We start from the raw sequence: 57671 nt of genomic DNA, 5'->3' as shown, positions 1-57671 counted from the left end.
GGGTCAATCTCCTTACACAGATTTGATCGACATGGCGGCCGCTTATCTCTTTTTTCTGTGCAGCAACCATCCCTTCGTTGATGGAAACAAGCGCGCGGCATTGGGTGCCTGCTTGGTATTTCTTAAACTGAATGGATTTCGCCCCAAGCCCGACAGCGTGGATTGGGAAAACCTGACTTTGGCCGTTGCGGCAGGCGCTTTGAGCCGCGAGGAGGTGACGGTGAAGTTGCGTGAGCTGGTGCTGGACTGAGGTGAAGCGGTTCCCTGTTGCGGAGATTGAACAACCCATTGCAAAAAGGTATCATGAATGCTGCTTTTGCTCACGTATTGCTCTGCTCCACCATGCTTTTTCGCCTTGCTCCTCTCCTTTGCGCTTTTGCGGCGTGTTTTGTCCACCTGTCCTGCAAAGGAGGCGATGAGGTCGGCAAGGACAACTATCGACCGTCGAGTGTTTGGATCGTGGAAAAGGACGGCAAACATTTGTATTTGGGAGGGACCATTCACTTGCTGCGCAAGAAGGACCACCCTCTGCCGACGGTTTTTGATCGGGCTTATGCCGATAGTTCCAAGATGGTGTTTGAGCTGCCGCCGGACAGCGATGGTGATCCGAAAGCGGTTCAGATGATGCAAAAACTGGGGGCTTACGGGCCGGACGATGCACTGGCGAAACATGTGTCGTCGTCAACGATGGCGTTGCTGGAATCGTGGTTGAAGAAGCATCAACAGCCGGTGGAGGTGTTCAGCACCATGAGGCCGTGGATGCTCGCGCTGACCATTGCAGCAACGGAGTATCAACAGATTGGGGCGGAGCCGGGATATGGGGTGGATCAGCATTTTGAAGAAAGGGCCAAGCGTGATGGCAAGGTGGCGGAAGGCTTGGAAACCGTGGAGTTTCAACTGAACATTTTTGCAGGTCTCAGTGCGGAATTGCAGGAGGAGTTGTTGTTGCAGACTTTGAGCGAAGCCGAGGCCATCGGCAAAGATTTTGAAGAGTTGCTGGCGGCCTGGCGTGTCGGCGATGCGGACAAGCTGCAGCAGTTTTTGTTTCGTGATGCGGACAAGTATCCGGATCTGATGGAGGCCTTTCTGACCCGCCGCAACAAGGCGTGGGTGGAGCCCGTGATGGGACATTTGAAGGGTGAGGGCACCGCATTTGTGCTGGTGGGGGCGGGTCATCTGGGTGGCGAGAACGGGCTGATCGATTTGTTGATCAAGGAGGGTTGCACAGTGACGCAGTTGCAGTGAGTGGTGGAGGGATTGGTTTCTGGCGCGCTTCGTGCGCCTCCATCGGGCTTCGTCAATCCTCAATTGATTTCACTGCATGGCATCCACTACTATCTCTACCTCAAATGACGGCAAGGAGCCCGAGTTGCGCAAATCGCTGGGTGCCTGGCAGGTCGCGCTTTATGGATTGGGTTCGATGCTCGGCGCGGGCATTTATGCGTTGGTGGGAAAGGCGGCGGGGACGTTGGGGAATGCGATCTGGCTGGCGTTTCTGGCGGCGATGGTGGTGGCGATGCTGACCGGACTTTCCTATGCCTGTGTGGGCAGTCGTTATGCACGGGCGGGCGGGGCGGCCTACGTGACCCACCGGGCGCTGAAGCGGCCATGGTTGAGTTATGTGGTGGGATTGTGCGTGACGATGAGCGGATTGACCAGCATGGCAACCGGCTCGCAGGCCATGGCGGAGACTTTGGGGAGAGGCTTAAACATGGAGTTGCCGGTCAAGCTGGTGGCCATTTTTATTGTGCTGCTGGTGGGATTGGTGATTTATCGCGGGATTCGCGAAAGCATGTGGCTGAACATTCTCTGCACGGGAGTGGAGGCGGTGGGATTGCTGTTCATCATTGCCGTGGGCATGCGTTTCTGGGGCGGGGTGGACTACATGGAAACGCCGGTGGCCCAACCTGGCGAAGAAACTGGCAACGCGATCTTGATGATGCTGGTCCTGCAGGGGGCGGTGTTGATGTTCTTCTCGTTCATCGGGTTTGAGGACATTCTCAACATCAGCGAGGAAGTGAAGAACCCGGAACGCAACGTGCCGATCGGATTGCTGTCGGCGATGGTGGTGGCAACGATGATTTACATGGCCGTTGCGATCACGGCGGTGTCGGTAATTCCGTGGCAGGAGCTGTCCGAAAGCAAGGCACCCTTGATGGAGGTGGCGAAGAAGGCGGCACCGTGGTTCAACAACATCGACACCGTCTATATTGGCATCACTTTGTTTGCGATCGGGAACACGGCATTGCTCAACTACATCATGGGTTCACGTTTGTTGTATGGGATGAGCCGGCAAGGGTTGCTCCCACCCGTTTTGGGCAAGGTGCATCACAAACGCCGGACTCCGCACGTGGCGATCATGGTGTTGTTTGTGGTGGTGACCGGATTGATCCTTAGTGGCAACGTGAAGGCGTTGGCGGAGTCGACGGTGCTGCTGTTGCTGATGGTGTTCACGATGGTTAATATTTCATTGTTGGTGCTAAAACTGCGACCTGGCGAACCTCGTGGAGGATTTGAGGTGCCGCTGGTGGTGCCGATTTTGGGCGCGTTGGTGTGTTTGATTTTGATCGCCGTTCGGGTGCAGGCGGCCTGGACCAGCGCGGATCCACAGAGTCACGTAGCTCCGCTGGTGGCGCTGGCGATTGTGGTGGTTTCGCTGGGATTGTTCTTCCTGCTCAAGCCATTCAAGGCGATGACTGAGGGGGATTAACGAAGTCCGTCAGTGTCCAACTGTGGTTGCACAAAATTGACGGGCAGTGGGGATTTGAAGAAGTGCGCGAGGGCCTCCAGCATGCCTTCGCTGGCGACGCGCTCCGCCACAAAACCGCCTGCGGCAAGGATGTGTTCTTTGATGGGATCAAGCGCGTTGCCGGGACAGGCAAGGTTGGCCGCAATGGCGGGGTCGAGCATCGAAAGATCGTTGTAATTGTCGCCGGCAGCAAAGATGCGTTCGCGGGGGACGCTGAGAAGCCGACCCAGTTCGCGCAGAGCGCTGCCTTTGCTGTAGTCAGCATGAGAAAAGCGCAGATAACGACCATTGCGATGATAACCCACGTCAGGTTGGCTGGCGCACAGCTGGTCAATCACCACGCAAATCTCATCGAGCTGGACATCGTCTTGGGCCACCACACCGACCTGGCCAAGGTCGCCGAGCAGGAATTCCGCCCCGGGGTGGGTGGCGACATGTTCACGCACGGCATGAAGAAATTTTTGATGTTTGGAAACGAAGTGCGCATGCTCTTTCCGGGCCCGACGATTCCACGAACCATAGTCGCTCCAGGCTCGGAAGAATCCCGGGCGATAGAGTTCGCATTCCTGGGCGATGATAAAATCGGGGAGCAGGAAAATGTTGTGTTGAGCGAGACCGGCGAGCGTCTGGCTTAAACTGCGCCCGGTGTTGACCACCCAAACCGCACCACGACGGCGGAACTCACGCAGCACATCAGCCATCGCAGGATGGAATTGCGGATCGGATTCATGATTGACCAGAGTGCCGTCGAAGTCGAAGCAGAGGATCAGGCTGGGTGGCGGTTTTGGCATTGGCTTGAAAAGCGGGGCGCGGACGCGCAACTAACGATTGTAAAAAAACGGCATGCGAAAAACTTCAAGAAGCCGCCAGCAGAGCGCGGCAAAGAGGAGCCAGTGGGCCGTCTGATAGGCGTGCAAAATCCAGCGTGAACCCTGCCTTTGTTGAATGCGTTTGACGATGGAATCGGCTCCCCAGATGAGGGTGAAGACCAGCGGAAGATACAGCGACATCATGAAACGGTCGCCACGCCCAATGGGATGATACCAGCCAAACAGCAAGGTGTAGCCGACCAGTGATCCGACCACGAAAAAGACGATCACACTGATACCGGGTTTAAAGATGAGATGTCCGGCGTGCTGGGCTTTGGGAGCGCTCCAGGGCAGAATCAAGAGAGTCACCAACAGGATGCCGCTGAGCGCCACGAGATACCAACCGCGTGCTTCAAAGATGCCGCGCCAGGGTTTTTGTTTTTCGATTTTCTTGTTCCGCTCGGTCTGGGCGGGCAGCAGGAATTCGGTGACCTTGGCCTGGGTGCCGCTGAGGAGTCGCTGCTGGATTTGCTCCGGCGTGTGCGTGCGCACGTAATTACCCGCAGAGGGTTTCTGATCGGCCGGAATGGCGGCAAGAGCTTCGGCATTGGGATGATCAACCATCCACTGAAATCCCTTCTCTTCGAAGTCGTCCATCCACATCCAGTAGGCGGGATAAGAGTGAAACATGTCGCCAAACTGCTCATAAGAAGTGGTGAGCCGTGGTCCGATGGTCATGAAATGCGCGACGCCGAGCATCACCAGTCCGACAACATGATTGCGCCAGTGCCAGCGGTGCGTGCCGGACATCTGAAGGTCCTGACTGCGGGTGCTGAAGATCTCCCACACGCAACGAAGAGAGCTGGCAATCACAAACCCGGCGAGCAGCGGCTGGATGGAACTTTTCGTCATGTAGGCAAGTCCGCTGACCACGCCGATGACCGCATAGATCCACAAAGAATTGTTCTTCAAAGCGCTGATGCACGCGACCCAGGTGAGGAAGAAAAAGATGAAATAAAGGGGTTCCGGCTGGAAGTAGGCGGCGCGGGGCAACAAGGCGCCGAAACCACCAAGCAAAATGAGGTTGCAGGCAGCGGGCAGAGAGAGCTTTTTGCAGGCCGCGATGCCGAGGAAAACGAGGAAAGTCGCGGTTACGAAGACATTGAACCAGCGGCCTTTGTTGAAGAGCGAGTAGTCCTCAGGCCGGCCTTGTTTGGAGACCATCACCTCTTCAGTGATTTGATGACCCGGTTCAACCAGCCACGCCGCCACCCATGGCCAGAGAGGTTGCACGACGCCATCGGTGCGATGGGGGAAAAAGTTCTTCAAGGCAGGCGTGAAACCCTGGGTGAAATCGGGATCGAGATCTGCCTTGGCCTGGGTGGCCAGACGCATGTTGTGCATCTGGTCGCCACCAAACATGTTTTTGTCGGTGTGATTGGTCTGTGAAATGAGCAGACTGCCCATCTTCACATACGCGATGAGAAACAACGCGAGCAACTGGCCGAAAATGAGCCAGCGGAACAAGGTGGACTGGAGGATGTGGAGGCGTTGACTTTTTGCCTTCGCCTTGGTCGCTTTTTTGGCCGCCATGAGAGGGTTTAACGCAAAGGACGGACTTTAATTTCCACGCGGCGGTTGAGGGCCTGCTGTTCAGGGGTCGCGCCACCGACAAGCGTGCGAGTTTTGCCCATGCCCACGGCCTGAACACGATCGGTGCTGAGTCGGAGGGAGGAAATGAGCCAGCTGACCACCGCATTCGCCCGGCGCTGGCTGAGTTCGAAGTTGAACTCGTCGGTGCCAAACGTGTCGGTGTGGCCTTCGATGATGAATCGGTTGTTCGGATTGCGCTGAATAAGCAGACCAAGCTTCATCAGGCTGAGGCGGGCATTGTCGGCCAGCTCGGCGCTGCCATAGGGAAACAGCAAATCGGTGGGCATGAGGATCGGATCGGTGCTGGCGTTGAGCCTGTTGCCACGGTTGATGAGCTCATCAAGGTTGCTGAAGCCCTGGACCTTCGCGGCGGCGGCGTTACCGGCCATGCTGTCTTTGTTGAGGCGGTCGAGCAGCTTGCCATCAATGCCCTCCAGTTCCTTGTCGAGTTCACGACCGGGAAGGATGAGCTGCTTTTCGGAAACGGCTTTGTTGAGCGCCGAGCTTTTGATGGCCTCTGCAGCACTGGCGATGTCGTTGGTTCCGGTGAGCGTGTCAGCAATCGCGGCGAGCGAAGGAGATTGGGCCGGTTCGGTGGCGTTGGGAACGCTGTCCGGCGCGATAAAATTGGTGACCTTGCTGACGTCAGGCGTCAAATCGAGCGCGCGGTCATCGGGAAGCATGTCGACAATGTCCTGAAAATCGGCCTTGGTTTCGGGTTCAGGAGGAGCCTCGGAAGGCGCGATGATGTCAGGAATGACTGGCTGGGCGGGCTTGTCCTGCAGCACCTCCGGGTTGACCGCGATCCGTTCCGGCCGGGGATCAGCCATGATCTGGGTGGCAGCTTTGTTGAGCGAGTAGCTGTCAAAAATCTGGAACAGCCACCAGTGCAGAAGAACGGCAAGCAAAAGGGCGACGAACAGCCAGCCGCGCATGCTCCACGTCCAGCGCTCCACTTGAAAGGACGAGCGACGGGTATTTCCCCAGTTATAGGTCTGGATGGACATGAGGTGATGCTAGCATTGAATTGGGAATTTTGAATTTTTTAATTTTCCGATTCCATTGGAGCGAATTCCAACATTTTGCGTTCAAATTTGGGAATTCGCCGTTAAGATGGTTCGGGGTCGGCCGGGGGTGGTCGCTTTGGGAGGTCGCGAGATCATCCGAAGAGGAAAGTCCGGACACCACAGGGCAGCATGTCGCGTGAAAACGCGAGGGCTGAAGTCGCAAGCCTTCGGTCACGGAAAGTGTCACAGAAAACATACCACCAGCGTGAGCAATCATGCTGGCCAGGGTGAAAAGGCGAGGTAAGAGCTCACCGCTCCAACTGTAAAGAAGGAGGCAGGACAAACCCCACGCGGTGCAAGACATAACAGAGGAAACGGCCCGCCCTGGCCGCAACTCCGCGCAAGCGGAGGGATGACCTCGGGTATTAGTCGCATCCTGCCTCGGCAGGAGAGCCGGTCGCAAGGCCGGTCACAGAGAAATGACTGCCATCTGGCAACAGAGACAGAATCCGGCTTACACCGGTCGACCCCGTTTTTTTATCAACGTAGAAGCAAAGTAGAAGGTCCGTCCCGGGCCTTTCATCCCAACCCAAGGCTCGGGACGAGCCTTCTACTTTCCTTTCTCCTTCTATCGCGACAACGAACGCACAATCGCCTCCTCCAGCACCTGCACCCGCACGGGCTTGGTCAAATGTGTGGCAAATCCCACTTCACGACTGCGCTCCACGTCCTGCTCCATGCCATAGCCTGTGAGGGCGATTCCCGGAATACCGCAGGACCCATGCAAGGCCTCCATCAAGTCATACCCGCTCCCATCCGGCAGCCCGATGTCCGATATCAATAAATCAAAGATGTTCGTCTCCGCCACCTTCAATCCCTCCGCCACGCTTCCCACGGCCACCACCTGATGCTGACGCCGCTTTAACAATGAGGCCATCGCTTCACGAGTCGGCTCATGATCTTCCACCAGCAAAATGCGCAAATGCCGTGGCGCAACTCCGACATCCACCCGCGTCGTCTCCACCCTTGCCGTCGACTCTGCCTGATTCTGATCCCGATCCCGTAACTCTGCGACCGGCAGCTCAATGAAAAACGCCGATCCCTCACCGCGGCCACCGCTTTCCGCGCGGATTTCGCCGTTGTGCAATTCCACCAACATCCGCGAAATCGTCAATCCCAGCCCCAGTCCGCCAAACCGGTGCACCGCCGACTTCTCCGCATGCTGGCCCTGCGCAAATGCATGGAAAATCCTCTCCAGTTCCTCCGGCACCATGCCGATGCCATCGTCCCGGATCTCCATGACATGCCGACCGTCCACCACTCTCGTCGCCACCTGGATGGTCGTTCCTTCCGCAGAGAACTTGATGGCATTTTTCAGCACATTCCACACGATCTGCTGAAGCCTCACCGCATCGCCATTCACCACCACCCTCGGCTCATTGAGCCGAAGATCAAAACGCAGACGCTTCTGACTCGCATCCGCCTGCACCGTTTTGATCGCGTCCTCCAGCACCGACTGAATGTGCACCGGTCGCGACTCCAATGTCAGCTTGTTGCGCGTGATGCTTGTCAGATCGAGCAAATCATCGATCAATCGCGCCTCCAGATCCACATGCTTGCGGATCGTTTCAAAATCCGAGCGAATTTCTTTGGGCAGCAGGGGATTGCTCGCCGCCTCGCTCGCCACCAGCAACGCCGGGTTCAATGGCGTGCGCAACTCATGCGAAAGCCTCGCCAGAAAATCGTCCTTCGCCCGCGACGCCGCCAATGCTTCATCGCGCGCCTGCTCCAGCTCGCGCTCCGACTGCTTGCGCGCCGTCATATCCGTGAGCACCACCAAAAAACTCACCACCTTTCCCTCCGTATTGAAGTCCGGCACATACACCACATGCGTCCAGCGATTGCCCAGTTTTGAATACGGAATGTTCAGCTCATACTCCACCCGCTCACCGGCGAGCACCCGATGGATAAACGGCATCGCCACGTGCAGCGCATCAAACCCAATCACCTCATGCAGCGCCTTTCCCACCATCGCTTCCGGGGTCACCTCATAGCGAGCCGCATAATGCCGGTTCACAAACTTGTAGCGCAAATTCGCATCCAGCTGCGCCAGCAACACTGGCGCATGATTGGTCACCAAACTCAATTGCGCCTCACGATCCAGCAACTCGTTCTCCGCCTCGCGACTCTCCGAAATATCATGCACAATCGCCAGTGCCGCCACCACATTCCCGCCCTCATCCTTCATCCCCACCAGGCTCTTCCTTGCCCAAACATGACTCCCGTCCGGACGCAGATATCGCTTCTCGATCACAAACGGCGGCCCGCCTTCAAACAAGGCATTGAACGGCGGCAGCGACACCTCAAAATCCTCCGGGTGCGTCGTGTCCCTATAGGTCAGACGCATCAACTCCCCACGATCTCTCCCTGTGATTTCACAATAGGCATCGTTCACCATCAGATACCTTCCCTCTGCATCCATCTGCACAATCCCCGCCCCGGCCTGTTGAAAAATCGCCGCCAACCGCGCCTCGTTCTCCCGCAGCGCCGCTTCGGCCCGCTTTAAATCTTCGATCTCCGTATTCGATCCATACCACTTCACGATCCGCCCCTCCACATCGCGCTCCGGCAACGCGTTCACTTTGAACCAACGATACTCTCCATCCCTTCGCAAAATCCGCATCTCCGAACTGAAGCTCGGCCCCACCTCGGCCACCCGACTCCACTTTTCCTTCAACGGATCAATGTCTTCAGGATGGACCAAAGTCTGCCACGCATCCCCCAAATTTTCCTCCGCCGGAATACCACTGTAAACCTCCCACTGACCATTCAGAAAATCCGTCCACGCATCCGGCGTGCAGCTCCACACCAGATGCGGAATCGCATGCGTCAACTCCCGCCAGCGCGACTCACTCTCCCGCAACGACTGCTCCGCACGCATCATCTCCGTCACATCATGCATCACACAAAGCAGGCTCCCCGGCTGCCCTGTTGCGTTCAAAATCGGCGTCACCGTCACCTCCCACCAACGCGAATTTCCCTCGGCCGTTGGACAATGCCCACGGAACCTGCCCGTCCCTCTCCTCCGCGCCACCTCCATCGCCTTCGCCGCCTCCTGCTGGGTTACCGGATCGCTCCAAAATTCCATCCATGATCGACGCCTCCACGCCGACGAAACCTCCTCCTGCATCTCCATGCTGCGACGCCCGCTCTCGCTGATCCACAACACCTCCCCGCCCAAATCCACCATCATCAGGCAGTCCGTGGCCGACATCATCAAACTCTGCAAAATCGCCTCGTTCTCCCGCAACCGCTCCTCCATCTCCCGATTCCTCAAACGGCTCTTCAAATGCGTTTGCACCCTCGCCAGCAAATGATGCGCCGGACAAGGCATCGGCAGATAATCATCCGCCAAAAGCTCCACCCGCCGAGGCAACAACTCCACCTCTTCCGCCCCTGATCCTGCCCCCGACTTTGTCAGCAGCAGCACCAGCAACGTTTCCCACTTCGGATTGCCCCGAATGCTTTTCAACAACGCGGGTCCATTGTGCTCATCGCACAGCACCATGTCGGGCAATCCACGATCCAGCGCACTCAACCCCGCCTGGGTGCTCACGACCGCACTCACGAAAAAATAGGGCTGCAATAACTCCACCATCGCCACCCGCGACGCCTCATTTTCATCCACCAGCAAAATGCTGGCCCGGTAAGTTGATTCAGTCGGATGAAGTGAGCGATCCATCGAAGTCAGCAACCATCAACAAAACCACAAAAAAAGCCAACCTAATTTGTCTTGGTGTTTGCCAGCAGGTCCTTCGGCAACACAAAGAAGAAGCGCGATCCCGATTCCAATTCCTCGAATCCACAATACCCGCCCTGCAAATCCACCAGCCTCTGCACCAAGGACAATCCCAAACCATAGGCCCGGTTTTCCTGATGCAAAAGATGGAACGGCTTGAACAAACCATCGCGACTCCCTTCTCGCACCCCGCCGCCATTGTCCTCCACCCAGAACTTCCAGCCATCGCCCCCATCACCCCAGCCAATACGCACCAACGGCGGCTTGCCACCGTGCTTCAAGGCGTTTGAAATCAGCGTCTGCCAGATCATTTGCAACCAGTCGCGCGATCCGTGCACACCCGGCAAACCCTCTGTCGACTCCACCTTCGCCTGACACTTCAACATCTGAAACTCCATCTTCTGCAAAGCCGCCCACAACGGCTCCTCCATCGGCACCGACTCCCGTTCATGCGGCATGCTGCTCGCCTTCGCCACTGCACTCACCCGATCAATCAACGCCACCATTCGATCGATCGCCTCAAAAATCGACGGCGTCAGTTCTGCCACCTCCGTGCCACCCGACGAAGCAATGTCCTGAATCAACTCCGTCATGCTCAGGATGCCATTCAACGGCGCATTCAAATCATGACGAATTCTGCGCGCGATCGTGTGCATGTCCCCCTCATGTCGCAAACAACGCCGACGCAAATCCAACTCCGTCAGCGCATGTCGCAGATACCTTGCCAGCGTCGCCGGATGCCACTCCGCCTGCGGGATCATCTCTGGATGCAGCGCCACACCCGCTCCATGACTCAGCGCCACCACGTTCCATCTCGGCAATCCATCCGCCAAAGCCACCTCCCGCGCCGCACGCCACTCCTCATCCCCCGGGTCCACCATCACCAGCAACTCCGCCGGACTCGGCCTCTGCCCCACCGCCTCCTCCAAACTCCCCACCGAACTGAACTGCCACTGCGCAAACGCCACCCCGGCCGCCGCCGAAAGCGCATCGGCGGCAACGCCGTCACCATGCACGAGAATCAAATGTGGATTGGCAAGGCTCATTCAAAGATCAATCGGTCGTAAACGCCACTTTAGCCGTCACGCTTCCAATCCTCCACCCCAAAGTGCTGCAAGTCCACCATCCTTCACCTCGTAAGGCTTTTCCATGAATCGCCGCCGTTTCCTCAAGCACGCTGCTGCCAGCACTGCCACCGCCAGCATCGGATTCCCCGCCATCACCAGCGTTGCCGCCCCCAACTCCCAGATCAACATTGCCTGCATCGGCGTCGGCGGCATGGGCAAAGGCACCATCAGTTCCATCGCTTCGCACCCCAAAGCCAAGATCGTCGCCCTTTGTGATGTCGACAAAAACCTGCTCCAAAAAACCGCCGCGACCTATCCCGACGCCTCGCAGCACCTCGACTGGCGCGAACTCCTTGCCGATCATTCCAGCAAATTCGACGCCATTACCATCGCCACCCCCGACCACATGCACGCCACCCCGTGCGTGCTCGCCATTCGCGCGAAAAAGCACATCTACCTGCAAAAACCCATGGCCCCCACCGTCCATGAGTGTCGCGTCATCGTTGCCGAGGCCGAAAAAGCCGGGGTCATCACCCAAATGGGCAATCAAGGCCGCAGCAGCATCGAAAGCCGCATGATGGTCCAGCTTCTGCAAACCGGAGCCATCGGCAAAATCAAAGAAATCATCCTCTGGGAAAACAAACCCCTCAGCTGGTGGCCAACAAACACCACCCTCACGCCTCAGGGCGACACCCCACCCGACACCCTTGATTGGGACAAGTGGCTCGGCGTGCGCGACTCCGTCCCTTTTCTCAACGGAGCTTATCACCCCCAACACTGGCGTGCCTGGCGCGACTACGGCGTCGGCGAACTCGGCGACATGGGGTGCCATCACTTCGACGCCACCGTCGATGCCCTCCAGCTCTCCCCCGCCCTCCGAGTCAAACAAACCCACACCGGCGAAACCGGCACCGGCCTCTGGTCCAAAGCCCGCGAAGTCGAATTCGAATTCGCCGGAACCTCCTTTACCGCTGGCGACACCCTCAAGCTCACCTGGCTCGACGGCGAACATCATCCCGACGCCAGCAAAATCCCCATGCCCAAAGCCCTCACCAAATTCCCGCTTCAAGGCGGACTGTGGATCGGCGACAAAGGCAGCATCTTCAAACCCTACAACCAGCGTCCCTTCGTCCTTCCCGAAGAGAACTTCCCCAACGAGAAGTATCCGCGCAACTTCCCCAAACAGGACCACTATCACGACTGGGTCGACGCCATCATCAACAACCGTCCTGCCACCTCCCACTTCAAACACGCCGCCAACCTTACCGAAGTTGTCCTCGTCGGCACCCTCGCCGAACATGCCCCAAATGAGTGGGTCACCTGGGACGCCAAAACTCAACAGACCAATCACGACACCATCAACGCCAACCTCATCCGTCCCTACCGTGAAGGCTGGAAAGTTGAGGGCCTGGGATAACTCCTGCAGCGGCCTTACTTACTCGACACATAGTCATAATAGTAGAGAACCGGCTCAATTTTGTATTCCACCTGCAAAGCGCCAGCGTTTAGCATTTGCATGCAGAAATCTGCATCCTCACCAAAATTCAAACCGGGGAACTTAAACCTTCTTGCGATCTCCGTGCGAATGCAATTGAGATGGTTGGGCGGACGATAATAAACACCCTCTTCCTCGTAAATCCCAAGATAGTCGATCGAGTGCTTAAATAGCTTCGGATCCTCTCCGTCAAAAGTAATGATGCCATTCAACGAGCAGCAGTCCGGTTCCGCCTCCATAGCCTCAAGCAACAAATCGATATAGTTTTCACAGATCCGGTCGTCATCATCAATGAAACAAAGATAGTCTCCACTTGCTGCTCCCATCAATTGATTGCGCTTCTCACCGATGCTGAGTTCCACACTGTCCTCCACCAACACCTCCACAGGACGATGATCACTTTGTCTTCTTAAGTCCTCGATCAATCGAAGGAACAATGACTCGCGTTGTGGCAAGGTGGCAATGAGAATTGAAAGCATGGTGCGGCCGCGTCTTTCGACCAAACCCGTGAACTTTTCAAACAAAAGCGTTTCTTGCCAAGGCAACGGCAAGATAGCCCTTCTGACCTGGTAATTTTAACTGTGCTTGAATCTTTGGGCACTCATGCATTAGCTTGTCACCCGCTAGAACCCTCCGTTCTCTATTTTCCATTTAATGCTTTCCACCTCATCGACTCCGACCATCTCACTTCTGCATGCCACGCGAGGTCGGCCTGAACTTGCCGCCGCCACCCGGAAATCCTGGCTTGAAGCAGCTAAATCGCCCGAACAGGTGGAGCACCTCTTTGCACTTGATGCTGATGACGTTTCATCAACTGAACAGCTTTCTAATTTCTACCACTGCGTCGTAAATCAAACCAATGCCGGTTGTGTGGCTGCCTGGAATCTCGCCGCCGCCAAATCCCGGGGCTCGATCCTCATCCTGCTGTCGGATGACTGGCAAGCTCGACCCGGATGGGACCAGGAAATCATCAAGCGGCTTGGTGATCTGTCTCAACCAAAAGTGCTGCGGGTCAGCGACGGACATCGGCGTGACGACATCCTCTGTTTGGGCATCTGCACCCGCGCCCGCTACCTTCAGCAAGGAGCCATTCTGCATGAAGGTTATCAGGGCATCTATTCCGATGACGAGTTCAGCCTGCGCGCCTACCGGGATGGCGTCGTCGTGGACGCGAGAGACCTTCAATTCGTCCACGCACACCCTCACTTCAACCCCTCCATCGCCCTGGATGAAACCTACCTGCGGCAAAATTCTACTGATCGTGAGATACACGGTCGACAACTCTTTCTTCGTCGCAATCCACAAGCCCTTGGCCACTGGCTCCATCCCTCCGATCCACAACGAAAGTTCGTCCCCTGGGACCCCTCTGCTGAATTTGAATTGCCCTTGATCTCGGTCATCATGCGCTCCCACAACCGACCGCAGATGATGCGTCGTGCCGTCAACTCGGTGCGCCAGCAAAGTTACCCGAACATCGAACTCATCGTGGTCGCCCATGGGGAAGCCCTTCAATATGCGCCCGTCATCGTTGAAGAAGGTAACCCCAGCCGACATCTGCCCCTTCAAATACTCGAAGCACAGCCCACCGCCAAGCTAGGTGCCATGCTGAATGCAGGAGCCAGCACCGCCAAGGGACAGTGGCTCATCGTTCTGGACGACGACGACACCTGGCATTCTGAATGCCTGGAAAAACTTGCTTGCGGCCTGCTTGCCAAGCTCCAGCCGTCACCACGCGGTTCCGCCTGTCAGCACACCTACATCTACGAAAACATCCTGCCCGATGGCGAAATTGTTGAGACCCATCGAGTCCTCGCCACCCCCGGGTTCACCCGTCTCCTGCTCAGCGAGCACCTTGGGAACAACAGGCTGGCCATCCATTCCTTCCTCTACGAAAAATCGCTATGGCAGGAGTTGGACGGCTACGATGAATCCCTTGATGTCGCCGAGGACTGGGATTTCAGCCGCCGCTGCCTCTTGCGCGCCGACTTCCTCGTCGTCCCTCAATCGCTCGCCTACTACCATTTGCGTCCTCAAGCAGCCGATCAAACACAGACCAGCAATGCCATCAATCACGCCTACGCCAGGTCACATCTTTTGAATGGAGCAGCTCGGGTCGCCCTCAACGAACCCCAACTCGCCGCCGCCGCCCTGATCTCATCCTCCATCGCCGAGCTCCGCGATGAATTTTTTCAACTGCGCAGCCAACTGGCATCCAGAGAACAGGACATCAAGAAGCTCCAAACCCAGCTAAAGGACAGCGTCAAGAATCTCCAAAAATCCGAAAAATCCTTGGCGAAAATCCAGGCCGCCGTTTCCAATTGGAACGGTCGATCCTGGATCACCCGCGCCTTTCATCGGCTACGGGTTTGATCCAGCCATCGCGTTCGCACACCCCTTATCAAATCCACTGCTGCACCGCCTGCAATTTTGCATGCGCCGCCCCGCGCCCGATCAGTTCTTCCGCCAGTGCCTTGCCCTCCTGCAACGTCGTTGCCTTGCCCACAATCACAAAACCCGCCGCCGCGTTGAGCACCGCGATCTCGCGCTTCGGACCGCGTAAACGACCCGCCAGAATATCCTCAAGAATCGTCGCATTCTCCACCGCGCCGCCACCCACCAGATCCTCGATCTTCGCCTCAGCAAATCCTTCCGCCAGCGGGTCCAGTTCCGTCAACTCGATCCCCGCCGCTGAATACTTCGCCACCTTGTTTTTTCCCAGCGTGCTAAGTTCATCCATGCCCCGACCATCCGCCGTCGTGCCATGCACCACCCAGGCCGACTCCCTTCCCAAATCCTTCAAGATCTCCGCAAACATCGGCACCAAGCGCTCATCAAAAACCCCCAAGAGCTGATACGGCGGACGCGCCGGATTCAACAACGGACCCAGCAAATTAAAAATGCTGCGCTGCCCTTCCCCCGCCAAAATCTTTCTCGCCGCCACCACACTCTTGAATGCCGGATGATACGACGGCGCAAACACAAAACCCAGTCCCACCTCGCGCACGCACCGCGCCAGTTCCGCCGGAGGCAGATCAATCTTCACCCCCAACGCCTCCAGCACATCCGCGCCCCCGCTCTTGCTGGTGATGCCGCGATTCCCATGCTTCACAATACACACCCCGCCCGCCGCCAGGATGAACATCGCCGTGCTCGACACATTAAACAGATTCAGCTTGTCCCCACCCGTGCCCACCACATCCAGCATCGGACCGTCCAATGACTTCGGATCAATCCCCGGCACCACCGCATGCTGCAAAAATTCCTTAACAAAAGCCGAGATCTCCCCCGCCGTCTCCCCCTTCACCGCCAGCGCCTTCAAAAACGCGGCCTTGTCCTCCGACGCTGCCTCGGGGTCCAGCAAAAATCCCGTCGCCTCATGCACCTGCCCGGCATCCAAGTCCTGCCCATTCCGAAGTTGTTCCACAAAATTCTGCATATCACCACCTTGAAGGAATCCATCGACGCACGCAACTTCCGGTTTCGTTGCTCGAAATCACGACCTCAAGAAAATTGTAATTTCCGCTTGTAGTTTACCAACTAGTAAACTATAAGTCCATTCATGGGACGCACCAGCGACGCAAAAGAACGCCTTTTAAAGGCGGCGCTGGATCTTATCTGGGAACGCAGCTACGGCGTCGTCACCATCGACAACATCTGCGAAAAGGCCGGCGTCAAAAAAGGCAGCTTCTATTATTTCTTCGACTCGAAGTCCACCCTCGCCGTGGCCGCCCTTGAGGAAGACTGGCAGCAAAGCGGCAAAACCAAGTTGGACAATCTGTTCTCTGCCTCCAACCCTCCCCTTGAGCGCATCCGCGCCGCCCTTCAATCCGTCTACGATTCCCAGGTGGAGATCCAGAAAGAACACGGTCAAATACTCGGCTGCCCCTGTTTCTCCCTCGGTTCCGAAGTCAGCACCCAGGATGAAGCCATTGCCACCAAGGTGAAGGAACTCCTCCAGCGCCAGGTCCGGTATTACGAGTCCGCCATCCGTGACGCCCAAGCCGAAGGCACCCTCCCTCCCGGCGACGCCGCGCTCAAGGCAAAATCCCTCTTCGCTTTCATCGAAGGCAGCCTTACTCAAGCGCGCATCCACAACGACCTCGACTTCCTCCGCACCCTTCCCGACACCGCCATGGACATGCTCGGTGCCAAGCGCCTTGAGTCCACTCATTAGGCAGGCTCCCGCCTTTTTTTCGCAGCTTTTTGTTTACTATACAGTCAACTACACCCGTAACTCATCCAAACTAACACCATGAAAACCGATAACCTCATCAACAAAGTCGCCCTCGTCACCGGAGCCTCCAAAGGCATTGGAGCCGCCATCGCCAAGCACCTCGCCGCCGCTGGAGCATCCGTCGCCGTCAACTACGCCTCCAGCAAAACCGGGGCCGATCAAGTCGTCGCCGAAATCACCGCCGCCGGAGGCAAAGCCGTCGCCGTCCAGGGCGACCTCGCCAAACCCGAAGACATCACCCGCCTCGTCGCGGAAACCGTCGCCGCCTTCGGTAAAATCGACATTCTCGTCAACAACGCCGGCGTCTACGAGTTCGGCCCCTTGGAAGACATCACCCCCGAACACTTCCATCGCCAGTTCGACGTCAACGTGCTCGGCCTGCTGCTCACCACTCAGGAAGCCGTGAAACACTTCCCTGAAACCGGCGGCAGCGTCATCAACATCGGCTCCACCATCACCAGCGTCAAATTTGCCACCACCGCCGTTTACACCGGCACCAAAGCCGCCGTGGACGTGATCACCTCCGTCCTCTCCAAAGAACTCGGAGCCCGGAAGATTCGCGTCAATTCCGTCAACCCCGGCATGGTTGAAACCGAAGGCACCCACACCGCCGGCGTTATCGGATCGGACATGGAAAAGAACGTCGTCGCCACCACCCTGCTCGGCCGCATCGGCCAGCCCGATGACATCGCCAAAGTCGTCACCTTCATCGCCTCCGACGACGCCGGCTGGATCACCGGCGAGCTCCTCAACGTCAACGGCGGCCTGGCCTGATCCACAATCAAAAAAATCCGGTAGGGATGCGCTGCGTCGCGTCCCAAACCATCCGCTCCCAATCTTCAATTGCGGACGCAGCACACCCATCACCACCATGAAAACCAAAACATCTCTCCGCATCGTCCTGGTGCTCTCGCTCCTCGTCGCCGCCGTCCTCATCCTCCAGGCCCGAGCCAGCAACGGCGAACCCGCTGCCACCGCTGCCACCGCTGCCGCCGCTGCATCTCCCGCCCCCAAGGTCACCGTCGCCCAGGTCGAACAACAAAACGTGGTCGAACACCGCGAACTCCTCGGTCGTGTCGATGCCATCGAAACCGTCGAAGTCCGCCCCCGCGTCTCCGGCCACATCCAATCCGTCAACCTGCACCCCGGACAAGACGTCCAACAAGGCGACCTCCTCTTCACCATCGACCCCCGCTGGTATCAGGCCGCCTTCGACCTCGCCCAATCCACCGTCAACCGCGCCAAAGTCCGCGTCCGCATCGCCGAACGCGACGCCCAACGCTCCAACGAACTCCTCAAAAACCGCGCCATCTCCGTCGAAGAAGCCGAAACCCGCACCTCGCTTCTCGACGAAACCCGCGCCGAACTCCTCGCCGCCGAAGCCAGTCTCGCCACCGCCCAGCTCGACCTTGAACACACCCAGGTCCGCGCCCCCATCAGCGGCCGCATCAACCGTGCCTACGTCACCTCCGGCAACCTGATCTCCGGCGCCCCCGGCTCCGCCACCCTGCTCACCACCATCGTCTCCAACGGTGACGTCTACGTCTACGCCGATGTCGACGAAGCCACCCTGCTCACCTTCAACCAGATCAACCGCGCCAAAGACAACACCAACAAAGCCGCCATCCCCGTCACCATGCAGCTCACCGGCGAAACCGACTACCCCCATCACGGCCGCATCGAATCCTCCGACAACCGCCTCGATCCCGCCACCGGCAGCCTCGTCCTGCGCATGGTCTTCCCCAATCCCGACGGCAAACTCGTCCCCGGCCTCGCCGCCCGCGTCATGCTCCCCATCAGCAGCGCCGAACCCAAACTCCTCGTCAACGAACGCGCCATCGGCACCAACCAAAGCCAGAAATTCGTCCTCACCGTCAACGACACCAACACCGTCGCTTATCGCACCGTCAAACTCGGCCCCATCGTCAACGGCAAACGCATCATCCGCGACGGCCTCACCCCCGCCGACCGCATCATCATCAACGGTCTCCAACGCGTCAGCGCCGGCATGACCGTCACCCCCGAGACCATCGACTCCGTCGCCGTCACACAAGCCTCCAACCTGTAAGACGTGACACAGGCTTTCAGCCTGTGGGTGAGACAGGCATTTTGCTTGTCCCGAACGTCTCCACGTCCCCTCCCTTCCCAAAATCCCCACCCGGCCCATCCCTACAGGCTGCAAGCCTGTCCCACCCACAGGCAAAATGCCTGTGCCACATCCCCTCCCATCCACCGCCATGAACTTCTCCGACTTCTTCATCAAACGCCCCATCTTCGCTGGCGTCCTCTCCATCATCACCCTGCTCATCGGCGGCATCGCCCTCTGGCTCCTCCCCGTCAGCGAATACCCCGAAGTCGTCCCCCCCACCGTCGTCGTCACCGCCCGCTACCCCGGTGCCAACCCCAAAACCATCGCCGAAACCGTCTCCACCCCCCTCGAACAAGCCATCACCGGCGTCGAGAACTCCCTCTACATGTTCTCCCAAGCCACCACCGATGGCGTGATGACCCTCACCATCACCTTCAAGCTCGGCACCGACCCCGACAAAGCCCAGGTCCAGGTGCAAAATCGCGTCGCCCAGGCCGAACCTAAACTCCCAGAAGAAGTCCGCCGCATCGGCGTCAACACCCTCAAAAGTTCGCCGGACATGACCCTCGTTGTCCACCTCTTCTCCCCCGATGGACGCTATGATGACGTCTTCGTCCGCAACTACGCCACCCTGCAAGTGCGCGACGTCCTCGCCCGCCTCCCCGGCGTCGGCCAGGTCCAACTGTTCGGCTCCGGCGACTACGCCATGCGCATCTGGCTCGACCCCAACAAAGTCGCCTCACGCAACCTCACCGCCTCCGACGTCGTCGCCGCCATCCGCGAACAAAACGTGCAGGTCGCCGCCGGCTCCGTCGGCCAGCAACCCAATCCCAACGCCGCCGAAACCGAACTCCTCATCAACACCAAAGGCCGCCTCATCACCGAAGAAGAATTCGAAAACATCGTCATCAAAATCGGCACCCGCGGCGAACGCGTCCTCCTCCGCGACATCGCCCGCGTCGAACTCGCCGCCTCCGAATACGCCCTCCGTTCCCTCCTCAACAACAAAGCCTCCGTCGGCCTGCCCGTCTTCCAACTCCCCGGCACCAACTCCCTCGAACTCTCCAGCCAGGTCCGCGAAACCATGGCCGTCCTCAAAAAAGACTTCCCCGAAGGCCTCGACTACGCCTTCGCTTACGATCCCACCGTCTTCGTCCGCCACTCCATCAAAGCCGTCGTCCACACCCTCCTCGAAGCCGTCGCCCTCGTCGTTCTTGTCGTCCTCATCTTCCTGCAAACCTGGCGCGCCTCCATCATCCCCCTCGCCGCCGTCCCCGTCTCATTGATCGGCACCTTCGCCATCATGAGCGCCCTCGGCTTCTCCATCAACGCCCTCTCGCTCTTCGGACTCGTCCTCGCCATCGGCATCGTCGTCGATGACGCCATCGTCGTGGTCGAAAACGTCGAACGCAACATCGCCCTCGGCCACTCCCCCGTCGAAGCCACCAAAATCGCCATGCGCGAAGTCACCGGCCCCATCGTCGCCACCGCGCTCGTCCTCTCCGCCGTCTTCATCCCCACCGCCTTCATCCCCGGCCTCAGCGGACAATTTTATAAACAGTTCGCCATCACCATCGCCATCTCCACCATCATCTCCGCGATCAACTCCCTCACCCTCTCCCCCGCCCTCAGCGCCCTCCTTCTCAAAGATCACCACGCCCCCAAGGACTGGCTCTCACGCGCCATGGACAAAACCTTTGGCTGGTTCTTCCGACCCTTCAACCGCTTCTTCGAATGGGCCTCCCATCAATACTCCAACGGCGTCGCCCGCCTCATCCGCGTCAGCGCCATCGGCCTCCTCGTCTACGGCGGCCTCCTTTTCCTCACCTGGAAATCCTTCAGCGCCGTCCCAGCCGGATTCGTCCCCGCCCAGGACAAACAATACCTCATCGCCTTCGCCCAACTCCCTGAAGGTGCCTCCATCGAACGCACCGACGCCGTCATCCGCCGCATGAGCGAGATCGCCATGAAACACCCCGGCGTCGCCGACGTCATCGCCTTCCCCGGCCTCTCCATCAACGGCTTCACCAACAGCCCCAACTCCGGCATCGCCTTCACCACCCTCAAACCCTTCGAAGAACGCCACACCCCCGAACTCTCCGGCACCGCCATCGCCCAACAACTGCAAGCCGAATTCGGCGACGTCCAGGACGCCTTCATCGCCATCTTCACCCCGCCCCCCGTCAACGGACTCGGCACCACCGGCGGCTTCAAATTCTACGTCTCCGACCGCGCCGATCTCGGATACGACGAACTCTACACCGCCACCCAGGCCCTCATCGCCAAAGCCAACCAAACCCCCGGACTCGCTGGCCTCTTCACCAGCTACACCGTCAACAACCCCCAGCTCGAAGCCGAAGTCGACCGAGCCAAAGCCAAACAACAAGGCATCCCCTTGGCCAACATCTTCGAGACCATGCAAATCAACCTCGGCTCCCTTTACGTCAACGACTTCAACCGCTTCGGCCGCACCTATCAAGTCATCGCCCAGGCCGACGCCGAATTCCGCACCGGAGCCGCCGACATCACCCGCTTAAAAACCCGCAACCAAAACGGCGAAATGGTCCCCCTCGGTTCCCTCATGAGCGTCAACGAAACCTACGGACCCGACCGCGCCATGCGTTACAACGGCTACCGCGCCGCCGAGATTAACGGCATGCCCGCCCCCGGCTACAGCTCCGGCGAGGCCGAAGCCATCATGGAAAAACTCGCCGCCGAAACCCTCCCCAAAGGCATGGTGCTCGACTGGACCGAACTCACCTATCAAAAGATCCTCGTCGGCAACACCGGCATGCTCATCTTCCCCATCAGCATCCTCTTGGTCTTCCTCGTCCTCGCCGCCCAATACGAAAGCTTCCGCCTTCCCTTCGCCGTCCTGTTGATCGTCCCCATGGCCCTCCTCTCCGCCATGGTCGGCGTCTGGCTCACCGATGGCGACAACAACATCTTCACCCAGATCGGCCTCATCGTCTTGATCGGCCTCGCCGCCAAAAACGCCATCCTCATCGTCGAATTCGCCGTCAAACTCCGCGAAGAAGGCAAAGGCATCGTCGAATCCGCCCTGGAAGCCAGCCGTCTCCGACTCCGTCCCATCCTCATGACCAGCATCGCCTTCATCGCCGGCGTCTTCCCCTTAGTGATCGCCTCCGGAGCCGGCGCCGAAATGCGCCAAGCCATGGGCGTCGCCGTCTTCGCCGGCATGATCGGCGTCACCATCTTCGGCCTGTTCCTCACCCCCATCTTCTACGTCGTCCTGGAAAAGCTCGGCGTGAAGAAAACCAAACCCACTACCGAGTCCACCCCAAACCTCATCCATGTCGAAGCCAGCTAAGTTTTCCTGACCGCCTAATCGATCCGACAAACTCAATTCAAGTCTTCCCCCACGACGAAGTCGTCCTGGACTGCTGCGGCCCGCCGCAGCTGTAGGGAGCGCAGCCTGCTGCGCCGCAGCGCGAGTCGCGATCCCGCCTCGATCAAAACCGGCAGGCCGGTTCCGAAACTGCTGCGGCAAGCCGCAGCACTCCACAGCGCATGATTAGGCGATTGGTCGGAATTCGTGTTGATGCTGTCGCGCATATGGTCCGAGATGAAGGGGAAGCTGGAAAATCTCGCTTCCGGCGGCCGTAAACTGCTTTGCGATCTCGTCAAATCGATCACCGTCGGGCCCGGCGTTGCCAAGGGAGAAAGGATCGGGCATGTGGCGCAAGTAGATAGCCTTGGCCTCGACAAACAGGTCGGCCAAAGTTCGAAGGCCCATTTCACGAAGTGCTTGTTCGACCCGGACGCAGTCCGAAAGCGAATACTGCTGGTAGAAAAGGTCGAAGAATCCCTGGCCCCAAATCTCCGCAAGCATGTGATGAAGCTTTAGGAACAGGTCTTCCGCCGGTGTGAGCTTCTGACGGGCGATGGAGAACTTATAGAGGATGAAGTAGCCGAGTTCCTCTGCAAGAGTTGAAGGCTCCTCAATCTGGAAGATCTCATCCAACGTGGGCGGAGAATCCCAAGTATTCGTTTCGGAATGGTAGCCTCTCATGCGCGCTTGGCGTAGTGTTAAAGGACGGAAAAAACGTGTCTAGGAAAAAGTCTAGGCCATCCACGGCGGGGATGGAAGCTTGAATTCAATTTACGACGTTACCCGCCGTTGGATGAGCCGGTTGGGCTTCTTCATCCTGGATTGATCGGACCTCCAATCATCCGACAGCCCAGAGTCCATATTTCAAGAGGTTCTGACAATTTATCGAATCCTTTATCAAGATAAAATCCTATGCCGTCAAATTCTGCGCGTCTGGTATCAGCAAGCACATTTGCATCCTGGTCCACCTAGTGCTTAAGCAAAAACCGGCACGTGAAAATTCCTTTCCCTGCCACCTAACAACCCCCGAAACCCTCCCCAATACCGCCCACTTTGTCTGGTGATGCGGCCATGCATGGGAAGGCCCAAGGGGTATCTCATGCATAAAAACAAATACAAAATATCATGGCCTCCAACGAAATTCCCGATTCCTACGACGACATCGTCTCCCTCGCCCAAGATGCCGCCGACGGTGCCCAAACCCACGGCGCTGCCATCAGCCTCTCCCAAAACACCGAAGCAAAAATTCGCACCGACTTCATCAACCTCATCGGCGATCCCACGGCCGTCCCGCCCGTTCCCGGCAAACAAGGCATCTTTACCGCCGCCAAATCCGCGAAACCCGCCAAAACCCTCCTCAAAAACCAGGCCGAACGCAACGCGCGGGCCTTCGCCACCACCGCCGTCAACATCCTCAAACCCCACCTCGGCACCCAGTGGAACAGCCAGTGGCAGGCCGCTGGTTTCGTCAGCGGCTCTCTCGCCATCCCTGATAATCCCCTGCCTCTCCTCGGCCAGTTGCGCGATTATTTCACTGCCAATCCCACCCACGAGAATGCCCCGCTCAACATCACCGCCGCCCTCGCCCAAGCGCAAATCGCCGCCCTGTCTGGTGCCCGCAGCGCTGCCAATGCCAGCCTCGCCGCCATGGGCAACGCCAAGGCGGAAAGGGACAGTGCCCAAAAAACTCTTTATAAACGCATGAGTGGTCTCCTTGCCGAACTCTCCCAACTCCTCACTCCCGACGATCCGCTCTGGTATGCCTTTGGTTTCGACCGCCCCGCCGACGGACAACAACCCGGCCCCATCGACGACCTCGTCCTCACTCCCGGCAGCGCCGGCATGGTTTACGCCGATTGGGAAGACGCCCGCCGCGCCGCCCGCTACCGCGTCTTCAAACAGATCTCCGGCACCGATCCCGCCCCCGTGCAGGTCGCCAACGCCGTCATTGAAAGCGAATACACCCTCACCGCCCTCCCCAGCGGCGCGAACGTGCAGATCACCATCACCGCCTTCAATGATGCGGGTGAAGGCGCATTACCCGCCACCGCCTCCATTTTGGTGCCTTAGCGAAACCAAATGCTGACTTCAGCTCGCCCCACCAAAAGCCAGCCTGGCAACCGACGGGTGCTTTCTTCCCTTATGATGGCTGAAAGCACCCGGCTTTCGGATGGTGCAATTAGGACAAGGCATCGGTCAGCTGCCGGGAGGCGCAGGAACGCAGGAGCAATGCGGCATCCTCCAAACACTCTTCATGAGCACGGGCATTGACTGCGGTCGTCCGGGTGGAAGCTGATGCACCAGACCGGCGCGTCGTGGGCGCTGGGGAATCACTGGCTTCCAATTCCAATTCAGGGTTCAACAGTTTGGCCAGCACAGGACGATCAAAGAGCAGGTAGGCCAGCTCCCCGTGCAGCCCGGCGGGTGAAGCCCCGGAAGTTGCCCCGGCTCGAGCCCGTGGGGAGGGCGGCCCACTGCGGACAGACGCACGCGAGTTAACCAGCTGAAACACGCCGCCCACGAAGGAACCGGCCCAAGCATGTTTTTTCTTTTTCCAGCCCAAGACGCCTTTTGCTGGAAGAGGTGCCTCAAGGAGTTTTTTGGCATCAAGAATACCGGGCCCCATCAACTTGGTATTCCATCCTGGAGGACGGCGATAGGCCACGGTCTCAAGCAGTTTGGCAAAGGCTTGGGGCACGTAACTAGCTGCGCCATAGTGCTTGGTCAATGCTTTGCGCCCGCCGTGATGGGCGAGCCAGCAGGCGGCGAGTCCAGCCACGGTCGGCGTGGCGAATGATGTTCCGTCCCCACGAATGACGCCGTCTGGCGGGGGATTGGCAGGAGTCAGTGAACCCGTGACCGCAGCAGCCCTCCATATACTTTGGGCGGGTGCCGTGATGTTGACCTCCGGGCCGCGTGAAGAGCCGCTCCAGATCTCTTCCTGGCAATTGCATCCCGCCACCGCGATCACCTGATCAAGAGCCGCAGGCCATACGACAAGTGGGGTCACATTGTTCGATCCAATCTGGTTGCCTGCCGCACAACAAATGATCACCCCATCCTCCGCCGCACGTGCCACGACTTGGTCGAGATACTTTGTCTTGGATGGCGGGCCACCCATGCTCATGGTGATCACATCACACCCTGCTTCATGAGCATGCCGGATGCCTTCTGCAATCCTCACGGGTTCAAAATGCACCACGGATGGATTGATCCGGAAAGGAATGATTTTTGCATCTCGCGCGGAGCCACTGAGTTTCTTGTGGCCGGTCAGAATGCTGATGGTGGAGGTGCCGTGTCCGGGATTCAGGAATTTGCCCTGAATCATCGGATCAAGCGGCTTGTTGCCGACGACAGGATGTTGCGGATCATAGAGATTGCGCCCCTTGTTGAGCAGGATGTGTTGGTTGTTGATTGGAAGTTCCGCATGATAGGTAATCCCTGTGTCCAACTGCCCGATGGTAACGCCCTTGCCATGGGCCGGTTTGCCCGATTGCTTCGAGAATGCCCAAGCGGCTGGCGCATTGATGAGGTTCAGGTGCCAGGAGATTTGAGTTGAACATGAAAGGTGGGAATCTGCCCCGGCGGAGCTTCTGACGGTAGAACGGAAATCCGGTGTTTCTCCACCAATCTCCGGAGGGGCCGGAATCCACTCGATGTCAGGTTCCGCATTTTCTATGGCTTTCGTCTCATCCAATTGATGGCTAAGCGACCATGCCTCGGGAACGGACAATATCACATTGGGGTTGGTTGCCCGATAACAGTTCAAATGAGGATCGAGGCGGGTGATTTGCCATTTTTCGCCGAGCAGATCTTTCACTGCGGAGGCCACTTCATCTTCATTGTCGCCGTGGCCGTCGATTAAAAATCCCCTGACGCTGTTACCCGGAGCGGATATTTCCAATTGAGCAAGCTCCTCTTTCGACAATGGCAATGCCTCCAACGCCGCCTTGGTTGGAGTGGCCCGGGTGAGCGAACGTGTGTCCGGCTCGCCGAGAATGGAATCCAGAATCCTTGCAATGATTCTCCTCCGCAATTCACCTGGAAGCGCCCTCGCCGCTGGAAATTCGTTGATCAACGTGGCATCAGCCGCGAGAACGATTTTCTCGCGGATTTCGGGGGAACCAAGGAGTTCCCCAGCGAATTCCGGGAGGATGCGCTGGATGACGGTGCGAATGGGCGAGAGCACCCTGGCGGCAAGAGTTGGCTGAGTGGGCATGATGTTTGGCTGGTTGAGTTGACGACACTGAAGACTGAAATTTCAAGGAAAGACCAGGGCGCTGACACGACGCTGGATTTGAGGAACGAGATCGACCAACTCAAGCAATGCTGTCTGATCAGTGCTTGAGTCGGTGAGCTTTCTTCCGCGTCCGGGGTGGAAGAAAAATTCGTGGAAACCACTGCCCAATTTTGCAATGGCGGCGGCAATGGTGGATGCGTCATTTTCAAAGGTGGAGTCGAGACCCCAGAGCGTGTCATTGTGCCATCCGCTCCAATTCTGTTTGAAGATGCGGCTCTCCATCAAGTCCACCAACCAGTCGCGCGTGGCAATCACCGGGTCAGGCGCGGCGAAGGGGAAAAGACGGGTTTCACCCAATCTCAACCATCCCTTGAAATCCGGGAACTGGTGCTCAAGTTGTTCAGCGAACAGCTCAAGGAACTGGTGGTTTGCATGAAAATGATAATGGCTGTTGATGAAATGGAGGGGCAGCCCGGTTTCTTTGTAGGCTTGCAATTGTGCATTCACTTCTGCGAGTGCGATCTCCTGGATATGGGGCAAGAACAACGTGGTGTTGATCAAAATGTCCTCGGGCCAGAGACGCGGCCAGGCTGGCCTGCTGCATGGTGCACAGTCCCGATCCGAAGCAAAAAGGTGCAGCCCCACCCGCAGGCTGGGATTCGCTCTGGCATAGTTCACGGCTTGTTGGGTGTATCGCTGACCCATCATGATGCCTGCCGCATCAATCGCATTTTTTTCATGCAGCTGTGTGATCGCTTCATGAATGGGTTCAGAGAGCCCCCAGTCATCTGCGTTAAAAACAATGATTCTGCTCATGGATGCTGGGGATTCATCAGGCAACGATTCCCTGGTAAATGATGGCCAGGGGAGTGACGCCCTTTTCGCGGGCGGTTTGCACGTCCAGCATGCCGTCGAAGTTTTCTGGTGTCAGCTCGATCAGCGCGTTCTCCGCATCAATGACGGCATCCGTGTAGGAACGCTGCTTGGGAATGAAGGTGGTTTCCAGTGGCAGCAACGATCCCTGTTCGATGGCTTCCCGAATCAAGGTGAGGTGGTAATCTTCCGCAAACATCCAGGGTTCTTTGATTTTGCTTTGAACCCCACCGATGTCGGTCTTTGCAGCGGGAAGACCTCCCGCAAAAGAAGCATGTGCGATTAATCCATCCAAACCGGTGAGAAACTTCCTTCTCGCCTGTTCCTCCAGCCAGCAGCCGGCGAAAGCATGATTTTTGGTGAGGAACACCACGGAATGAATGCCGACATGTTCCCAGCAAGCCGCGAGAAAAAGTGCCAGCTCAATGCAGGTGCCACGTCTGGCGCGGAGGATTTCTTCAGGCGTGCGCAGGCGCTGCGAACGACGGATGTAGGTGGGTGGAGGATTAACGTAATCCAGCCGCAACGCCAGCTGCATCGCCGACCAGAAAGCACGCGTTTGCATGACCACCGCACGCGAAGTGCTCGGATGAAAGCTGGACTGGTATCCATCGAATCCCGCATGGGGGTGATCGCTGAGTGCCCTTAAAAAAGGTTGGGCGGTGGTGATCACCTCCCGGACTGCAGGATCTCTCGGGAAGACAAAAGAGGGCAACAGGTGTCTGCCCGTTTCATCGTCCCGCCATTCGTCACAAGGCAGAAGGATGATCGATTGCAATCGATGAAAAATTCGCGTGGTTCCGCAGAAGATGGTGATTTGCAGGGTGCCAAGCAGAGACTCTCCGCGTTGCCTCAACATTTGCCCGCCGAGCGGCAACATCACTTGCGATGCCAGGTCCTGCTGGCGATCGGCTTCGACTGGCAGGGTGGCATAAAATCGGCATTCCGCGGGTCTGTCCATGCCCGTGTCGAGGCTGATGATCACTTCCAGCGGAGGAATCTCCCCGGCCCTGATTTTGGTGATCGCAAAGGTTTTGAACAAACCGCCCCGGCTGTTGTGGAGCAAGGAGTAATTGAAGGTCTCCTCCAACGCGCAGGTCACGGGAAGGGCTTTAAGCAAATCGGCCTTCGGAATAGACTTTGCGGTGGCGGTCGACGTGGGGATGGTGCTGGCGGAGACCTGTCGGGAAGTCGGGCGGGGCGGGGCGGTTGTCGTGGCAATCAAGCTCACTGATGACCACAGAGTGATTACCCCCAGATCATCGGGTCTTTGTAACAAATCATTCGCGGCGAGACCCGCGCGAAAGGCGTCGAGAACATTTTGCGACTTTTCCCATACCTTATAAAATGCACCGAAGAAAACGGGAATGGCGGTGTCCACCACCATGCCATGAAATCCAAGCGCATATTTAACCCCGTGGGCTACTGTCAGAGGAGCGAGTCTCCTGCCGGTGTAGCAGGCGCTGTAAACAATCATTTCGGCTCCGGTTTGAGCAAGGGCTTCGGCCACCCGCATGGGGTTCTGTTGGACGGGTTCCACTTTGGCCGGTTCTCCCCCTGAACCCCCGCTTTCTTCGTCTTCATGGTAATCCGACACCAGATGAAGCAACCGACACCTGGTGGTGCTTAACTCGCTAAGCGCATCCACCTTCTTGATGGGTATCTGCAAGCTCAAAGCCGCCTTGATCGCCGCGTATTCCGTATGGTAGTCGAAGCCCAATGCGTCTGCTGCATTGGTCACGGCAAAAAGCGCACCGTGATTGGTCGGAGTTTTCCTGGGAACGCCGCCAAGCACCCGGACCACGGTAAAATGCTTGATCTTGTTTTTGATGCGTTCTTCCTTGGTCGCCAGGGCCAACAACTCTTCCCACGGAAAGATTCGCGCCGCCCATCCCTTGTTCTCCGTCTCCCACGGAATCGTCACCTCCACGATGCCGCTGGTGGCGGCCGCCGAAATGAACTTCTCCACTTGGGATTGGGTCACCAGGCCAGAGCTGGCAAGATCGAGGATGGCTTTGTGAGCATGGGCACGCCATGAAACCACTTCTTCCTGTTGGTTGTCCTGCCGCCCTTTGTCCGAGGCAAGCAACCGGTTCCAAGCCAGGGCTCGAGGATAAAGGACTCGATCCACCACGGTGGCGGTGAGGGTTGTCCCGCCAGGCTCACGCAGCACCACCTGATAGGGCTGCGCAGGGCGGGAAGCGGTTGGCTTCGATTTTGAAGACTTCTTTTTGGCCATGACGAATCGGGGTTGTTACTTGGCTCTTGCGTTGAGAAACTTGGCCCAGCCTCCTTGAGCAAAGTCCAGAGTCACATACAACTCCGAGACTTTGCCGTGAGGAAGGTAGACTGAGAGACCGTGTGAATTGGCTACTGATGGATTCGGTGCCGCATTACAAAACACGCAGTCTGCGACTGCTTCCTCGACCGCTTTTGCCAATGCCTCACAAGGCGGATATCTTTTGGCAAGGCGTATGACCAAATCGCTCAAGTCGGCATACTGCGCTTTGCCATTCGGTCCATCGTCATACCGCTGCACACGTCGGCAGATGCCTTCTACCGCGCTGATCAGGTCTGCATCGTCTCTGTTGTATCCCCTCGCAAGGAAATCCCCGAGCGCATGAGTTGCCGTTTGCACGGCAGTGAGTTTGCCCAGATCGAAAGCGGACTGTGTCACCAGTTCATCACTGGCATAGGATCTCACAAACTCGGTCACAATGGTTTGGCACAATGCATGGCCATCCATCGCGGGATTTTTTTCGAGGGCCGCGAGAATCTTCTGATAGGGCCAGCCGTCTGCTGGTTCCAGTTCCTGCGAGCCGCAGAAAACTTCGGCGGCATCCCTGACCTGCATGCCGACTTCCACCATGCTCATCAAGCAGGCGTCCATGCCAATCACATCAAATTTGCGACCGATGGAGTTGCTTACCTCATGGAGCACCTCCTTCATCTCGACGCTGTCCAGAAAGTCCTGTGCACCGTCGTCAAAGGCGATCGCACGGCGCTGGGCGCCAACGCCCTCAAACTGAAAAGCTGCTTTGGAGAGAAAAAAAGATCCCCGGTTCCGACTCGCAGAAGTTCCGCGCCTCACCGTGAAACTCGCGCGTCGGGCTGTCACATCTTCATCCGCCACGGCGACCAACGCAGGGATCAAACGACGCCTGCGTGCTTCGGCGTAAATGTCCGTGTCATCCCAACCCGAGCCATGATTCCACAACACCACCATGAGCCGTTTGGCGGGATATTTTTGAATTCCCCACTTAAGGAAACTTCTTAAAACTTCAGGATCTCCGGTGTTGATGATGCCAAGGTTCTCCACCACATCCTCCTGCAGAGAAGTGCCTTTTCGCAAACGGTAGCGGCAGGCGGCTTTCTCCTTTTGTGTCGTGTCTCGTTGCACGATCAGATTCAACTGGTCGCTGGAGCCAACCTGCTTCATCTCCCATACGTCGCTACCACCGAAGGAATCCAGATCATTGTCGCCTGCCATGTAAACCAGGATGGTCCAATCCGCTGGTGCTGACCCGGTCACTTTTTTGGCTGCCTTTTTTGCTGCCTTTTTTGCTGCCTTTTTTGCTGCTTTTTTTGCTGCTTTTTTGGCCATAGGAGTAGTTGGTTGAGGATGTTAGTGGTGGTTCAAATCGCTTCTTCCACGAGCTGGGCTTCGGCGTCGCGGCGTCGTCTGAGGCCGAGGGTGTCGGGCCAGAGGCGTTTCATGGAACGAATGCTGGCGGCGATGCTCTGGAGCTTGATGTCATTCGGCAGGGAGGTGGAGGCCACGGTGTCGCGCACTTCGCGCATCTCGCGGCGGCGGTCGCCTTGCATGGCGGCTCCGCGGTTGAAGACGAGGGAGACGAGCGCCCCTTGCACGTCTGGATGCAGCGTGATCATGCGAGGGAACGCTTTGCCAGTCGTGGCCTTGAACTTGGGAAGCGTGGCTTTGGTGAAGACCGCGTCCGCATCGGCACGTTTGATGGTGATGTCGGCGAACTGCGCGGCGATGTTCTTGGCGGCGGCACCTGTTTTCCCGATGGCTTTGGTCAGACGCTTGATCTGGTCTTCGGTGAGATAGGGTTCCCAGTCGCTTTTGAATTCGTCGGCGGAGACATGGCCAAGGTCGTAACCACGACCCAGCGAGATTCCCGAGGAGTTGCCGGGCCATTTGGAGGGCTGGTCCATGCCCTCAAAATGGATGATCATTTGCAGGGCTTTTTCGCTAATGGTGACGTTAGTGTTGGATCCGCTTGTGGGGACCGGGTCAGTGACGGCGACGGCTTCGGCGGTGAGCAGGCCGGCGTGAATGAAGCCGCTGAGTTCTTTGCCGTGGAGCACGGTTGTTACCTCCCACCAGAGAGGTTTGTTGGAGCCGCCAGTCTTACGAACGAGATGTCCCACGGGCAGGGAGGCGATGACGGTCTGGGCAGTGAGGACGGCGGCCTCGGTGCGGAGGTTGGTGCCGTCCTGTTTCACCCGATACAAATTCGGGGCAAGGGTTGAGACAGCGGCTTCTCCACGGGTGGCAGCAGCTCTCCTACCGCGTCTCACGACGGTGGAAGGTGGGGCGGGAAGGGCTTCGAGGAATTCGCTTGGCACCACGCCGGTCAGTTCATTTTCGGCACCTACCGTTTTGACGGTGATGCCTCCCTCGGTGGCATTGGTAACGTTGGCGCTGACGATCTGGCCGTAGTCGAGGGTTCCGACCACGGTGTCCAATCCGGTTGCGTCTGGCGAAGCGTGGATGAGCAGGGGATCGGTGTTGACACGGAAGTAGGCGAGTTCGGAGGGGGCGGCGGAACGGGTTTGGGCGGCTCTGGTCTGTGCGGCTTCGATGATCTCGATGGTGATTTTTTTGCCGTCGTCCTGAGTTTTGCGGAGCTTGGCAAATAGGGAGTCGAAGGCGGCACGACTTTCGCCAACGAAGTCGACGGATTTGGTGCGGCCCGGCAGCAGGCAGCCTTCGGTGTCGCGCGCGGTGTTGCCGACATGGATGCGGATGCCGGAGAAGTTGGGCACGTTGAGGAGCAGGGGCAGGTCGCGCTGAAACTTGGGCGAGTGGGTGATGCGCACTTCATAAGTGCCGGCAGGGATGGCGGTAATGCCGGGGATCTTCTCGGGGCGCACTTTGTCCTCAAGGATGAAGCATTCGAATCGTCCATCAAGACTCAGTTCGCCGATGGTGCTGGTGTCAGTGTAAGTGTTGCGGATCAGCTTCAGGGTCAGCCCACGGGCCGTTGCGGTTGCGGCTGAGGGAGATCGGGTGCCGGAGCGAGCAATGCTGCGGACCGCCGCAGCGCGTGGGACGGCAGGGAGCGTGCCGAAGAATAAATCCACCGTGGGATCGTTGTAGGCGCTGCGAAAACGGGAGAGCACTTGCGCAGGAGTTTGTTTGATCACTTTCTCCTCAGTGTTGGAGTAATGATAGACTTTCCCGTCACGCAGAATGCCGATGTGTTTTTTGGGCACGTTCTCGATGGTCTTGCTGGCGAGGTTTACGTTGCGCCGAGCAGTGATGAACACGAGGAGGTCGTCATCGGTCTGAGGGAGGTTGTTCCAAGCGCCGACTTGAGGACATTCCGGAAAGATTTCCTGCACGCGAACCGTCACGCCGCGGAGGTTGGAGCCTGCGATGTTATGGCAAAGGTAGCCGAACTGGTAGCCGCCGGTGTGGGCAACAAAGTGGGCGCAATGGTTGGCATCGAAGTCGTGAAATTCCTGCGGGCAAAGAGGGATGATGCTCTTGCCGAGGAGGCTTTCGAGGTCGGGTGTGATTTGATTGGGCATGACGGGAAGAGGCTATGAGTTGGGAAGCGGAACGGACACTCAGCCCAGACCGCCGAGGAAGGGGTTTAGCTTCTGATCAAGTGACGCGTAAAGTTTGGGCTCCTGGGCGTTGCTGAAGCTGTGGGGAAAGGCCTGGCGCACTGCATTCATGAAACCGTCGTTAGTAAACTCACCACTTTGGGCGAGCACCTGCATGGCGGTTTCGGTGAACACGCCTCCCCCTGAAATCTCGTAGGCAAATTGCTTCGGAAGGGCGGCGGCGAAGAGGATATCCACGGCATCCTTGTAGGGATCATTGCCTCCCCGGTGCTTGGCGTTGCGCTGGGCGCGAAGTTCTTTGGGCAGGGATTTATAAAAAGCCGCGTGGGCTGCATTCAAGTTGCCGTCCGCAATGATGTTGCGGGGCTTGGCACCGGGTGGGACCGCAGGAACGTGTGGTCCGGTGAGTGAGGCCCTTGTGGCGGAGCCGGAGTGGCAGGAGTCGAAGAAAAATGTGAGGTTGGCCCCGGGAGCGATTGTGATGGCGATCTCCTTCAAGTCATCGTCAAGCACAATGCTTCCGGTGCGAAATTCGTGGCAGCACAGTGCTTCATCAATGCCATCCCACTCTTCGTTGGGACCACCTGCTTTCCCTTCATCGCCATCCAAATCTTTCACCTGGGTCCCATGGCCCGCATATTGGACAGCGATGATGTCGCCGGGTTTGGCGGAGCTAACCAAGGCACGAAAGCTTTTAAGGATGGCGTCCCGGGTGGCTTCCGCATTGAGCAAGCGTTCAGTCTTGAACCCGACGTCTTTGAAAAACCGCTCCCACCTTTTGGTGTCGTTCACGCAGCCATTGAGCCTGTCTTGTTGTTGAGGATACTCATCAATGCCAATGCAAAGGGCACGGCGGGCTCCTCCCTGTCGAACAATGGTGTTGGGCGCTGAGATCGGGGCGGGGGCAAGGTCTGCGGCATCGCGGGTCTCATCCTCGAATTTCCGAAATTCATTGGTAGCATTGTTCAACGCGGCTTTTTTGGTGGCATGATCAGGCGGTGGCGGTTTAGCTCCCCCAAGATCAGCCACCCGGTCATTGAAGCGGTTGAGAAGGGTGGGAAGGAAGCGCTCGCTCATGCCGGCAAGGGTGGCAAGGGCGAGGATTGCGGGGAACCCAGTGGCATCTGCCCCGAGACTGCCGAGGAGGATTTTGCCTTCGATAAGGAGACAGAGTAGCCCTCCAGCGACGACGCCGACTGACCAGCGCAGGATGGCTTCCTGAAAGTGGAGAAGTTTCCCAGCGTTCGCATCGCAAGGCAGTTCACTTCGGCTGGCGAGGGCTCGGGAGATGTAGGCCCCAATTCCACCAGCGAAGGCGCAGGTGAGCACCTTTTGAACGATATGAGTTTGAGTTTCGTGGAGACTTAATATTAAGCACAGTAGCGTGATGAACGAAATCAGGGCAAGCAGGCCGAAGGAGGCGTAGAGCCAGACGAGGCTGATTTCGCGCCCCCGCTGCACGATGAACGCTTCAGCACTGGCAAACGCGGCTTCCACTTCAGCCCGGAGGCCTCCGGTATACAGAATAACTATCGCCTGCCCAATAAACCGCTTGGCGGAGCGCAGGTGGTCCATGGAGGGAGTCTCGGTGAAGGCGCTGATCCAGCGTATGAACCGGGGTGGCAGGATGCTAGCGTTTGGAAAAAACTTGCAGCGGGCCTCCAACTCCACGACACGGGGGTAGATCCAGGCACTGTTCGATGGCTGTTTGTCAAACAGCCATTGCAGATCCCCCCTGTCGTCAATGAAAATGCACACATCTCTGGCGCTCAGAAGGATTTCAGCCACTTTCACGCCGAGTTCGGGAACAGAATCGCCCACTTTGTAGTTCATAGGTTTTTTAGTTTGCACGGCACCCCTCGCGACTGGCGGGGCATCATTATTGGGCGGCTGGCTCATGCGGTTGGAGGGTGATGATGGTTGCTTTCTGCGGTTTTCCCTCTTGGATTACTTGAGAGGCGCTTCAATGCGGCTGATGGCTTTGTCGTATTCGGGTTTTTTGCTCAGCCAGTCCTTTTGGGCACCTTCAATTTTGAGCTGAAGGGCATCGATTTTTCGAATGGCGTCTGGACCCTCCGGGGCCTGTTGAATTTGCGACTTCAATGCCACCAACGTTTGCTGAATGGCTTCGGCATTCTGCTTCTGCTCGGTTTCTCGTGCGACGAGGGTCTGGCTGACCTTGTCCAAATCGACCTGCTTTTTGAGAATCTCCGCGTCAAGCCGCTCTTTTTTTGCTTCGGTGAGTTGGTAGCCGGTGATGGCGGTGGCGATGCCGCCAAAACCGAGGACCAATGCGCCGGTGATCTTGACGAACTCCAAAATGCCGCTGCCGAGGCGGGTGAGAGTATCCCGGGGAGCGACCTCTTTTTTAAGTTTCTCCGTTTGGGCGTCAATCAGACGGGTCTCAGCGCGGAGTTTTTCTTCCTCAAGTTCGTCGTTCATGGCTCTGCGGGGATGGCTGGGTAAGTGGGAGGTTGTTGATGATGTCGTGTGGGTCATGGAGGGAATGCGGTTCTCACGATCTCGTCTCAGCGAACGATGCCGTCGAAATCCAAAGCGAATCAATCTCATGATTCCGGCGACCTTTAGGTGGATTCCTTATCACCCCAGGTCTGAAAGCGCCAAGCTTAGAACAGCCGTTCATAGAGCCATCTTCGTTTGGCTCGCCACGCTTGCCTCTTTGCTTGGCAAGAACTGGGTGAATCACTGGTCTCACGTCTACACCCAAAATCTTTCGGGCACTGGGGAATACGACCTGGATCTGTAAGGCGAAAGCAAATTGACGCATGTCTACAGTTACTCAATATCCCTAATAATGTTTCAGGAAAATCCTGAATTGAATAAGATATTACGAATTTTTTACCTAGATTTTATTGAATATAACCGCAGGTAAGGTTTGTGCCTGAGCTAGAAAAGCAGGCTAATGGACCGGATTGGAGCGTGGGATACGGCTCGCTAGCCAGCTCTACGAATTTTCAGTAGGATGATCCGATCTTGTTGGCGACTCCTCACCTCACCGCCCCTGCTTCACCTTCGGCTTCACATCCACGGGATGCTCGCCCTCCTCATGCTTCTCGACTGGCTGGACCGTAATCTCCACATTCACCGGCACGGCCCTCAACCCTTCGATGATCTTCTGCAAGCGCTCAACGGTGATGTCCGCCAAGGTCGCCGGTTCCGCTGCCCGCACCACGGCGGCTTCAATCTTCTCCAACCCGGCGCTGAACGCTCCCAAATGCCCCGTGATTCGCGACACCGGATCATTTTCACCCGCGCCTCCCGACAACAGATTGCGCTTGAACGTCTTGCGGATTTCCTCCCATCGCGCCTTCTCGGTCTCATCGAGCAAACCGTTAAGCTCCTTCCACTTCAACAAATTCGCTTCCGCCGATTTGCTCAAGGTCTGCGACTCACCGCGATAGTGATCTGCAATCAACGACGCCACTTCCTTGTCCGTCATTAACGGCAGCACCTTCTCCGCGATCTTGTTCATGTTGCGATACGACCCCTGCAACTTGAACGGCGGTTCCGTCCGATACGCATCCTCCGTCGCGGCCGACCGAATATACTCCTGGTTCACACGCAAAATCACCTCCCTCACCGCCAGCAATTTCTCCATCACCGCCACACAATCATTCACCTCTTCCGCGCTGTGGCTCGCTTCGTATTCAGCATTCTCGCGATTCCCCGTCTGCGCAATTTTCAACACCGTCATCGCATCCTTGTGACTTCGCGCCGCCAGCCTCGACAGCGCCGAGTTACTCGTCAGGCAGTTCTCAATGTAACTGTCCTTAAACGCTGCTTCATGCCCGCCAAGGATATCTCCCAAGTTATAAGTGTCCGCCCGGTTCGCCAACATGTCCGGCACCTGAAACTTACCCCCCACTCCCGTGTAGGGGTTGCCCGCCATTACCACCGCCACCTTGCGACCCCTCAAATCATAAGTCCTAGCCTTGCCATTAAACACACCCTCCATCTTGCGTGAACCATCGCACAACGAAATGAATTTTTGCAGGAACTCCGCATGCGTGTGCTGGATGTCATCCACATAAATCATCACGTTGTCGCCCATCTCCAACGCCAGGTTCAACTTCTCGACTTCCTCACGCGCTCCCGCATTCGGTGCTTCGGTTGGATCCAATGAAGTTACCGCATGACCCAATGCCGGACCATTGATCTTCACCAAAGTAATTCCCAGGCGGCTCGCCACATACTCCATCAAGGTCGTCTTGCCATAACCCGGTGGCGAGATCAGCAACAACAAACCCATCCGGTCCGTGCGCGCATCCCGGCCCGCCGCTCCAATTTGCTTCGCCAGGTTCGCCCCGATGATCGGCAGATACACCTCATCGATCAAACGGTTGCGCACAAACGAGGTCAGCACCGCCGCCTTGAACTCATCCAACCGCAACTCCTGCCGACGCTTCACCGACAGCTCATGCTTCAACGCCTGGAATCTCTCAAACGCCGGCACCACCTCCCGTTCGTAACGCTGCAATCGCGCCGTGAACTCATGATAATCCAGCTTCATCCCGCCGCCTTCCATGCGTGCATGCGTGCCGGTCAACCCCTTCAAATCGAACTCGCTCGGTGCTTCCAATGGCAATGCCGCCGGTGGTTTGTCCTGCATCGCCAGCAACGCCGCCGCCTCCATCACCACGCCGATGGCATGCCCCGGACACACCGAATTGATCCACTCCCGCGTCTGCTGAAACTGCTCCCAAGCCTGTCCATCCAGCGCCGCCAGCGACTCATCAAACGCCGTCGCCGCACGATGACTCAGCAACATCTTGCGAAAGTTTTGACACAAGTCCACCGCCGCGTTTGACCGCGTCAACGGCAACTGCGGATGCGCCGTGCTCAACCCCTGCAACTCGTCCACCAAACACACCGCCACCGCTTCCGGCGAAACCTCCGTCACCCCCGCTCCTTCCAACGCCCGTGCCACACGCTCCCTCAATTCCGTCTCCGCCGACTCGCCACTCATCCCCAGCGCCACACGCATTCTCCCGCGCGCCTGCATCCTCGCTGCAAACAACTGCTTCTCCTCGCCCTCCGGCCAGGCACGCCAAACCGTCAATGCCAGTCCACGTGCCGCCGGTGCATGCCGACGCAATCCCAAGGCCCGACGCATCTCCAGCAACGGCACCACCAGCAACGCCGCATCATGATCATGCACGCCCTTGGTATATCCTTCCTGGTAACGCTGATGCATGAAGTCCCGCACCTGCGTCAGCCGCGCTTCATCGCCCGCTTCAAGAAACTCCTTCACCGCCTGCTGACCACGTTCCGAGATCAACTTGACCATTTGCCACGCCAGATACTCGCCACGATAAACCTCCGCGTTTTCCGACACCACCGCCTGCTCCCAAACTGACCTCAACCCCGCCAGCTCAGGATGCACCACCGGCTCAAAAAACCTCGTGCCGGTCAGATGATAAGCGAGCCCATCCTCGCGGAGCAAGATCGTCAACTCCAGCGGCTGCCGGTTCACCGAAAACTGGTGACGGCCAAACTGAATCAAGTCGCCGCCATCGACAAACAACTCCGCCTTGTCGCGAATCTGCTTCAGCGAATCCTGCTGCAAGGTCTTTAGCTTGGTAGAGAGATCATCCGCCCGCACGGTGTCGCCAAGTTTCGTCAACTCGGTCACCAGATCGCGCAGCTTCGCCACCATCACATCCGATGCAATCCACGCATGAACCTCCTCGGGTTTGGTGAACGCCCCCAGCCGGTTGCGCACACTCGTCAGAATCCGCTCCGCCGACTGAGCCAGCGCCTGACAACGTCGGTTGCGCGCATCCACCAGCGCCTGCCGTTTCGCCTCAAACGCTCCCTGCACCTCATCGCGCTTGTTCACCAGCTCGATCGCAAACTCTTCGAAATCCGCAAACCTTCCTTCCAGTTCCTCAATTTGCACCAGCACCCGCGTCAGCGATTCCTCGCATTTCTCCGGCGTCTCACATACCTCAAGGTAGTTCAACACCGACTGACTCAACAAACTCAACTGCGCCTGAAACTCCGCCGAACCTTCCGCCTTCGCCAGCTCGTTACGACGATTGCGCAACACCGACCGCACCTGATTCAACTGCGCAAACAACGAAGAAATGTTCTCAACAATCCGCGTCGTCTCCGTCGCATCCTTGATCTTCAACCCACTGACAATGCTGATGAGCAGTTCCAGCTCGCCACTGGTCTGGGACATCGCCTTTTCCACCGCCTCCGCATCCGCCACCTTGTGCAAGCCCGGCACCGCTTTCTGCTGCTCTTCAATCTGCTGCCGGTAAGGCGTCAATGCCTCCTCTCGCAGCAGGAAATTCACACACTTCTCCGACAGCTTGTCCGTCGCCTGCACCACGCCTTCGTCCAACTTCGCCAGCGCCGCCAGATCGGTATACCTCACATCCCGCAACGCGATGATCTTGCCGCGCTGCTCCCGCAAGGTCGCCAGCAAGGTTACAAAGGTATTGATGTTGTCCGGCTCCGTTCCCGTTGCCACGCCCAGCGTCTTGCGCACCTCGTCACTCAATGCCGAAGTCTGATCCGCCGCCGACTTGCGCATCCTTCGCACTTTCTCAAACTCACCCAAGGCCGCCTCCGCCGCGCCCTTCACCTCCATCAACGTTTCCTTCAGGTTCTGCGACTCCGGCCGGTCGATCCAAAAATAACTGTCCGCAATGTCCCCCGCCACCCGGACCAGTTCCACATACAACCCCGAAAACGAATCGTCCTTGCCCAACAGCGTCAGAATCCCCCGACACTCCGCCATGCAACGCACGATGTCCGCATTGCCAATTTTCGAAAGCAGCGACTGATCCGCCTGCGTTTCCGGCACATCTTCCGTGACGAACGGCGTCCGCCAGACCTGCACCACATGATGTTTGCGTGGCTCCTCATGACCCTGAAACACCAGCAGCTCACCTGAAGCAAACAAGCTGAATCCGTGACAAACAATCGGCGTCGCCACCCCTTGCGCGATCAAGTTATACGCCAGCAAAAGATACGATCCCGTCGCCAAATCATTGAAGACAAACAGCGTGTCCTCACCATTCTTCGCCACGATCCGTCGCTCAAAACGCAACGGCGGCAACCCCGTCTCAAACAGCTTCACCTCACCCGTCTGCAAAACATAACCGCGTGGAAAAATGATCCCGTGATCGTCCGGCAAAAGAATGCACGACTCTGCAATGCTATCCAAACGATACACCTCGCGCGTCCGCTGATTAAACACCAAATGCCGCCACACTTTTTCCTGATAAGGCAGCACCTTCATCAGAATCAGATTCCCGATGATCGAATAATGAACCTCCGCGTCGTCCAGCGTCTGGTCCTTGTTGTCCACCGGCTCGCTGTAAATCCCCGTGCCGCTCGCCGTGTTGTCATCCACCTTTACCGTCAGATCCCCGCCCACCGTTTCCACAAACACCCGGTCCTCAATGCTGATGTGCGGATGCACCCCGTGCCGATACATGTCGCGATGCGCGCGCTTCCACTCAAACTCCTGATGCGTCGGAAAAACGAATTCGTGATCAAAACGGTTGCCCAGATACTTGATCTCCCCCGACTCATCATTCACCTGCCACTTGAAAACCTTCACCTCGGTCACCTCGCGCCCCACCTTCATCCCCATGTAGAGATGCGCCCCTATCCGCAGAAATTTTAGAAAGGATGAGTTTTTGTAATACCGATACAGATACTCGAAATCCTCCTGAAACGTTTTGTCTCCCAGCGGATCGCTCTTGTTCGCGTGGAACGAATGATCCGCCACATCATAGTCATACACCGCGAAAACATCCGCCACGCTCATGCTGGAGCGCAGCCCAAGCTGAACATTATACCCAAACAAAAAGCGCTTCGGCCCGATTGCCGCCATGTCCTGCGGCACACAATTGTTGTCGGTCGTCAGTCGCGACGTCGAAAGCAGCGCCGTTTCAATTCCGCCAAAAACCTTTTTCCGATCCTCATTCAGCAGGTCCAGCCGCCTCTGCAACTCCGCTCCGTGTTTCTCAAGGCGCTGGCGGATGACCTCGTAGGCCCCGGCTTCCAGCTTTGTCTCCGGTGCCTGCGGGTGCGGTTGCGGTGTGGTGGTCTCGCTCATGCGTTGTGTTGAGACCCCTACTCTTCAACAAATCCTCGATCAACGCCATGCAAAAACCACCTGCGTAGCGAAGATTGGTCATCGACCGCAAAATGCCCCCGGCCAAATCCGGAGGCACGTGCCAAATCCGCCTAACTCGCCAGTGCTGGCCGCTCCCCATTTCCCGTCCTCACCGCATGCTGACGGAACTCCGTTGGTGACACTCGTGCAACCCGCCTGAAGCTGCGATTGAACTGCGAAAGCGACTGAAAACCAACGTCATACGCGATCTCCGTGATCCGCGAATGAGGCTTCATCAACAATCGCTTGGCCTGTTCGATGCGCGCATGATTCACAAACTCCGTGAACGTCATGCCCGTCGTGCGCTTGAAAACCTTGCAGAAATGGAACGCGCTCAAACCTGCTGCCGTGGCCACTTCTTCCAGCGAAAGAGGCTCGCTCAAGCGATTCAAAATATACACACGAGCCTTGCGAACCGATGGTGGCTCCGACTCCGTTTCATTCAAAAACATCCTCTCGGCAAACTCGCTCAACTGGGTCGAAAACAGCCGCAGCATGGTCTCCAAGGCCTGCACCTCCGCCCGGGGCACCGCCAAGATTTCATGAAAAATTTGGTGCGCCTGACGCATTTCGACGGCCGAAAGCCCGTCATCTAGCAGCACCCGGGCACAGTCATCAAAACTGGCAAACTCCTCATCACTCACCCGCAGGGGTTCCAAACACAATTCGGCCACCACCTGCCCCCTCACCAAAATCGGCTGCACCAGTTCCACCAAAAAGAACAAGGGTGACACGCTCTCGCTTCCAGGTCGTCGAAGCCGCAGGCGGTGCTTCGCAGCGACCATGAAGGCTCTCTGATAATCGGTGAACAAACTGCTTCCTTCGATTAATTGGACAAAATCAGTTCTGTTTATAGGCATGGCATTTAATCTTGTGGATTAGTAACACTGCTAATCTTACGCAATTTCGGCCTGTGCGAAATTCGTAGCCCCCACTGCTTGTAGCATGGGGAAGCCTAGTATCAAGCTTATAGTGTAAAACACTACAAAAAAATTGGTAGTGCCAATAAACTACCTATTCCCGATCTGCAACCTTGTTCTCCACCCAGCGGACGGCGAATCGCACCAGCGCCGATCCATCCGGCAACTCCAGTTTCTCTTTGATGTGTGCCCGGTGCGCGTCCACGGTGCGCACGCTCACGTTCAACTGGGCGGCAATCGAACGCGTCGGTTTCCCTTCTCCAATCAGCTGCAGCACCTCCAGTTCACGATCGGTCAGGCACACCAAAGGATCTTCGCCCGAGCGTTTGCGCTGGCCCGTAACGACCTCCAGGAGGTGACCCGACATGCGCTCGCTCAGATAAATGCCTCCATCAAGCACACGCCGCGCTGCATGCACCAACGTGTCCGCTGCGGTCTCCTTCATCACGTATCCCCGGGCCCCCGCCCGCAACGAACGCTCTGCATACAAATACTCGTCATGCATCGAAAGCACCAGTAACAGCACCCCCGGGTGCATCACCTGCATGTCCTTGATGAACTCCAGTCCGTGCCGGTCGGGCAACGTGAGGTCGACAATCACCAAATTTGGATGATGCAACGCAACCGCCTCCATACCCTCACCCGCACTGCCGACTCCGCCGCAAACATCCAGATCAGGCTCTGCCCTGATCAATTGCGCCAGGCCGTGGCGCAGGATGGGATGATCATCGACAAGCAAAACACGCTTTTTCATATCTGAGTAGAATTCCGAATCACTTGGGGCACCACGCAAACCACTTCCGTTCCCCCGAGGGAATCCGGTCGAACCGTGACCGTCCCACCCAGCATCTTCGCCCGATGGTTCATCGTCAACAAGCCCATTCCCGTTCCCGGACGCAATGCATGGTCAGGAATCCCCGTCCCGTTGTCACGAACCCCCAAAACAATGTTCCCGTCATCGAAAGACAGGTCAATCTGCATCTGATCCGCACGGCTGTGTTTGATCGCGTTGCCCACTGCCTCTTGGGCAATTCGGTAGAGCTGCACCGCCAGCTTGTTGTCGTTGATCTCCACCGGAGGATCACAATCAAACGTGCAGGAAATGCCAAAAATTCGCTCCGTCCCCCGCGCCAGCTCCTCCAATGCCGACATCAGCCCCGCCGAATCCAACACCACCGGCACCAACCCCCGCGACATCTCCCGGGCCCGCGCATTCGCCTGGGACACCAGTCGCACAATCTCCGCCAGACTCTCCGCCTCCGCATCGTTGGTGCGCTTCAAGTTGGTGTGCGCCACCTTCGCCAGACATCCGATCGCCGCCAGTTGCTGACAAAGATCATCGTGAATGTCCTGCCCAATCCGATTCTGCTCCTCCTCACTGATCTCCAATATTTTCTCCTCCAGCTCCTTGCGATCCGTGATGTCACGAATGATCCCCGTAAAGAACCTCCCCTTCGGCAAGTTCACCTCACCTACCGAAAGATCCATTGGAAACACACTTCCATCCTTGCGCCTCGCCACCACCTCCCGCCCAATCCCGATGATGCGCTTCTCCCCCGTCTGGAGATAGTTCTTAACAAAACCATCATGTTTGTCGTGGTAGGGACTGGGCATCAACATCTTGACATTGTTCCCCACCATCTCCTCCTTGGTATACCCAAAAAGCCGCTCCGCCGCCGCATTCACCCCATCAATGATGCACTCCTCGTTCATGGTGATGATCGCCGTCACGGCCGTGTCCAGGATCGCCCGGTTCCGTTCCTCACTCGCATGCAGAGCCTCCCTCAGCTGGGCACTCGACTTTGGCGACAAAACTTCGGACTTATCAGGCTTCGGTAAGGTGACCTTATGGATCGGGCATGAAGATTCAGCGGGGTTCATCCTTTGATCGTCGCGCACAATGGCCCCGGCATCAAGCCGCACCTCAGGCAACCCATAGAACTTTTTTTTCATCCCGCCCCCTTCTGCCCAATTTCGAACGTCTACTTTAAATGCACCAACTCCTGCGGATCCAACTCAAACCTCAGCGAGTTCTTCGGCGAAGTTGCCATCACCGATTCCACCATGGTCTCGATCACCACAAATCCCAACCCGCTCGCATACTGATCAAGAAAATACACATGCGACATGTCCACCACCTGCTGCCAGATGCGCTTCAATACCGGCGCATCCTCCACGATCCTCGCCTTGCCATGCAAATTCAGGATCAGGCTGCAATCCTTGTTGAAGAACATCCAGTTCACTGCCGGATTGTGGCGAATCTCTTCCACCTTGCGGCTTTCCGGTGCCGTCAGCGAATAAAAGCGCGGGAATTCATCAAAGGAGAAGGCCGACATCCACCGCGTTTGCGGTTTCCCCTCCATATCCACCGTGCTGAGAATGCCGGCGTGTTCTCCGTTCACCAAAGTTTTCGCGAGTCCAATGACGTCACCTGCGTCTTCGACATCGAACGATTGGGATTCCAAATCGACCGTCGTTTTCATAATAATAGGGGGTTTGGTTTCGTCTGGTTGATTCCAGACGAAACCACCCTACACCCTATTCCTTCGAATAGATACCCCTCACTTGCGAAAGCTTCCGCATTGGTTGAGGTATCGACACAACCCCTACTTTTTCTTCGCTGCCAGCAGCGCATCCACGCTCTCCTCACCCAGGCCAAAACGACCCGCAGCCCCGATCAGCCCCGTCAGTTTTTGCTGCGCCGCCCCGTCTGGAGCCACGCCCATCAACTTCACCAGCAGCGCCGCCAGACTGATGTTTTTCGTGTCCTCACTGGTGATCCCAAACTGGTCAATCAACCCCCGCAACTGCGCCTTGAAATACTCGGGATCGCCATTGAAAAAAGTCTCCTTCACATCTGTCAGCGTCTTGCTTCCCTGCACCAAACGGTCCACTGCCCGGCCATTGCCGATCGCATTGGTAATCTTGTCGAAGAACTGCACCTCGCCACCCACGATCTCGATTTTCGCGCTTTTCATCGCCTCGCCCAGCACCACCGCCTGCTGCGTGGCAATGTCTTTTTGAATGTTGATCTGCGCCAGTTCCACCATTTTCTCCTTCTCCAGCGTCAGCTTGAACTCTTCGTGGGAACGGCCCGCATCCTCCAAAAGCTTCATTGCCTCTGCTTTCTGCGAAATGCCCGCCGCCTCGGCCGCCAGTTTGAGCTGCGTCACTTCTGCATCCACCTGACCCGTCTTCTGCGCCGCATCCGCCTTCGCCAGCAACACCTGGGCTTCGCCCAAACCTTCGGCAGCCGATTTCGCCGTCGTCCCCTCGGCCATTAGTTTCTCCGCCTTCGCATCCATCCCCGCCGCTTCCTGCTTCGCTTCGGCCAAGGTCAAAATCTCCTGCGCCTTCAGCTGCGCCGACTCTTTCGAAGCCTCCGCCGCCTTGATCGACTGGAATGCGCTCTCTTCCGCTTTCAATTGCGCCGCCTGCTTCGAAGCCTCCGCCTCCTTGATCTTCTGAATCAACTGCTCCTGCGCATTCTTCTCGGCATTCGTCAGCGCCACCTGCTTCTCACGATCCGCCCCCGCAAACGCCTCGGTGTCCTTGATCTTCTCCTTCTCGATCACCACCGTTTTTTCCACCATCACCCGTTCCTTGATCACATCCTGGATCGCCTTGCGCTCAATTTCCACGGCCTTCTCTTTTTCAATCGACTTCAGCTCCGTCAAGCGCTGACGCTCAATGATTTCCAGATCGCGATCCCGTTGCACCCGCTCCACTTCCACCGCATCCGTGCGCTCCTTGTTGCGCTGCGCCACCAGCACCTGACGCTCCATGTTTTCCGTCGCAATCGCAATCTCCTCATTGGCAATGATCTTCGCCCGCTCCGCCTTCAGCCTCTCCTCTTCCTGCACCTTCATCGTCTCCGCCGTCTCGCGCGCTTTCACGCTCTCCACATCCCGCATCTGTTTGGATTCCGTCTCCGCCAGCTGACGTTCCAGCTCCAAAATCGCCTCTCTCGCCTGCACATCCTGCTGCTTGATCACCTTCTCCTTGTCGCGCTGAATGTGGTTCGCCAGCTTCGCCTGCGTCGCGGTCAGTTCGGTGATTTTTTTGATCCCCTCCGCATCCAAAATGTTGTCGGGATCAAGGTTCTCCAACTGCGTCTGCTCCAGGAAATCAATTGCGCAGTCGTCCAGTGCAAACCCATTCAGATCCGTGCCGATCACCTTCAGAATCTCGTCCTTGAACGTGTCCCGCTCATTGTAAAGCTGCACAAAATCAAAGCGTTTGCCCACCGTCTTGAGCGCCTCGGAAAACTTCGCATCAAACAACACCCGGATCATGTCCGTGCTCGACGCACGCTCGCAACCAATCGACTGCGCCACCCGCAGAACGTCTGCATCCGACTTGTTCACGCGCACGAAAAACGCCACCTTGATGTCGGCACGGATGTTGTCCATACAGATCAGCCCTTCCTTGCCCTGCCGCGCGATCTCGATGCGCTTCACCGAGATGTCCATGTATTCCACCTGATGAATCACCGGCGCAACGATCATGCCGTTGAATGATACCTTGGTGCCGCCAATGCCGTTCCGAACAATCGCCTGACCCTGATGCACCTTGCGGAAAAACCGCGAGAACATGACGAGGATGCCAAAGAAGACGATGACGCCAATGGCGCAGGCAATGAGGATGGGTCCGGTAATCATGGAGTGGAAGGCTGGTTGCGTGGGGACTCTAATTCAGAAACTGATCGAACAAAATAAAAGCTGCCATCATCCGCCGCCGACAGCACCGTCACGGCAGCGTTTCGCTCGAGAGGCTGCGTGCCCGCCTCAATCCGCGCATTGACCAACAGGGGAGCGGAATTCGTCACCACCTCGACCTGACCATACCGCTCATCCACCTGCACCGAAGCTACTCGCCCTTTCCGGCCGACGATTTCCTCGGCCTCAGTCGAGCCTTCATGCATCGCCTTAAATAGACGATCAAACGGCATCACCGCCACCCGGGTCAACAGCAGGCTGATCACTCCATTCGGGACCAGTAATACTGCCGCCAAAATCAACGATCGATCCCCCGGCTCCCCATTGAGATAAAAATTTCCCCAAAGCGAAATCAGCCACATGAAAATCGCCAGGAAACTTCCTACGATGCTAAGAGGCGCATGGCCGAAATTCAAGATCCCTCCCTTTTTACTTTCCGGCCCGCCCGACATCCCTGCCCCTCCCAGGGTGCCGTGATTCGAGACATCCCCATCCACCCCCCCCTCAAAATCATTGTCCAGAATCCCAACAATCACCAGCAGCCAATACATGGTCACCATGCCCAGCAGCATCGTCACCGGCAGATTGTGCAAAGATAGGGTCTCGCGAATGAAGTCAATCACAGTAGCAATTGACCGTCATTAAAGCGGTTTAGGCATTAGATGCCATCATAAAACGTCGAAAAAACACATTCGGGCGCCCTTTTAACCACTTCTCCACCTTACTCCCGCCTCTTCAAACGATAGCCATCCACCCGGCCAGGGTTCGCATGGAAATAGACTTTTCGCACATCCTCCAGCTTCATCAGCAGCCACGGTGCCACCATGTTCTCCCCGTTCTTGGTGAACACAATGTCATCCGCCACATACACGCATGAATGGATCGCATTGCCACTGTCCCCATCCATGAACATCAGCACATCGCCAAATTCATAGGCCCCCTTCACCTCCTCGTAATCCTGAAGAATCGCGCTCGCGGCCAGACGGGTATCCAAATAATACTGCCTCGCCCAGTGATTGAAAAAATTCAGTGATGTCCAGTGGCAGTCCGGCATCCGACCGTTCATCGCCAGATCCACCGGCGGATAGGTATACAAATAACGCCGCGCCATCGAAGGGAGCAAATGCACCACATCGATCATCGCCACCTCCTCCGTTTCCGCAACCGAGGACAAAATCGGCAAAATGTCCTTGTAACGATGCCGCCCGGTCCAATAGCCCGCCAGCGCCTCCAGGTCGTCGTCCTCACTGAGTTGAAGCCTGACAATCATGGTGCGCATCCTCGTGATGGTCTTGAAAAAGTCACCCGCCTCCTCCGCCGAGCTGGTGTAGTTCAGCACCGCTGCCAGATCACTGAAAGCAAGCTGATTGCCGCGCATGTAGGTCATGCGTTTGATCGACTCCCGCAACTCATCGCGCAGGCGTGAGCCCTTCAACCAGTCCTCAATGTCACCCCCGTGAATCAGCACCGGTTCATGATGATAAGGATTGATCACATGCCGACCCAGTTCAGAATAAATCACCGAGCGCTGCTCCTGCGTCAACGCCTCCAGATCCGGCAGCGGAGGGAAAACCGTCAAGATGCCGTCCTCATTGAGCAACCGATCCCCATCCAGCAAATAATCCTGCAATGCCTGCGCCAACCCCGCCTTGGTAAAAAGCTTCTTCAAATCGCTCACACTCGATCCTGGAAAGCTCCACCGGGTCACCGAATTGGGCATCGGAAATCGGTTAACAAAATCGGCGGGAGCCTCCAGATAAATGTAATAGTAAAAAAGGTTGCCCCAAGGCCCCGGTTTGGACGGATACACTTTTCCAGAAATCTCCGGCACAGGTTTCGCAGCCTCCTCTGCCAGAAGCAACGAATTCAAATTCGGCAAAATCCCAAAAATAGCTCCAAAAACGAAACAACGAAATAAACCATTCATATATCTAGATAGCGCGGGGGGTGACGTGTTCACAATGTGACCACCATTTTGCCCTCGTCATCAAACATCATAATAAAAATCATGGTTGAGGGATTGTCATCCTCCACGAAATACGCTCTAATCGCCTTTTTCTAGCGCCATTAAATGTTGCCATCATCCATCCAACACTCCCCAATCAAAGATCTCGGACTTCGCTCTGGAAGTGTTTTGGCGCTCACCTGCCTCTTTCTTGTCCACGCCGGAACCACCTCATGGGCCGGTCCAGGTTCCACCGCAGGCAATGTCCAGGGAGCCGCCAACCGGGAGATTGCCCGCCGGGAAGCCCTCGTCAATCAATCCCAAACCCTGCACACCCAGGCCGCCCTGCATTATGAAAAGGGCGAATACGAAGAAGCCATGCGGCTTTACCGCCAATCTTGGGACAGCCTGCCCCAGGCCCCTTTTACCGCCGAACTGAAATCCCAGGCACGCGACGGATATTCCCTTGCCGCCAACGCCCAGGCCAAAAAACTCGCCGACAACGGTCGTTACGCCGAATCCCGCACTCTTCTACAGAGCATCCTGGCGGACAACTTTGATCCCGACAATGCCGAGGCGGCAGCCTTCAGCGAAAAACTCAACGATCCCGACCACTTCGAGCCCGCTCTCACCCCGGAGCACGTCGACAAGGTCAACAGAGTCGACATTCTTCTGCGCGAAGCCTACAGCTTCATCAATTTGGGCGATTACGACAATGCGAACCGGCGTTTCATGGACGTTCTGCGCATCGACAGCTACAACAGCGCCGCCCGTCGGGGCATGGAACAGGCCGAAATGCACCGCAGTCGATATTTCGATACCGCCCGGGACCACACCCGCGCCAAGGCTCTCAACGCCGTCAACGAGGCTTGGGAAGCCCCCATTGCCGACGTCTCCAATCTTTTCGGCGGCACCGCCATCGAAGGCACCGGCGTCACCATGCGCGACTCCATCGCCACCCGGCTGCGCACCCTCATCCTCCCGCGTGTCACCCTCCAAGATGCTTCGCTTGATGAAGTCATCGAATTCCTCCGCATCCGCAGCCGCGAAATTGACCCAACCAGACAGGGAATCAGTTTTGTCCTCAAAGTCCCCGCCGAAGCCCGCAACAAAACCATCACCCTCGACCTCGGAGAAATCCCCCTCGACGAAGTCCTACGCTACGCCACCCAAAACACCGGCACCGTTTACCGTGTCGACGACTATGCTGTGACGATCACCTCCCTCACCGAACGGGACGCCACCCTCACCAGCCGCGCCTTCCGCGTTCCGCCTGATTTCATCTCCAACGCCCCCATCGACTCCGCAGCAACCACCCCCGCCAATCCCTTTGAACCCGGAGCGGGTGCCACCAGCGGCATCATCGTCCGCCGTCTCGGCGCCCGTGAAGTCCTCGAGCAACGTGGCATTCCCTTCCCTGAAGGCGCCAGCGCCACCTTCCAACCCGCCTCCAGCACCCTCATCGTGCGCAATACGGCTGAAAATCTCGCCCTCGTCGAAAGCATCGTGGAACAAGCCCAAAGCAGCACCCCCAAACAAGTGGAGATTCAGGTGCGCATGATCGAGGTCAACGAAACCCGGCTCGGTGAACTCGGTTTCGACTGGCTGCTCGGCCAGTTCGATGTCCCCGGTGCCAACGAGCGCATCTTCGGCGGCGGAGGCAATGTCGGCAACCAGCGTGGTTCTACCTTCACTGGCGAAGAGTTCCCTTTCACCAACCTCGATGGCAGCCCCATCGGAGCCAACCCCGTCACCGCCGGCCTGCGCAGTTCCGGGGCCATCCAGGGCGTTCCTTCCATCGACTCGCTTATCGGACGCGTCTCGACCCAGGCCACCGATGCCCGTTCCCCCGGCCAGTTCGCCGTCTCCGGCGTTTTCACCGATCCTCAGTTCCAAATGGTCATCCGCTCGCTGTCTCAAAGCAAAGGCGTCGATTTTCTCGCCGCTCCCAGCGTGGTTGCCAAAAGCGGTCAGCGTGCCAGTGTCACCGTCAGCCGCGAATTCCGTTATCCGACGGAGTTCGATCCCCCACAAATCCCGCAAACCGTGCGTGGCAGCGGCGGCACTCCCATCACCCCCTCCACTCCCACCGCCTTTGAAATGCGTGACGTTGGCATCGTGTTGGAAGTTGAACCCTTGATCGGAGCCGACAACCGCACGGTTGAGCTCAGTCTCGTTCCCAGCTCCACCGAATTTGAAGGGTTTATCAATTACGGCTCCGCCATCACCGGAACCACGGTTGGCGGTTTTGGACAGTTGATCCCCTACGACGTCCCCAACAACATCCTGCAGCCGATTTTCAGCCTGAACAAGGTGAACACCTCGGTCACCGTATGGGATGGCCAGACGGTGGTCCTCGGCGGCGTGATGTTCGAAAAAATCAACGAAATCAATGACAAGGTTCCGCTTTTGGGTGACGTCCCTCTCGTGGGTCGCGCCTTCCAAAGCAAGGTCAAGCAATCAGAACGCAAGAACGTGCTGTTCTTCGTGACCGTCAAAGTCATTGACCCCGCCGGCAATCGCGTTCTCTCAACCCTGCCAGAAGCCACTGCGGCCGCACGTTGAGCATTGAGAAGGGCCGCGAAGTTTCACTTCGCCCCTTTAGGAGTGCGGTGATTTTCACCGCTTTCCCATCCCAAAGCCTCCCAAAAAGACCCTCTTACCACAACTCGATCTCTTTCCCGGGATCAGGCAAAATCACCTCACACTCCGGCATCGCTGCCTTCAGCGCACTCGCAAACCAGTCCTGCGCCGGCTCATCCCCATGCACCAGCAAGATTTTCTTCGGCTGTAACTTGCGCGCATATTCCACCAAATCCTCGCGCGGCGCATGCGCGCTAAAATCAAAACTCTCCACCCGGCAGTTCAGCTGAACCTCCGGCAAAGTCGCATCCAGCGAAATCATCTCCCCGGGCTTGCCATTGCGCACCCGCCAGCCTGGCGTTGCCCCATCCGTGTAACCAACAAACGCCACCGTGTTGCGCGGATTGTCCAAAAATCCCCGCGCAAATTTGTTCGACACCGTTCCCTCACTCATCATCCCGCTCGAAAGCGCATAAATTGTGTGCGGTGAACAACTCAGCTCCTTCTTACGCCTGCGCGGCGCTACCAGCATGTCCATGTCCTCAAAAATTTGGAACCCCTCGTAGTTCCGGCGCGTTTTCGACGCATACCGGTCATACTCCACCGTCACCTTCGCGCTCAACCCGCCAATCAACACCGGCACTTTGGGAATCAATTCCATGCGCCACAACTCATGCAGCATCACCAGCAACTCCTGGCTCTTGCCCAAGGCGAACACCGGCATCAACACCGCCCCATCCCTCTCAAACGTCTCACGAATCACCTTCGCCAGCCGCTCCTTCTCCGCCCTGCGAGTAAACCCTTCTGGACGCACATAATCGCCACGCGTCGTCTCCATCACCAGCACGTCCACCGGCTCCGTCGGGAAGTCCGCCGCACGTGTAATGGTCTGATCCTCGAAATTCACATCACCGGTGTAGAAGAGGCTCTTTCCACCCTGCTTCATCAAAACCCCCACCGAACCCATGATGTGACCCGCATCAAAAAAAGTGCATTCCACATCGGTATCCGGCACCACAAACGGATGACGCAAATCCCGGTAAAACCACTGCGCCTTGATGCCGTCAATCTCCCGATGCGTGAACAGAGGATACTCCTGGATGCCCAACTCCTCGCGCTGACTCGTCATCACATTCACCGAATTGTGCAACATCCCCGCGCCCACTTCCCCCGTCGGCTCCGTCATGTAAACCGGAGTTTTGGGCTGCATCCGCTGTAAAACTGGCAATGACCCAATGTGATCATGATGCGCATGCGTCAGAATGATCGCGTCCAGCGAATCCGGAGTTACCGCCGCATAATTCGGCAACGATTCATGCCCCTTGTCCTTTGGATTTGACCCCGCATCCAGCACGAACCGCTGCTTGCCATTGCTGATCAGATATGAATTGGCGCCAATAGCCCTCTGGCGGGTTAGGTTCTTAAAAGTAAATCCCATGTGTAGCACTTTCAGAAAGCGACCAGACCCGTTCAGTGTCAACTGGTTTGTGTCTCCTTCTCCGCCTCCTCAACCCCATGGTGAGGCCACACAAAACAAAACAACACCGACACTGCGACCAGTCCAAATGCCAGCACCGGCGACCACCAGACCAACTGCATCTGGAAAAAACCAAGACTCAACCCCGTGCCCGCCACCAACACCACCAACCCAAAAATCAGAGCTCCAAACCGCCCTCTGCCCAGCATTCCCACATAACACAACACCGCCGCCAACGCTGCCAGCGCCCCATCCACCCACCTGTCCAAACGATTCAACATCGGCATCGCCAGCCCACGCGCCACCGCCCTCGCCTGCAGCATGCCCACCTTCTCATCCAGACTCAACACCACCGCCTTGCCCTCGCCCATCACTTTCGCGATCCGCTCCGCCACTTCATCCCCCAAATCCGGCAGCATCAATTCCAATCCATCCACCACCGGCACCGAGGGCGACTCGCCCAGCACCAACTCCCCCCCCGGCATCAACGGCACCACAAACTCATCTGCCAAACTCAACCGTGCCCCCGCCCCAAAACTCATCCGCATAGTCGAATACGGTGCCCGCCGAAACAATGTCACCGCCTGCGCCGCCAACGATGGCACCAGCCTCTCGCCATCCCCGGCCACAAACAACATCCGACCCGGCTTTTCCACCACGCCATCAATCGAGGTGAATCCCGTCTGCACCGCCATCCGCAACGAACGATCCGGAACCTCCATCACCCTGGTAAATCTCACGGCAGATCCCCCCACCTCCCCCCCCAACAACGTGGGCAGTTCCTTCTCCAAAAACTCCTTTGCCTCCGGCGACATTTCTCCCTCACCCGCCGCCAGATCAAACCCCATCACCACCGATGGAAACGGCAGCAAAGATTCGCGCAACGGCTTCACAAACTCCGCTGCTGCTCCCTCCCAGCGCAGCGGCTGCACCACCACGACCACCTCGGGATCATACGCCACCAGCCGCTTCATCACCATCAACCAGTCCAACGCCGCCGGCGGCCATGCCCCCAGCTCCTCCCGGTCCTTCTCATCAAACTTCACCAGCACCACATCCTCCGACACCTCCGGCAAATTTTGCTCCATCGCCTGGCGGCCATTCGCCACCAAAAAACCCAGAAACCACTGCTCTGCCTCCCGCACCCAGCCACGGCGATCCATCTCCCCATACGCGCCCAACGCCGCTCCAAAAAGCAACGTGAGAACCATGATGCGCCACTTCGACATGAAAAAATAAAAATCAACCCGGAACCACGCGGAACAAATGCATCGACAAGCCATTCGGATCGAGGCTCACGAAATTGTGCGAACCCTGCCAGTCATACACCGCTCCATGCAACAAATCTTCCACCCGGTAATGTGCATCCGCTGCCAAACCAAGCGCCCCCAAATCCAGATGCACCATTCCGGCCGAAACCTGACCCGCATTCAAATTGATCACCACCAAAATCCGATTGCCGAAATCCCCGCTCACCTTGCTGTAAACGATCATTTCGGGATGATCCGCCGCATGGAAAGTCAGGTTATCATACAACTGCAACGCCCGGTTCTCGCGGCGCACGTCGTTCAATCGCCCAATGAACGCCTTGATGTTCCCCGGCGCGTTCCAATTGCGCTCTTTCAACTGATACTTCTCCGAATCCAAATACTCCTCGCGACCCGGCAACGGCAGATTCTCAATCAACTCATACCCCGAATACATCCCCCAACTGGGCATCAAGGTCGCCGCCAAAGCCGCCCGCAGCTTGAACATCGCCGCACCCGCATACTGCAAATGACCCGGCAAAATGTCCGGCGTGTTTGGCCAGAAATTCGCGCGGTAATACCAGCGCATCTCGCTCTTCGTCAGTTCCTCCGCATACTCGGTCAGTTCCTGCTTCGACTCGCGCCAGGTGAAATACGTGTAGCTCTGACTGAACCCCACCTTGCCCAAAACCTGCATCATCCGCGGTTTGGTAAACGCCTCCGCCAGGAACAGCACATCCGGATCAAACGCCTGCACCTCAGCAATCAGCAACTCCCAGAACGCCACCGGTTTCGTATGCGGATTGTCCACGCGGAAAATCTTCACCCCACGCTTCACCCAGAACAGCACCACATCAATCAACTCCCGCCAGAGCGCCTTCCAGTCCTCACAAAAAAAGTTCAGCGGGTAAATGTCCTGATACTTCTTCGGCGGATTCTCTGCATAACGGATCGACCCATCCTCACGCTGGTTAAACCAATCCGGATGCTCCTTCACATAAGGATGATCCGGGGAGCAGTTCAGCGCGAAATCCAACGCGATCTCCATCCCGCGCTTTTGTGCCTCCTCCACCAGCCACTCCAGATCCTCCACCGTCCCCAGTGCCGGTTCCACCATCCGATGCCCGCCCGCCGCACCACCAATCGCCCAAGGCGACCCCACATCATCCGGCCCTGCCGTCAGCGTGTTGTTCTTCCCCTTCCGATGCGCCATGCCGATCGGATGAATCGGCGGCAAATAAATCACATCAAATCCCATCGCCTTGGCATCATCGAGGCGCGGCAAACAATCCCTGAACGTGCTGTGCTTGTCCGCCCGCCCCTCCGCCGAACGCGGGAAAAATTCATACCAAGCCGAAAACCTCGCCCGCTCCCGCTCCACCACCACCCGCAACGGCTCCGAAGACACACTCAGAGTCCGGTCGGGAAACTCATCCAGCAACACCTGCAACGCATCCGACATCACCACCTCCATCATCTCCCCCGCCGGCACCACCCGCAGCATCTTGGCGACCTCCGCGATCTCCCTCGCCTGCTCCTTCGCGCTCAAGCCCTCCGCCCGCGCAGCCGCTTCCTCCAGCATCCTCGCCCCCTCCCGCGCCTCAATCGCGATCTCCGCATCCCCCGCGTCAAACTTCGCCTTAAAATGTTTCTTCCAGCCCCGCCAGTTGTCCAGCCACGCCTCCACCACCACTTCCCAACGCCCGGCAATCGCAAAACTGCAGTCCCCCTTCCATCGGTCATTGCCCAAAGCCACCATCGGCACCTCCGTCCACAACCTCCCCGTCTGGGCACGCCATTTCAGCATCACTGACACCACATCATGACCATCCTTGAACACATCCGCATAAACCGAAAGCCCCTCCCCAACCACCCGCTTGATCAAATAATTTGGCGCACCCAGCGACGGATAAATATTCTCAACGACAACAGCAGGAGCAAAAGCAGGGGGCGGACTGGACGAAGACATGGGAGTGGGCATGCGAAAGTGAAGCAAAGAAAATGAAAAGCGTGGCCCTCATCAAGCCACAAACCACGCCGAAAACAAAACCTTTGTGCGCCCACCTTTCTCGAATGCACCCCAATATTGACTCGTCTGCCGATTTTTGCTTGAATCAACTCGCAAGTTCCAACCACTCCTCCCTCTCCGGCGACCTCTCAACTCCTTTCGACCATGCATCCCCTCCACCGACTTCTGATCGCCGCCATCGCCCTGCTCACCACCTTCTCCGCCACCCAAGCCGCCACCCTACTCAACGTCGATTTCGACCACAACACGCCCGAGTCCATCACCCAGAGCGGCTTTCAAACCTTCCGCAACAGCCTCTCCGTCAACTACTCCGCGCCCGCAGAAGTCGCGTCAGGCTCCATCACCGTCACCCTCGCCGCCGGCAGTGGCTCCCGACTACGCACTGGCCCGCTCACCAACAGCGGCAGCTTCACCTATGCCGACCTCTACCGCGACCTCTACGTCGGATTCCAAAATGTGTCCTCTCCCGACTCAAGCAGAACGGTCTTGACCCTCAGCGGCCTCAATCCCAACACCCAATACTTCGTCAAACTCTACTCTTTCACCTACGATTTTGACTCAGGTGCCCTGTATTCCTGGTATGACACCACCTCCGGCACACCTGCTTTGCTCGGCACCACCCCTGCCAACCGCGCCAGCTCACCCCCCACCTCCAACGACGAGTTCGCCGTCTACAACTCCTTCACCACCAACGCCTCCGGCACTGCCACCTTTGGATTCACCTCCCTGAATGCCTCAGGGGTGGGCGTGGGCTCGGGTGCCCTCAATGGTTTGGTCCTCTATTCCGTTCCCGAACCCCATCTCACCACCCTGGCCGCCACCGCACTCGGATTTCTCTTCTATCGCCGACGCCGCTAGACTTCGTCGACCAAAGCCAAAGCCGACGTCGTCTGATCCACCCAACGCCCCAGCGGCTCCAGCAACGGCAGTTGCTCGCACACGACTTTTAGCCGCGCCACCCCCACCGGCACATGCGCCTCGAAATGAGGTTTGCCCAGGTTCCGACTCAAATTCGCATAGGCCCCCAGTGCCTGCATCAGCCGCTGCGCCGCACATCGCCAGTAAACCTCCATCAATCCCTCAAAATTCAGCCCCCGGTGCTCCGCATACCAGCGCAACAGCGCCAGCCGCTCCTCTTCCGCCATCTCCACATACGGATCCAGCAACAACGACGCCAGATCATAAGCCGCCAACCCGGGACGCACCCCTTGGTAATCAATCAACCAGGCCCCGCCATCCCGAACAATCACGTTCTGACTCTGAAAATCCCGGTGCACCAGCCCTCTCGGCAACACTCCCAATCCCTCACGCAACTCCTTCAAAACGCGCTCCACCTCCTCCGGCACATCCTCCACTCCCCGCATCCCCTGCATGAAATGCGTCAAAAAATACTCCTGCTCCCAGCGA

Annotated in this window: 39 protein-coding genes and 1 other RNA gene (2 of these 40 cut by a window edge); 13 read left to right on the top strand and 27 right to left on the bottom strand. The window is 57.4% G+C overall.

Annotation, left to right across the window (positions count from 1 at the left end):
* From FEM03_RS18350 to FEM03_RS18340, 3 genes are all read left to right on the top strand, one after another.
* On the top strand, nt 1-250 hold the 3' portion of the coding sequence (locus FEM03_RS18350) for a type II toxin-antitoxin system death-on-curing family toxin (RefSeq protein WP_138087750.1). 152 nt of this gene lie to the left of the window's left edge; 250 of the gene's 402 nt are visible here — the last part of the coding sequence; the start codon falls outside the window, past its left edge; the stop codon is at nt 248-250.
* Nucleotides 251-342: 92 nt separating this feature from the next.
* Nucleotides 343-1245: a TraB/GumN family protein gene (locus FEM03_RS18345; protein ID WP_166442986.1), complete on the top strand. Its 903-nt coding sequence runs from the start codon at nt 343-345 to the stop codon at nt 1243-1245.
* A gap of 76 nt (nt 1246-1321) precedes the next feature.
* On the top strand, nt 1322-2710 hold the full coding sequence (locus FEM03_RS18340; protein WP_138087748.1) for an APC family permease: 1389 nt from the start codon (nt 1322-1324) through the stop codon (nt 2708-2710).
* Here the strand turns inward: FEM03_RS18340 and FEM03_RS18335 are convergent.
* The 3 genes from FEM03_RS18335 to FEM03_RS18325 are packed head-to-tail and all read right to left on the bottom strand — an operon-like array spanning nt 2707 to nt 6218.
* Nucleotides 2707-3540 (bottom strand): HAD family hydrolase, encoded by an 834-nt coding sequence (locus FEM03_RS18335; protein ID WP_138087747.1) that lies wholly within the window; start codon nt 3538-3540, stop codon nt 2707-2709. The genes FEM03_RS18340 and FEM03_RS18335 overlap by 4 nt on opposite strands.
* A gap of 30 nt (nt 3541-3570) precedes the next feature.
* Entirely contained in the window at nt 3571-5151 is a 1581-nt protein-coding gene (locus tag FEM03_RS18330) for a hypothetical protein (protein WP_138087746.1), read from the bottom strand.
* 8 nt (nt 5152-5159) lie between these two features.
* Nucleotides 5160-6218 (bottom strand): OmpA family protein, encoded by a 1059-nt coding sequence (locus FEM03_RS18325; RefSeq protein ID WP_138087745.1) that lies wholly within the window; start codon nt 6216-6218, stop codon nt 5160-5162.
* A 115-nt stretch (nt 6219-6333) separates the two neighbouring features.
* On the opposite strand from FEM03_RS18325, the gene rnpB reads away from it, so the two are divergent.
* Nucleotides 6334-6751: RNase P RNA component class A (rnpB, locus tag FEM03_RS18320), an RNA gene on the top strand.
* 95 nt (nt 6752-6846) lie between these two features.
* On the opposite strand, the gene FEM03_RS18315 is transcribed toward rnpB, so the two are convergent.
* Nucleotides 6847-9960 (bottom strand): PAS domain S-box protein, encoded by a 3114-nt coding sequence (locus tag FEM03_RS18315; protein WP_138087744.1) that lies wholly within the window; start codon nt 9958-9960, stop codon nt 6847-6849.
* Between the two features lie 41 nt (nt 9961-10001).
* Complete coding sequence (locus FEM03_RS18310) at nt 10002-11063, bottom strand: sensor histidine kinase (RefSeq protein WP_138087743.1); 1062 nt, start codon at nt 11061-11063, stop codon at nt 10002-10004.
* 103 nt (nt 11064-11166) lie between these two features.
* Between FEM03_RS18310 and FEM03_RS18305 the strand changes: the two genes are divergently transcribed.
* Nucleotides 11167-12501 (top strand): Gfo/Idh/MocA family protein, encoded by a 1335-nt coding sequence (locus tag FEM03_RS18305; protein ID WP_138087742.1) that lies wholly within the window; start codon nt 11167-11169, stop codon nt 12499-12501.
* 14 nt (nt 12502-12515) lie between these two features.
* On the opposite strand, the gene FEM03_RS18300 is transcribed toward FEM03_RS18305, so the two are convergent.
* Nucleotides 12516-13130, bottom strand: coding sequence for a glycosyltransferase family 2 protein (locus FEM03_RS18300; RefSeq protein ID WP_138087741.1), 615 nt, complete (start codon nt 13128-13130; stop codon nt 12516-12518).
* Nucleotides 13131-13233: 103 nt separating this feature from the next.
* On the opposite strand from FEM03_RS18300, the gene FEM03_RS18295 reads away from it, so the two are divergent.
* Nucleotides 13234-14949 (top strand): glycosyltransferase family 2 protein, encoded by a 1716-nt coding sequence (locus FEM03_RS18295; RefSeq protein WP_138087740.1) that lies wholly within the window; start codon nt 13234-13236, stop codon nt 14947-14949.
* 28 nt (nt 14950-14977) lie between these two features.
* Here the strand turns inward: FEM03_RS18295 and trpD are convergent, their stop codons facing one another.
* Nucleotides 14978-16015: an anthranilate phosphoribosyltransferase gene (gene trpD, locus FEM03_RS18290; RefSeq protein ID WP_138087739.1), complete on the bottom strand. Its 1038-nt coding sequence runs from the start codon at nt 16013-16015 to the stop codon at nt 14978-14980.
* Between the two features lie 123 nt (nt 16016-16138).
* Here trpD and FEM03_RS18285 point away from each other — a divergent pair, with 123 nt between their 5' ends.
* The 4 genes from FEM03_RS18285 (at nt 16139) to FEM03_RS18270 (ending at nt 22233) form a co-directional block, all read left to right on the top strand.
* Complete coding sequence (locus FEM03_RS18285) at nt 16139-16753, top strand: TetR/AcrR family transcriptional regulator (RefSeq protein ID WP_138087738.1); 615 nt, start codon at nt 16139-16141, stop codon at nt 16751-16753.
* 78 nt (nt 16754-16831) lie between these two features.
* Entirely contained in the window at nt 16832-17587 is a 756-nt protein-coding gene (locus FEM03_RS18280) for a glucose 1-dehydrogenase (RefSeq protein ID WP_138087737.1), read from the top strand.
* 97 nt (nt 17588-17684) lie between these two features.
* Nucleotides 17685-18881 (top strand): efflux RND transporter periplasmic adaptor subunit, encoded by a 1197-nt coding sequence (locus FEM03_RS18275; RefSeq protein ID WP_138087736.1) that lies wholly within the window; start codon nt 17685-17687, stop codon nt 18879-18881.
* 169 nt (nt 18882-19050) lie between these two features.
* Nucleotides 19051-22233, top strand: coding sequence for an efflux RND transporter permease subunit (locus FEM03_RS18270; protein WP_138087735.1), 3183 nt, complete (start codon nt 19051-19053; stop codon nt 22231-22233).
* Nucleotides 22234-22437: 204 nt separating this feature from the next.
* On the opposite strand, the gene FEM03_RS18265 is transcribed toward FEM03_RS18270, so the two are convergent.
* Nucleotides 22438-22887, bottom strand: a complete 450-nt coding sequence (locus FEM03_RS18265; RefSeq protein ID WP_138087734.1) for a DMP19 family protein — start codon at nt 22885-22887, stop codon at nt 22438-22440.
* Between the two features lie 492 nt (nt 22888-23379).
* Between FEM03_RS18265 and FEM03_RS18260 the strand changes: the two genes are divergently transcribed.
* Nucleotides 23380-24324 (top strand): fibronectin type III domain-containing protein, encoded by a 945-nt coding sequence (locus FEM03_RS18260; RefSeq protein WP_138087733.1) that lies wholly within the window; start codon nt 23380-23382, stop codon nt 24322-24324.
* Between the two features lie 109 nt (nt 24325-24433).
* Here FEM03_RS18260 and FEM03_RS18255 read toward each other — a convergent pair whose 3' ends face one another.
* From FEM03_RS18255 to FEM03_RS18185, 15 genes are all read right to left on the bottom strand, one after another.
* Entirely contained in the window at nt 24434-26197 is a 1764-nt protein-coding gene (locus FEM03_RS18255) for a S8 family peptidase (protein ID WP_206171073.1), read from the bottom strand.
* Between the two features lie 318 nt (nt 26198-26515).
* A complete protein-coding gene (locus FEM03_RS18250) occupies nt 26516-27310 on the bottom strand; it encodes a ChbG/HpnK family deacetylase (protein WP_138087731.1) in 795 nt (264 codons plus the stop codon).
* Nucleotides 27311-27326: 16 nt separating this feature from the next.
* A complete protein-coding gene (locus FEM03_RS18245; protein WP_138087730.1) occupies nt 27327-29606 on the bottom strand; it encodes a hypothetical protein in 2280 nt (759 codons plus the stop codon).
* Nucleotides 29607-29621: 15 nt separating this feature from the next.
* Nucleotides 29622-30971: a clostripain-related cysteine peptidase gene (locus FEM03_RS18240; protein WP_138087729.1), complete on the bottom strand. Its 1350-nt coding sequence runs from the start codon at nt 30969-30971 to the stop codon at nt 29622-29624.
* 32 nt (nt 30972-31003) lie between these two features.
* Nucleotides 31004-33148 carry a DUF5675 family protein gene (locus FEM03_RS24820; RefSeq protein ID WP_206171072.1) on the bottom strand — a complete coding sequence of 715 codons (2145 nt, stop codon included), beginning with the start codon at nt 33146-33148 and terminating at the stop codon, nt 31004-31006.
* A gap of 39 nt (nt 33149-33187) precedes the next feature.
* Nucleotides 33188-35020 carry a caspase family protein gene (locus FEM03_RS18230; protein ID WP_166442984.1) on the bottom strand — a complete coding sequence of 611 codons (1833 nt, stop codon included), beginning with the start codon at nt 35018-35020 and terminating at the stop codon, nt 33188-33190.
* Between the two features lie 114 nt (nt 35021-35134).
* A complete protein-coding gene (locus FEM03_RS18225) occupies nt 35135-35629 on the bottom strand; it encodes a hypothetical protein (protein WP_138087727.1) in 495 nt (164 codons plus the stop codon).
* Nucleotides 35630-36200: 571 nt separating this feature from the next.
* Entirely contained in the window at nt 36201-41285 is a 5085-nt protein-coding gene (locus tag FEM03_RS18220) for a DNA repair ATPase (protein WP_138087726.1), read from the bottom strand.
* Nucleotides 41286-41416: 131 nt separating this feature from the next.
* Nucleotides 41417-42079, bottom strand: a complete 663-nt coding sequence (locus FEM03_RS18215) for a helix-turn-helix transcriptional regulator (RefSeq protein ID WP_166442982.1) — start codon at nt 42077-42079, stop codon at nt 41417-41419.
* A gap of 280 nt (nt 42080-42359) precedes the next feature.
* Entirely contained in the window at nt 42360-43019 is a 660-nt protein-coding gene (locus FEM03_RS18210; RefSeq protein ID WP_138087724.1) for a response regulator transcription factor, read from the bottom strand.
* Entirely contained in the window at nt 43016-44218 is a 1203-nt protein-coding gene (locus FEM03_RS18205; protein ID WP_138087723.1) for a sensor histidine kinase, read from the bottom strand. The genes FEM03_RS18210 and FEM03_RS18205 overlap by 4 nt, the downstream gene beginning before the upstream one ends.
* 29 nt (nt 44219-44247) lie before the next feature.
* Nucleotides 44248-44748 carry a pyridoxamine 5'-phosphate oxidase family protein gene (locus tag FEM03_RS18200; protein WP_138087722.1) on the bottom strand — a complete coding sequence of 167 codons (501 nt, stop codon included), beginning with the start codon at nt 44746-44748 and terminating at the stop codon, nt 44248-44250.
* Nucleotides 44749-44871: 123 nt separating this feature from the next.
* Complete coding sequence (locus FEM03_RS18195; protein ID WP_206171071.1) at nt 44872-46926, bottom strand: flotillin family protein; 2055 nt, start codon at nt 46924-46926, stop codon at nt 44872-44874.
* Nucleotides 46923-47606 carry a hypothetical protein gene (locus FEM03_RS18190; protein ID WP_138087721.1) on the bottom strand — a complete coding sequence of 228 codons (684 nt, stop codon included), beginning with the start codon at nt 47604-47606 and terminating at the stop codon, nt 46923-46925. Before FEM03_RS18190 ends, FEM03_RS18195 begins: the two co-directional genes overlap by 4 nt.
* A gap of 98 nt (nt 47607-47704) precedes the next feature.
* Complete coding sequence (locus FEM03_RS18185) at nt 47705-48853, bottom strand: hypothetical protein (protein WP_138087720.1); 1149 nt, start codon at nt 48851-48853, stop codon at nt 47705-47707.
* Nucleotides 48854-49054: 201 nt separating this feature from the next.
* On the opposite strand from FEM03_RS18185, the gene FEM03_RS18180 reads away from it, so the two are divergent.
* Nucleotides 49055-51493: an Amuc_1098 family type IV pilus outer membrane protein gene (locus FEM03_RS18180; protein WP_138087719.1), complete on the top strand. Its 2439-nt coding sequence runs from the start codon at nt 49055-49057 to the stop codon at nt 51491-51493.
* Nucleotides 51494-51587: 94 nt separating this feature from the next.
* Here FEM03_RS18180 and FEM03_RS18175 read toward each other — a convergent pair whose 3' ends face one another.
* The 3 genes from FEM03_RS18175 to FEM03_RS18165 are packed head-to-tail and all read right to left on the bottom strand — an operon-like array spanning nt 51588 to nt 56204.
* Nucleotides 51588-52949, bottom strand: a complete 1362-nt coding sequence (locus FEM03_RS18175; protein ID WP_138087718.1) for an MBL fold metallo-hydrolase — start codon at nt 52947-52949, stop codon at nt 51588-51590.
* Between the two features lie 38 nt (nt 52950-52987).
* Entirely contained in the window at nt 52988-54217 is a 1230-nt protein-coding gene (locus FEM03_RS18170; RefSeq protein ID WP_138087717.1) for a CHASE2 domain-containing protein, read from the bottom strand.
* 13 nt (nt 54218-54230) lie between these two features.
* Nucleotides 54231-56204, bottom strand: a complete 1974-nt coding sequence (locus tag FEM03_RS18165; RefSeq protein ID WP_138087716.1) for an alpha-1,4-glucan--maltose-1-phosphate maltosyltransferase — start codon at nt 56202-56204, stop codon at nt 54231-54233.
* A gap of 204 nt (nt 56205-56408) precedes the next feature.
* Here FEM03_RS18165 and FEM03_RS18160 point away from each other — a divergent pair, with 204 nt between their 5' ends.
* Nucleotides 56409-57122: a hypothetical protein gene (locus FEM03_RS18160; RefSeq protein ID WP_138087715.1), complete on the top strand. Its 714-nt coding sequence runs from the start codon at nt 56409-56411 to the stop codon at nt 57120-57122.
* On the opposite strand, the gene FEM03_RS18155 is transcribed toward FEM03_RS18160, so the two are convergent.
* A protein-coding gene (locus FEM03_RS18155) for an aminoglycoside phosphotransferase family protein (RefSeq protein WP_138087714.1) crosses the window boundary here: on the bottom strand, nt 57119-57671 show its 3' portion. The gene runs 452 nt beyond the window's last position; the window shows 553 of its 1005 coding nt (coding positions 453-1005); its start codon lies off the right edge, out of view — the gene reads right to left on this strand; its stop codon occupies nt 57119-57121. The genes FEM03_RS18160 and FEM03_RS18155 overlap by 4 nt on opposite strands.

The organism is Phragmitibacter flavus, from assembly GCF_005780165.1.
GTDB classification, from domain to species: domain Bacteria; phylum Verrucomicrobiota; class Verrucomicrobiia; order Verrucomicrobiales; family Verrucomicrobiaceae; genus Phragmitibacter; species Phragmitibacter flavus.
This window is presented reverse-complemented; position numbering and strand designations above follow the sequence as displayed.

Excerpts from the sequence above, each read along its gene's own strand:
- FEM03_RS18260 (WP_138087733.1), top strand. The coding sequence starts at position 23,380 with ATGGCCTCCAACGAAATTCCCGATTCCTACGACGACATCGTCTCCCTC.
- FEM03_RS24820 (WP_206171072.1), bottom strand. The coding sequence starts at position 33,148 with ATGCCCAATCAAATCACACCCGACCTCGAAAGCCTCCTCGGCAAGAGC.
- FEM03_RS18295 (WP_138087740.1), top strand. The coding sequence starts at position 13,234 with ATGCTTTCCACCTCATCGACTCCGACCATCTCACTTCTGCATGCCACG.
- FEM03_RS18245 (WP_138087730.1), bottom strand. The coding sequence starts at position 29,606 with ATGGCCAAAAAGAAGTCTTCAAAATCGAAGCCAACCGCTTCCCGCCCT.
- FEM03_RS18285 (WP_138087738.1), top strand. The coding sequence starts at position 16,139 with ATGGGACGCACCAGCGACGCAAAAGAACGCCTTTTAAAGGCGGCGCTG.
- FEM03_RS18175 (WP_138087718.1), bottom strand. The coding sequence starts at position 52,949 with ATGGGATTTACTTTTAAGAACCTAACCCGCCAGAGGGCTATTGGCGCC.
- FEM03_RS18240 (WP_138087729.1), bottom strand. The coding sequence starts at position 30,971 with ATGGCCAAAAAAGCAGCAAAAAAAGCAGCAAAAAAGGCAGCAAAAAAG.
- FEM03_RS18305 (WP_138087742.1), top strand. The coding sequence starts at position 11,167 with ATGAATCGCCGCCGTTTCCTCAAGCACGCTGCTGCCAGCACTGCCACC.
- FEM03_RS18280 (WP_138087737.1), top strand. The coding sequence starts at position 16,832 with ATGAAAACCGATAACCTCATCAACAAAGTCGCCCTCGTCACCGGAGCC.
- FEM03_RS18330 (WP_138087746.1), bottom strand. The coding sequence starts at position 5,151 with ATGGCGGCCAAAAAAGCGACCAAGGCGAAGGCAAAAAGTCAACGCCTC.
- FEM03_RS18335 (WP_138087747.1), bottom strand. The coding sequence starts at position 3,540 with ATGCCAAAACCGCCACCCAGCCTGATCCTCTGCTTCGACTTCGACGGC.
- FEM03_RS18230 (WP_166442984.1), bottom strand. The coding sequence starts at position 35,020 with ATGAACTACAAAGTGGGCGATTCTGTTCCCGAACTCGGCGTGAAAGTG.
- FEM03_RS18325 (WP_138087745.1), bottom strand. The coding sequence starts at position 6,218 with ATGTCCATCCAGACCTATAACTGGGGAAATACCCGTCGCTCGTCCTTT.
- FEM03_RS18345 (WP_166442986.1), top strand. The coding sequence starts at position 343 with ATGCTTTTTCGCCTTGCTCCTCTCCTTTGCGCTTTTGCGGCGTGTTTT.
- FEM03_RS18270 (WP_138087735.1), top strand. The coding sequence starts at position 19,051 with ATGAACTTCTCCGACTTCTTCATCAAACGCCCCATCTTCGCTGGCGTC.
- FEM03_RS18225 (WP_138087727.1), bottom strand. The coding sequence starts at position 35,629 with ATGAACGACGAACTTGAGGAAGAAAAACTCCGCGCTGAGACCCGTCTG.
- FEM03_RS18250 (WP_138087731.1), bottom strand. The coding sequence starts at position 27,310 with ATGAGCAGAATCATTGTTTTTAACGCAGATGACTGGGGGCTCTCTGAA.
- FEM03_RS18315 (WP_138087744.1), bottom strand. The coding sequence starts at position 9,960 with ATGGATCGCTCACTTCATCCGACTGAATCAACTTACCGGGCCAGCATT.
- FEM03_RS18275 (WP_138087736.1), top strand. The coding sequence starts at position 17,685 with ATGAAAACCAAAACATCTCTCCGCATCGTCCTGGTGCTCTCGCTCCTC.
- FEM03_RS18210 (WP_138087724.1), bottom strand. The coding sequence starts at position 43,019 with ATGAAAAAGCGTGTTTTGCTTGTCGATGATCATCCCATCCTGCGCCAC.
- FEM03_RS18340 (WP_138087748.1), top strand. The coding sequence starts at position 1,322 with ATGGCATCCACTACTATCTCTACCTCAAATGACGGCAAGGAGCCCGAG.
- FEM03_RS18220 (WP_138087726.1), bottom strand. The coding sequence starts at position 41,285 with ATGAGCGAGACCACCACACCGCAACCGCACCCGCAGGCACCGGAGACA.
- FEM03_RS18160 (WP_138087715.1), top strand. The coding sequence starts at position 56,409 with ATGCATCCCCTCCACCGACTTCTGATCGCCGCCATCGCCCTGCTCACC.
- FEM03_RS18205 (WP_138087723.1), bottom strand. The coding sequence starts at position 44,218 with ATGAAAAAAAAGTTCTATGGGTTGCCTGAGGTGCGGCTTGATGCCGGG.
- FEM03_RS18310 (WP_138087743.1), bottom strand. The coding sequence starts at position 11,063 with ATGAGCCTTGCCAATCCACATTTGATTCTCGTGCATGGTGACGGCGTT.
- FEM03_RS18200 (WP_138087722.1), bottom strand. The coding sequence starts at position 44,748 with ATGAAAACGACGGTCGATTTGGAATCCCAATCGTTCGATGTCGAAGAC.
- FEM03_RS18165 (WP_138087716.1), bottom strand. The coding sequence starts at position 56,204 with ATGTCTTCGTCCAGTCCGCCCCCTGCTTTTGCTCCTGCTGTTGTCGTT.
- FEM03_RS18180 (WP_138087719.1), top strand. The coding sequence starts at position 49,055 with ATGTTGCCATCATCCATCCAACACTCCCCAATCAAAGATCTCGGACTT.
- trpD (WP_138087739.1), bottom strand. The coding sequence starts at position 16,015 with ATGCAGAATTTTGTGGAACAACTTCGGAATGGGCAGGACTTGGATGCC.
- FEM03_RS18195 (WP_206171071.1), bottom strand. The coding sequence starts at position 46,926 with ATGATTACCGGACCCATCCTCATTGCCTGCGCCATTGGCGTCATCGTC.
- FEM03_RS18170 (WP_138087717.1), bottom strand. The coding sequence starts at position 54,217 with ATGTCGAAGTGGCGCATCATGGTTCTCACGTTGCTTTTTGGAGCGGCG.